The sequence below is a fragment of the Enterococcus italicus DSM 15952 genome (assembly GCF_000185365.1).
Lineage (GTDB): Bacteria > Bacillota > Bacilli > Lactobacillales > Enterococcaceae > Enterococcus_G > Enterococcus_G italicus.
The window spans coordinates 319734-377404 of record NZ_GL622241.1; the positions used below are offsets into that span (position 1 = coordinate 319734).

Here is a 57671-nt window from a genome sequence, read left to right on the forward strand (position 1 = left end):
AAAAAACCTGTCTCTCTGCCAGTTCACACTGGTGTGAGACAGGAGCTTGCTGTTAGATTGCTAAAACTCAATCAAATGATGCTTTACACAATATCTTAATAATTCTGGATAATGATTGATTGCTAGTTTTTTACGGATGTTCGTTTTATGTACCTCAATCGTTTTGACAGACAAAAATAGTTGGCTTGCAATCTCTTTATTGCTATAACCTAGTGCAATTAAAGGCAAGAGTTCTTTTTCCCTTTTTGTTAGTGTTTCATAGCATTGATCTTCATCATCAGAATGAGGCAAATGTGAAAGATCTGCCTCATTGATCCCGGTATAATACCTACCTCCATTCATTACGGTTCGTAAGGCTTGTATTAATTGTTCATTGGGTTCACTTTTCACGACAAAACCTTCAATCCCATAACTGATCGCTTCTTCCATGTATTGTCGTTCATCATACATTGTCAACATCACAATTTTTATTTTGGGGTAAGCTTCTTTCATTCGTTTGGCTGTATACAAGCCATTTTCACCTGGGGGCATACTTATATCTAGTAAAACGATATCCACACTCTGCGCCTCTAACTTTATAAAGGCTTCGGCACCATCCGCTGCTTCGGCGACAACACACATATCTTCTTGCGCATTTAGTACCTGTGATAAGCCATTTCTGACAATCATGTGATCATCTGCAATAAGTATTTTCACTGAGTCTCCTCCATTCTCACCAGACGTAACGTCACCGTCGTACCCACTTGATAAGCAGCATGAATCGATATGTCTGCCCCAATCGCCATTGCCCGTTCCTGCATATTCCAAAGTCCTAGACCATGTTTTTGTGTTGAGGTATCGAAGCCTTTTCCACTATCTTTTACTTGAATTGTACACAAATTATTTTCAAAAACAAATGATACTGTCGCTTGATTCACTTCCGCATATTTTAATGAATTGGTGACTGCCTCCTGGATGATGCGATAGATGTGACTTGCTGTTCGCTTTGGAATGGAGAATGGCATTCCTTGTACCTCAACATTTAATTTAAAGCCTGCCAATTGTTTTAATTGGTCTGCTAAATGAAAAATCGCCTGCAATAAACCCAGATCCTCTAGAGCAGCGGGATATAATTCGGCCGCTAACGTCCGAATTTCCTGTAATAATTCTACAAAGCTGACATCTAACTGTTGACTGTCAGTAGTCTTTTCTAATTGATATTTTTTCATTATCCGGCGTGATTCTAACATAAGACTATACATACTCTGAGCCAATCCATCATGTAAATCGCGAGCAATGCGTTGTCGTTCGACTTCTTGTGCTTCATTTAAGTAGCCGAGCATCAGACGTTCCTGTTGAACTTGTTGTGTTGTTTGCCAACTACGGATTTCTACATACTGGTAGAAAGTATTTGTCGTCGGATCGGGTATTGTTGTAAGTTTTCCCCAAAAAGAAGCCAGTTGTCCTTGTTTGTTCTTAAGTTGAAATGGAATGGCTTCTGGATTGAGATGTCCGTCAATCGGGCAGTCCTGACAGACATCCTGTAAAGCATGTAATGAGCACCCTTTCCCAGTCAAAATATCATGAATCTTTTTAAGTGGAATGGTATAATCTTCTGCTAATTTTTCGGCTCCATTAGATAGGAGGAGAATCTTATTATTTGCATCTAATAGCCAAATTATCGCTTCGGTTGACTGTAATCCTCGTTTATATAGTTCACCCATTTCTTCGCTCATCATAAAGTCACCTTCCTGCCACCCATTTTTCCACTCCGTTGTATTCAATTGATTGTTCCAGCTGCTCCATAAAAGGTAATAACCGACTTGAAGTCTCACTATTTCCTATTCGATTGCCTATTAACAAAACCGCTTTTACTTGCCGATTAATCAATAGAGGATAAGCAATAACTTCGTCCAATTTTTCAAGACGTGCAATTGGATAATCCATTAATCGTCTAGGTTGGCTTTGGATGTTTTTTTCGTACATAGGTCTTCCCGTTCGCCATACTAGACCCGCAATACCGTGACCAATTCGCAAGCAGATTTTTTGATAGTCTTCGCCTAAATTCCCTGAAACGACTACCCAACGAATCTCTTTTGGTTCACCTGGTCTGGCGACATTTTGGGCAATTCCGATAAAATCTACTTGTGTTTTTATTTTCATCTGCTCAAGTAGTGCCTGAAGTTCTCGTTGCTTTAACATAAGATTCACCGCCATTTTTCTGCATTTTCTTTACATTATAAATCACAATGATGGAAAGCAAAAGCTAGAGTACGAGCTTCACCTCATACTCTAGCTTACATGCTAACTATCACTTATTCCAATTTTTGAGCCATCTTGACATAAGGATAAGCAACAAATAAAATCCCACCAATCATATTGCCTAAGGTTACCCAAAATAAATTATAAAACCACCCACTAATTGTGATAGCTGAACTTGTCGAATCCAATAAGCCCGCTGTTAGGACCGTCATATTGGCAACACTATGTTCAAAACCAGTTGTGAAAAAAGCGAGCAAGCACCAAAAGATCATAATCAATTTCCCTGCTTCACTTTTGCATTGAAAGCCTGACCAAATAGCTAAACATACGAGCATATTGCAAAGAATCCCCCGAAGAACTAAGGGAACAATCCCTAAGCTCATTTTTGTCACAGTCGCTGCTGCTAGCACTTGCGCAACTGCTCCAGTCTGTAAGCCACTATAATGAAAGCCGATTGCAAGAAGAATGGCTCCCACCGCATTTCCAAGCCAGCACCATAACCAGAGTTTGGAAGCAGCTCTCCACGTAACCGAACGACGAAGTAAGCCAACTCCTAAAACAAAATTATTGCCCGTAAATAACTCGGCCCCTGCAATAACAACCAGACTCAGCGCAATACCAAACACCGATCCCATTGCTAGTTTGCTACTGTTGCTTTCTTTCAATAGTCCACCAACCGTAAAGGACAACAAGATACCAAAGCCAATGAATGCCCCAGCTAAGATTGAAGCTAGGAAGAACCCCCAAAAATTTTGGGTGATAAACGCTATTTTTTTCTTGCCAGCTAATTCCACTGCTTGTATCTGATCCACATACACGAAACATGCCTCCCAATTAACCTTTTCACTCGTTTGCTTTTGGTGCTTCGTTTTTTAGTCTGATACGGAGGCACTTGAAACAGCATCAGCTCCGGCTGGTGACGCACTAGGTGTCGCATCATGGGTTGACGCACTGGAGACAGCATCGGCTCCAGTTGCTGTCACTGCATTAGGTATCATACCAGCGACACTATTTGCCACAAGTGTTTGTTTGGTTTCTTTTAAGTAAAAATCAACGATTGGTTTAAAATCAAGTATATATTCATTTACACCCATATATTTTCCATCGTGGTCATACATTGCTTGATAATTATGGACGACAAATTTTTCTGCAGAGTGCTTCTTAATATGAATTTGAACCAAATCCATATTTCCTGATCGTAATTGTTGAATGACATATTCTACATTTTTCAGTGCTTTTGGTGGGTGACATTCTGATAAAGGATTCCCAACTTGCCCTGGTAAACGACCTGCCAACATTTCCGCTTTTTCTTTTGTATAGTTATAGTAAATAAATTGATTATTCTCATCGGCATATGTTAGTTCCATTGGCATTGATTCCAAGAAAGCATTTAGTTGATTGACTGTTAATAGTCCACGATTCAACTTCACGTATTGGTCACCTTCCGCTGCACCGACTTGTTTGGCTGCCTGCTCAACCCAATCATCAGCCGTCATATCGATGCCAGGAATGGTTGTTTTGGTTCCTCTTTTGGCGTGTAAATCTTCAGGTGGAAAACTAGGTTTGGGACCGCTTAAAACAGATACAGCTTGCATATAGGTTAAAAATTTCTTAATGGTACTATCTAAGAAATCAATTGTTCCTTGATTTCTTAATTCTCCTTGATTATCAAATGCTTCTTTGACTTTTCCTAATAAAAATTCATTTCCCGGAAAAACAAAAGCATTTACCCCTGGCGCATCTAAAATTTGACGTAAATGTAGTTGTGCTCTAGAAGATCCTTGATCGTGGTAGGAAGCCCCGACAATCATCACAGGTTTCTTTTCTAATGGATGAACTTTGTAAGAAAGCCATTCAAGCGCACTCTTTAAACCGGCTGGAACAGTATGATTATGTTCAGGTGTTGCGATAATAACTCCATCGGCAAAGCCAATTTTTTGCACCCATTCTTGCATGATTGGAGAATCAGTAGCATCTTTGCTTTGATTAAACATCGGCAACTCGTTCACTTCTACTAATTCCATATGGAACGTGCTTCGATAATGACGTTGAATATATTGCAAGAGCAGCCGATTATATGATTGTTCGGCACAAGAGCCGACGATTCCAATTAGTTTCATGTGATTTTTCTCCTTTATTATCTTAATTCGTTGTGTCATTCAAAGTGAGCAGCTAGTTTCGCATTACATCTCACAATTTAGTTTAATTTGTCCCAATTAAAGCGGGCTGCTTTTTTCTTATGATCTTCTCGATTCAAGTGCATCTGTTGTGTAATTGAAACAAATGTTAAGAAATCATCAAATAATTCATCTAAACGTGCAAGGTCGTCCGAATGAATCAAATTTCCTTCTTGATCAAAGGCTTGGAGCGAATGAGCTAACAAATAATCAGAGCTAGGCATAATACGTGCCTTTAATTCAGGTGAATCTAAGATTTGCCGTAATTGTGCCTGAGCCCGAGATGAACCCAATGTACCATAGGATGCACCCGTAATCATGACTGGTTGATCGACAAATGGGAATACGCCATAAGATAACCAGTGAAGAGCATTGACCAAAACGGCGGGTACTGCATGATCGTACTCCGGTGTGCTAATGATAATGCCATCTGCTTGGTCAATTTTGGTAGCTAATTCAGTTGCTCTTGCTGGTATTTTCTTATCACTGGGTTTATTAAACATCGGTAGGTCACCAATTTCAAGAAGTTCAATTTTGGCGTCTTTTTTAAAATGTTTTTGCATAAACTGTAATAATGTCCGATTTGTTGATTGTTCTGAATTCGTTCCTACAATTCCAATAAAGTTATACATTTTTTTCATCCTTTCTTCACTTGTTCTTCTGCATTTAACAAAAATGTTCCCTCTCAATTGATTGCGCTTTGTGCACACTTTGCTCCACTTGACAGCCAAACTTGACCATTTTGCTTAACAATCACTCCTTCCAAATTTTTTTGTTGCATAATCTGTTGGATTTTTTCGGCACGATAGCCAAAGAGACGGGTAGTCCAAATTTCCCCCATAAGGGATTGTTTCGTTACAATCGTCAAACTATCAATATCCGTTTCAACAGGATACCCTGTTCGACTATCAAAAATATGGGTATAGCGATGGCCAGCAAGTGTCAAGACTCGTTCGTAAATGCCTGAGGTTACCACAGAACCTTCTGAACAGTTCAGAATGGTTAGGCATTCCTCTCGCTTTCCTTTTGGATCACGGATTCCAATTTTCCAAAGGCCATCTGCATGTAATGGGCAAGGACCAAACACAACGACATTGCCACCTAAATTTATTAACCCCGCTTTTACTTGTTTTCTTTTTAGTTCGGAAACCAAACAGTCGGCAATGTATCCTTTTGCCAATGCTCCCAAATCAATTCTCATGCCCTTTTTTCTTAAAAAAACGCTTTGTTGTGCCGCATTCAATTCAATTGCTAAAGGATCAATTAAGGACAACGCTCGCGTAATTTGTTCTTTTGATGGTACATGGGCATCTTGAAACCCTATCCGCCACGTCTGAATCAACGGGCCAATCGCGATATTTAATAAATCAGGTGCTGCTATACTTTGTTCCTTACCTATTTGAATAAGCTCAAATAGTTCTGGGTGAACTTTGACAGCAGTTTGTCCAGCTGCTCGATTGATAGCCATTAGTTCGGAATGGTCATCATTGGCACTAAATCGTTGTTCATATTCTTTTAGTTTCTTTTCCAACCAACCGAGGATAGCTTTCGGTTCTTTGCAATAAACAGTTAAGGTAATAACCGTTCCCATTCCTTTGACACTGCGACTTTCTAGTTTGTTTTGACTCGTTGTTGAAACAGAAGGAATTTTTTGCTCAGACATTCACGACACAGCCTTTCTTTGCTCCCAAATCTTATCTGGTTGCTTACTAACGACAGCTAGATAATGATTTTATTCACAAGTTAAGAATAGAACGCTTCTTGCAACAATTCAATTGGGTTTCACCAAGTTCGTAAAATATAGTGAATTCCCTTAGATACAAAAAGCATGCAACGAACAATTTTTCTTGTTCATTGCATACTTGTCAGTTTATTTTTCTCTTAAGGGTGGGGATTACTCGTTAAGCAATCGAAAAAACTGTCGTAATACTTCTTGAATCGTTGCATCCCAGTATTCCCAAGTATGGTCTCCTGGGCCTTCTTGGTAGACATAGTTTTCCAATGCTTGTTGTGCTTGATTTCGAAACATTTGGTTTTCTGTGTAAAGAAAGTCTTCCGTTCCACAATATTGGAAAAAGGCGGTTTGATTGCAAGTTTGTCTGTCTAACAAGAATAGCAAATCATTGTTACTCTGCTTGAGAGCTGTCTTCGTACCAAAAATTAATGAAAATTCATGGTCTCTTTGAGCATCTTTTTCCCATAACGATACCACATCCAGTGCGCCTGATAATGAAGCCACTGCCCGAAATTCATTTGGTTTTCGTAGCGCCCATTTAAAGGCGCCATACCCGCCCATGGATAGGCCAGCTAAAAAATGTTGATTCGCCTCTGTTTTTAATTGAAACCATTGGTGCATTTTATTGGGAAGCTCTTCCGTAAGAAAGGTCCAGTAACGGTCACCATAAACCATATCCGTGTAATAACTCAATTCAACTTGAGGCATGACAATGCAAAATGGGTACTGGCTAGCGTAGCGCTCAAGAGAGGTGGCATTTAGCCAAGAATTGCAATCATCTGACTTCCCATGAAGAAGATAGAGCACAGGCATCTTTGCTTGTTTTTCGTCTGGCAAATAGACAGTAACCGCTGTTCCTTTGCCTAATACTTCGGAGCGAAAATTCATCCGACTGATAGCCATCACTATCCCTCTTTTCCTAAAAATGAATCTCGACGGACAAAGGTGGTATAAATTAATTCCGATTCGGTTGGCTCATCCTGAAGTAATTGAACCACTTTTTTGGCTGCTAACATGCCCCAACGGTGTTTTGAATAGGAAATAGTGGCTAATGGTGGGCGCAAATACTTGCCAATTTCGATATTATCAAAACCGATGATGGACACATCTTTGCCAATTTTTAGATTGGTCCCTTTAAAATATTTATACAATCCAACGGCCATTTCATCGTTAAATGAGAAAATGTGGATTGGGAATTGCGGTTGTTGTTTCATAATTTTTTCACCAGCCTCATATCCTGATGATTCTGTAAAGTTCCCAGCAATAATTTCATAAGGAATCGTGTATAGGTTCAATTCTTTTTCACTTGTAACCAACCTTTTTTGACTATCATAGCCTTTGGTTGGACCGGAAATAAGGTACAGCTTTTCTGGGCGCAACTTGGCAAATTGTTCGATTGCCAAACTGGTCCCACCCGCATTATCTAATAAGACTTTCCGAATATTGGCGTGTTCAATTTCGCGATCGAGCACAACGAGCTTATGCCCACGATGGGCAAATTGTAAAATTTGCTCACTATCAAATGTCCAATCGAGAACAATCGCGCCATCGACCATTTTTTCGGGAATAAATAGTTGTGACTTTTTGCCACTACAGACAATCATCTCATAGCCGTGAAATTCAAGACCGCGTTTGATGCCATCTAACAGTTCTCCATAAAAGCTCCCTGCATAATCCGTCAAATAAACACCAATAATATTGGTTTGTTGCCGTTTTAAGGTACGAGCAGCCATGTTGGGTACGTAGTTCATTTCCTCAGCTAGCTTCATAATTTTTGCGCGTGTTTCATCCGTGATTTTGGGATTGCCATTTAATGCATAGGATACGGTTGAAATCGATACTCCTGCTGCTTTGGCAATGTCTTTAATTCCTACCATGGCTTCTCCTTTCCTTTTTTATTGACTATACACATCAATCCGACTTCCCTCATGAAGTCTTGAATGAACTGCATTTGCTTGGATGACTAATCCACCTGGGCGGTACCGGTTGGCTTCTTCCTCAAATGGTAACTCAACGCCATCCAGACATACTTTCCGTTCTGTTTGATTTAAGTGGAAGACAATTTCAACTGGTGTTTTGTTCAATTGAAATGCACAGCTTAATCCATCGAGTTCATCTGGTAAGACCGGATCAAATACATATCGATCATGGAAGGCCCGAATTCCTAAAATAGCCGAAATCAATTGATTGACATAAATTCCGGGTCCGCTTGAATAAATACGCCAACCTCCCTTAACATTAACTGCCCCTGTTTTCAATTTATCAAATTGCTCTTGGGCAGCATAACGAGTGGGGAAATCACCATCTGAACTGCTAAAATAGGCATTTGCTTGGCGTAACGATGCATTCGGCACACGCGTCTGCAATTGAATAGGGTTGATGGTATTGAGTGCTTTCCATGTCTCATTCTTTTCACCAATCTTAGCCATGGCTTCTGAAAAACGAATGTGTGCATGGACATATTGCAATCCAATTTCACGACCGAAGTTTGCAGCTTGTTCGGCCCGTTTGAAATGCACGCTAACCCCACCTTGGTAATGTGCGGGGCGATTCATTAAACGTACGCCATCTGGAAAGAACAATTGTTTTTTGATAATAGCCAAATGTTCTTGCATTTGTTCTGGTGAAAGTAATTCGGCAATCATACTTCGCGTCATTGGCAACAGGCGATAATGAATCCCTGTTTTCTGATCGGTAGGATGAATCATCCACTCGACTTTTTCAGGTGAATCCATGTAAACGAATCCTGGCAACGTTCCAGCACTTAGCATGTACTTATTGAAATCAGCTTGGATTTTTTGCGCAAGCGTCAGTAGTTCAGTTGCGAAGGATTGATCTGTTGGTTTCAACAAGTTTCCTAATTTATTGATTACTTGATACGTTAAGGCAACTGTCCATGTGCTAGCCATATTCTTTTTCAGGCGACTATCATAGGGTTGCAACGTGTCATCCCAATCGCCATCGCCGTAACAAGATAGATACGTTCCTTTTAGAAAATGGGTCTGGATATAGTGGATTTCTTTTTTTAGGTGTTCAAACAAAGTCGCTGTTTGGGTTGTTTTTGCAAAAGTTTTGCGGTCCGTATAAGGTATCTTTTTCTTAAGTATACTAAAGTTTCCAGATTTTTCCAGATAATCTGTGACCACTTTCATTGGCCAGACAATCACATCGCCGTGACTTTCATCAGCTTTTTGTTTTTCGTAGCCATCAAACATAAACCATTGTGGCCAATTGCCGTCATCTTCAAATTGATTTTCAAAAATATGGGTGATAATTGATTCAACGACATCGTATTGGTTCATTGCCAAGAAAAATTCGGTTGGGCCTTGTGATACGTCACGGGTTCCCCATGCGGCTCCCCCATATTGCTCTAGTCCATGTGGAGACAAGTAATGAACAAGCATATTGTGCGTATACCAGCGAATTAATTGGTTCATACTCGTAACATCCACCTGAGGATGTGTTAAATGAAACTGGTTGGTTAACGTATCAAATGCTTCTCCAAAAGCTTGCTCTTCCTCATTAATCGTCAGGCTTTCTGTCAATAGCAATGATTCTGATGAATGCAAGCGACCTTTAATTGACAGAGCCAACTGACTTTGATTTTCTACCACAAAGGTCGTTAAAAATGGTTGCTCCGCTAGACAGCCAAATAACGATTCATTCGTTAATCGAAAGGGTTTGTCTAGGGTGAGTTGATAGGTTAACTCCGGATAAATTGCGTAAATTGCTGATTCTTCTGTAGGTGTCAGCGTTACTTTCTGACCGTTTACATGCTGATTATAGGTTGGGTGTTCATCGTCAGCATTCATTAAAAATTGGTTAGTCACTGCGAAATTATAGCGTTTGCCTTGTTCGGAATGAATGGTGGTGATAATTTCATGGCTATCTCGCCGACTATAGGTCGTTACAATCAAACAGTCATCTGCCAATTGATAATACCAAGTTCCAGAGTTTAAGCCCATTTCAAATGCAGATGGCATGGTCAACAATGACCATTTTTCTTGTTCTTGCAGATAGATTCGTTGACCCGATTGTTTCAATACATTTAGCGCGTTGCGACTATTTGAGAGCAATTTATTCATGGATGTATTGCCTAAAACAATTTGGGAATTAAAAATCCCATACATATAAAGGGTGGTGCTCATCACAGGATGTGCAACTTCCAGATCTAATCCTCCTAAAAGAATATGGCCAGTTGCCCGTTCCATCTCGCATTCTTTGGCTTGCACCACTACATGGCGATTGTTTTTGGTGAAGAATGAATAGGTGGTATTCCCCACTTTTTCCACTTGTTCTTGTTCTGGGAATCGTTCACACAACTCCTGTTCGGTAAACGGACGTCCGACAATTGGTGCACCTAGTGTATGAACCATTGTTAATTGAGCTATTTGGGCGGTTTCTTTTTTCTCATTCGCCGATGCGTAATCTTGTGCTACATGCGTCAACGATGCAATTGGTTGCGTCACTGCAGTCGGATGATTGGCAATTGCTACACCATAGAAGACCACTGTTTGATTTTCAGCAGTTGCTTTGATTGCTTTGGTTTGCAACGCAATATAGGCAAATTCATATTGATAGACTTCGTTTGGAAGAATTTCCTGTTGCAGAGCTTCTGGTTTATTCGTTTTTTTGTAAGTTTTCCCAAAAAATTGATACCCATCTGTCGCATAACCAACGAGCGGAGCAAAGCTTCCTAACTCAACCACTGGAAACTGATTGTTTTGTGGTTGATTTTGACGTGAGGTAATCGTGATATGCTCATCTTCCTTGGTTACAAAATGATCAACATATTGGGAAACGTAGGCTTCATTCGCTTTAACAGCTCCTACTAGCGCATTGCCCAAATCATGCCCAGCGAAAAGGGTTACTTCTTCCCCATTTCCTGAAAATTCGACGGTCCAATACCATTGATTTTCTTCTCCCAATTGGAACGTTACTTGATAAGTTACTCCGGCGAATATACCTGACCAAACACATCGATCGATAAATCGATGAAACACGCTATTGGCTGTACTACCAATTAGTGGTGCAACAGCTGTTTGATGGGTCGTTTTCACTCGTAAATATAGTTGCGTGATGCTGCCATCAAGGGGATTCCCATGGAGTTGATTTACCATGATGGCACCATTTGTCAGTTGATAAAGTTCCCCGGTTTCTAAAAATGAAGCCGTTAGTTGCTTAGAATGTAATGTAATCATAGTTGTTTGGCAAACCTTCTTTCGAAATAGTTTCTTTATACGAGTTGAAATGTAGTATTTACTCCCGTCGCACTGTTAGGCCCAATCCATAATTCGAATTCACCTGGATCACTGCCCCATTGCTGATTCGGATGCACATAGCGTAACAACGCTTCGGTCACTTCAAATGAAACGGTTTTCGTCTCATGTGCTTGCAATTGAATTTGTTTAAAGCCTTTTAGTTCTTTGATTGGGCGTGCGACCATTGCCACAACATCCCGAAGATACAATTGGACTGTTTCTGTCCGTTCATAGGTAGATTCATTGACAACATCTATAGATGCCCGAAGTGATTGGCCCGCGCTTAGCTCGGTACTAGACAATTGCAGCTTTTGATAACGAACCGTACCGTAGCTTAATCCATATCCAAATGGATACCGCGCATAGTTAGATGTATCTAAATATTTGGAGACATATTTTTCATCTGGGTTTGATTCATAGGGACGACCAGTATTTTCCACATTGTAATAAATCGGTACTTGCCCGACTGTTGTTGGAAATGACATGCTTAAACGCGCAGATGGGTTCACTGCTCCCCAAAGGATATCGGCTAAGGCTTGGCCCCCTTCTGTTCCAGGAAACCACGCTTCAACAATGGCATCAGCCGCCTGAATCGCTTCTAAATCTAACGGTCTTCCATTGTACAATGTCACCACAAGTTTTTTGGCCACCGATCGAATGGCATCAAAGAGCTGTAGTTGACCTTCTGGCAGGCGAATGTCACTGCGACTTGCTGCTTCGCCACTCATCCATTCTGCTTCACCTAATGCCAAAATCACCACATCAACGCTTCGAGCGATGTGTGTTGCTTCTTCAAGTGCCACTTCACTTGGTTGGAAATAGTCACATGGTTCTTTGGCAATATGCAATTGTTTGCTATAATGACGCGCACCTACTGTAAGCGAAGTAGCTTCTGCTTGTCTTCCTTGCCAAGACCACGCTCCTAGAATGTCTTGCGAAGAAGCGGCCGGACCGACGATGCCGATCGTCAACTCTGGTTTTAATGGCAATACTTCTTGCTCATTTTTCAACAATACAATGGATTGTTGCGCGACTTCACGAGCAGCCTGACGATGTTCTTTTGACAGCACATGTTGCGCTTCTAGCTCTTCATTCGCTCCTCTGAAGGGATGTTCAAATAGGCCTAATTCATTTTTCAATGTCAAAATACGTAAGACCGCCTCGTCTAACTGTGCTTCCTTAATCTTTCCTTCAGCAATCAATTCTGCTAAATAATGACTATAACAAGTGGTCATCATTTCGATATCAACGGTTGCATTCATCGCCAATTGTGCCGCTTCTTTTTCATTAGCAGCCACCCCATGTGGAATCATTTCCTTCACAGCACCCCAATCAGAAATAACTACCCCATCAAATCCAAATTCGTTACGCAAAACTTGTTTAGACAACCATTCATTTCCTGTGGCTGGAATCCCATCCACTGTATTGAAAGAAGTCATGACTAGTTTTGCTCCAGCTTCTAAGGCAGCCTTATAACCAGGTAAATATTGATCACGTAGTTGGCGCTCAGACATATTCACCGTATTGTAATCCCGACCGGCAATTGCCGCACCGTAAGCTGCAAAATGTTTGACACAAGCCGCAACACGGAAGAAATCATTGGCTAAATCTGTTCCTTGATAACCTTTGACAAACGCCTCTGCAAAGCGGGCATTTAAAAAGGCATCTTCTCCTGTTGACTCCATCACACGTCCCCAGCGAGGATCGCGTACTAGATCTACCATGGGTGAAAACGTCACATGTAAGCCAGAGACCGCTGCTTCTTTCGCTGAAACACTTGCCATTCTTTCGGCCGCTGCTAAGCTCCAACTACTTCCAAGTGCCAATGGAATTGGAAAAATGGTTCGAAAACCATGAATAATGTCGGCCATCAGAAGGGTGGGAATGCCCAGACGATTTTTTTTCATATAATTGGTTTGAACTCGAATGGCTTCTTTCGCTCCAGAAACGCCTAGCGTTGTTCCTGCCTGATTCACCGTGGTGTCTGAAATCGCCAAATCCGCCATGGGACCCGTTTTAGCCTCAGCTTTTTCTGAATAGAAATCGGCAGCCAATTGTAACAATTGATCGACTTTTTCTTCTAACGTCATTTGACGCAATAGTTCGTTTAGTTTTTCTGCTTCCATTCCTTCACTCTTTTCTTCGCACTTATTTGATTCCTGAAACGTTGAAACCTTGTAAAATATATTTTTGGAAAATCATGAAAATAATCAAGATTGGCACGACCATAAATGTTGCTCCTGCCATTTGAAGGGAGTAATCTGTCCCATGTTGGCCTTGTAATAATTGGAGACCTACCGACAAGGTGTAATACTTTTCATCATTGGCGATAATTAATGGCCATAGGAACGAATTCCAGCCGCCGATAAAGGTCAGAATACCCTGAACGGCCAAAATTGGTCGCGTCAACGGTAGCACAATTCGAAAGAAAATATACCATTCATTCGCACCATCTAAGCGAGCGGCTTCCAACAATTCATCCGAAATCGTGCTCATAAATTGACGAAAAAGAAATATACCAAACGCACCCGCTAAGCCCGGTAACACAATTCCCATCAAGGTATTGGTTAAACCGACACTGTTTAAAATCAAATACACTGGAATCATCGTCACTTGACCAGGAATCATCATAGTGGCTAAGACAAGTAAAAATAAGCCATGTTTCCCTTTAAAATCATATTTTGAAAAACCATAACCTGCCATTGCATTTAAAAATAGACCCAAAAAGGAAAACAGCGTAACAATCAAGGTATTTTTTAAATAGATGCCAAAATTTAGCCGTTCGAATAATTCTTTAAAGTTATTCAAGGTTGGATTTTTAGGTAGCAACGTCGGCACCATTTGACTAATTTCCGCATTGGTCTTCAAGGAAGAAAAAATCATCCATAAGAACGGAAAAAAAGTTAAAATTCCTAAGACAGCTAGCATCACTCCGATAAATACTTTAAAACTCATCTGTGATTTTTGATAACTCATGTTGTATCCTCCTTACATTCCACTGTCTTTTTGACGTGTTTGTAGCTTCATTTGAATGCTTGTCACTATGATAATAGCGATAAACAGGACGAATGATCCCGCTGCAGCGTAACCAAATTTACTATATTGGAAACCATTTTGATAGATGAATAAAGCAACTGAGAGCGTACTATCTAATGGTCCACCTTTCGTCATAACAAAAGGTTCTTCGAAAAATTGGAACCAACCGATTAACGTGGTCACTGTCACGAAAAAGATCGAAAAGCGTAACAATGGAATCGTGATTCGTGTAATTTGGTACCATTTATTGGCTCCATCTATTTCAGCCGCTTCATAATAAACTTTTGGAATTCCCTGGATAGCTGCTAAAAAAATCAACATATTCAAGCCAATTGCTTTCCAAACAGCAATAATGATGAGGGAAATTTTAGCTGTTCCTGCATCGGTCAGCCAGAGAATTGGGCCAATATTTAAATAGGATAGCAGGTGATTCAACAACCCAATTGTTGGATTGTATAAATACATCCAGACCACTGCAATGGCTACAGTATTGGTAATGGATGGGCTATAAAAGACCAAACGCATAAATTGAAAGAATTTATTTTCGCCAAAATTAATCATGATTGCCAAAGCCAATGAGATAAGAATAACTAGAGGTACGCCAATCACAACGTAGTACCCTGTATTAAAAATTGCTTGACCAAATGTTTTGTCACTAAAAATATTTATGTAATTTTCCAGACCGACGAATTTGATTCGTGAATAATCCGCCAACCCTGCTAGACTCATATCAGTAAAACTAATGATTAATGCAAGAAAAATAGGGATGATTGAAAAAATCAATAATAAAATCACGGCTGGCGCAATGAAAAAATAAGGTGCTTTGGTTTTTTTCATGGGTTGTTCCTCCTCCATATGGGTAACAAACAAAGAAACGTTCGCTTTTTCAAATAAGATGCAAACATAACGATCCGAACAACCAACCATTGACTTGCAATGATTGATTGTTCGGAATAATTATTGCCAATGCATCGCTTGCAAACTGTCAAGCTTCATTTTTTATTTTTTCAAAAGTGTTTCGGTTTCGGTATTTAATTCATCCATTGCTTTTTGGACATCTTTTCCATTCGAAACAATTTGTTCCCATTGTTTTAAATAGTTTTGGGCAATTTCATCCCATTGTTTTAAAGCAGGAACTGGTTGCGAATTTTCCAATTGTTTTCCGAATACTGAAATCATTTTGTTGCTTGTAAACGTATCATTTTTCCAAGCATCTTTGTTCGTTGGTAATGAGTTGGTACTTTCGAAGAATTTGGTTTGATTATCTGGTTTTGATAAAAACTCAATCAATTTAACTGCATCATCTTGTTTCTTCGAACTACTAAAGACAGCTAAGTTTGCTCCACCGGTAATAGAAGTGTTTCCATCTTTTCCTGAAGGTAATTCCGCTACATTCCATTTTCCATCAATATCAGGCGCAGCATCTTTGATTGAATTAATCATCCAAGGTCCACTAATAAACATTGGAACAATCCCTTCACCACCAAAACTTTGACCAATATCCAAGCCTAAGTTGGTGCTTGGTGCAGAACCATCTTTAATCATGCTATCAAGGTATTTGACTGCATCCACCATTGCGGGTTTATTGAATAGGGGTTCATTCTTTTTGCTAAAGAGTTCTGAACCATTTTGACGAGCAAACATAAATCCAAAAGTCGGTTCGGCAGCATCAACGTTAAATCCATATTTTCCTTCCCCACGTGCGGCTAGTTTTTTCGCTGCATCAGCTAGTTCTTCCCATGTCTTAGGAGCTTCATTGTAACCAACCGATTTCAATAAATCAGAACGATAGTATAGTGCCCGCGTTTCGGTATACCATGGCACAGCATAGTACTTACCATCAAATTCAGTAGTGGCCACAGAACCATCAAAGAAATTACTTGTCTTTAACACATCGTTGTCTTTGATTTTGTCTGAAAGATCCACTAATGCCCCAGCATCGACAAATTCACTCATATAAGATGTCCCCATTTGTACCACGTCAGGACCACTTTTTGAGGCAACTGCTGTTAATAATTTGTCTCTTGATGAACTCCATGGAATACTTTGAATTTTTACTTTAATTCCTGTCTCTTTTGTAAAATCATCAATGATTGGCTTAATCCCTTGATCGCCATCGCCCATGTACCAAAACGTCAATTCTTTGCTTTCACTGTCGCTTTTTGAATTGTTTCCACAAGCCGCTAACACACCCAACGAAAACAAGGCACTCGCACCCAATAAGGCAATTTTTTTACTAAACTTCATTCTTATGTTCCTCCCTAATTTTAGTGAAACGTTTCTACAAAAAGAAGTATAACGCGTATACATAGAAAAAGCAAACGGTTTCTTTTAGTTTTTTTCATTTTTTGTTCTATTAATCAATAGAAACGTTTTTCTTAATGCACTTTTTTGCGAAAATAAAGCACCCTTTCCTGCGGATGTAACAGGAGAGGATGCATGTTTTTAGGATTTATACTGATACGCGTTTGATGAGTTTCTGCAAGGGTACCATGCGACCGACCATGTAGTTTAAGATGGCTTGGATTGGCAACATAATGACTGTTTTGATCAGTCTTGGTGCCCAAATCACCCAACTAAAAAGTGGTTGGTTGTACATCATGGATAACCAGATTGGTGTTAAAATGAGGCTGATTACTATCGTTGTTGCTAAGGCGCAACCAATGGCATTTTTCCAAGAAATTTCTTTTTTGTAGAAGAAATAACCGTAGATTAGCCCACCAATAAATGCATTAATGGTGAAACCAAAAAAGAAAGCCGCTTTTGGAAATAGCGCCATCCCCAGAAAATCAGCCAATACGCACCCAATGCCTGCCCATAATGGACCGAACAGCATGCCCATGATAATCGTGGGCACAAATGAAAAGGATAAACGTAGGTACTGTGTTTCAATCCCTAACACTTGGGAAAGGACCACTTGCAGAGCTACTAATAGCCCCATCGTGGCAATCATGCGCGTGGTTATTTTTTGTTTCATACGAAGCATCTCCTTTAAGAGTTGCTACATCAAATATGCAGCGAATGCGAAAATAAAACCGCGGAAGCGAATTCCTTCGTCCAGAAAGCAACATCCCATCTTTCCAGCACTTGACGCTTTATTTTCTACTCTGATTTTATTTGTGGGAAACCCACGGGCTCACTATACCACAGTACACTTGTTGATACAACTTATCTTGCTGTCTTGCCCATCGAAAATAACGCAATGCAGCCATAGCCAGTATGACTGGCTATCGTCGGACCAAGTGGAAAGTGCTCAACAGGGGTATCTGGTAAGCGTTGGGCGAGTTGCTCGAGTACATAGCTCACACTCTCTTCATCGCCACTGTGCGCCAAATAGAGTTGATTCAAAATAGTAAGGTCAAACTCTTTTTCTGTCGCATCAAGAATCGTCTTCAGAGCTTTCATGCGACCACGCGCCTTACCGATTGTCTGTAATTTTCCTTCTGTATCGACGTGGATAATCGGTTTAATATTTAACAATCCGCCAATTGCGGCTGCTGTCTTAGAGATACGACCACCACGTTCCAAATGACCCAAATCATCAACGGTAACCCAAGAACGGACATGCTCCTTGTACGTTTCAAGCCAAGCCACCACCTCTTGAAGTGAGTGATTGGCTTGCTGCATGGCGGCTGCTTGAATGACAAGCAGCCCCTCACCTAAACTTGCGCCTTTTGTATCCACACAATAAATCTCGGCATGCGGATAGTCTTCCTTCACAATCTCGACTGCTTGCAAAGCACTGCTAAACGATCCACTCAAGCCGGAAGAAAAAGCAACATAAAGCAGTGGTATTTGTTGTTGTGCATAAGGTTTAAAATAAGAGAGATACTGTCCAACATTGATTTGTGAAGTTGTTGGCTGTTTGTTTTCCTTTAAGCACTCTAAAAACCATTGGTAATCAAAGGTCTGTCCTAAGTCATCATCATATTGCTTGCCATCTAGGTCTAATGTCATCGGAATATATGCTACATTGAGTTTGTTTAATACGTCAGCTGGCACATCGCAGCACGCATCGGTAATTAGTTGATACATATTATTTCTCCTCTTGTTACTCCATTTTCTTTAGTATACCAAAAAAACAGGAGAAACGTCTGAGGCGACTAGCTATGCCTTAGTCATGATAAGTCGTTGGTTGCTTGAGTTGGGCTTTTTGAAAGACGGGAATGGCGACTCCCTTGCTAATAGTGGTCACCACAAGTAATGCCAGGTTGTAATCGACAAAACTATGAATCACGCCTCCGACACCCATCAATCCAAATAAGAAGACATAGAAATTTCCATCCACTGTCGTTCCAGCGGCATTGCCAGTCGCAAAAAAGAGCCATACGACAGATATCTCAATCAATGTATGAATCAAGGCAATGACCAGATTATAGACTTGAAAAGCTCCTTTGTGTAGCACAATTTCCGGATGCTTCTTTAAATACACCGCCCCTAAAACGGCAAAGACCAGATGCGACAATGCTCTCATCGCAATAATAAATGGTGTCGTCATTAAAAACCCAAATGCGGTACCGATCGCAACGGCTACAGCCATCCCTGGTGAAAAAAACATCGCAATCATTAGTGGCACATGGCTAGCAAGTGTAAAAGAAGCTGGACCAATGACAATCTTTGGCATTACCATCGGAATAAGAATCCCCATGGCAATAAGTAGTGCAGATATGGTAAGTTGACGTACTTTCGTTGTTTTCATGCTCGTTTCCCCTTAATGTGTCAAGACACGTTTGATACTTGTATTGTAGTGGGAATATCGTGAGGTGTCAAGACACATTAAAAAAGAAAGAATCAATTGCTTGATTCTTTCCAATTCTTTCTATTTTTTATTCGCTTCCATCACATTACTCAAACGAGCGAACTCCTCTAAGCTAAGCGTTTCTCCACGGCGGATAGGATCAATCTCCGCCTCTTTAAGACTTTGTTGCAGCCAAGCTTTGGTCGCTTCGTCTTTCCCGTAGTAACTTTGCAAATTATTCCAAAATGTTTTGCGTCGTTGCAAAAAGGCCGCTTTGGTTAAGCCAAAGAAGGCTTTTTCATTGATCACATCGACAGCAGGCTGTGGGCGTCTAGTGAGCTTTAGAATTGCTGAGTCGACGTTCGGCTGTGGCACGAATACAGTCTTCGGTACAATAAATGCTACACTTGCTTCCATATAGTACTGCACCGCAATCGACAAAGAGCCGTATGCTTTGGTGCCTGGTTTGGCTGAAATGCGGTCAGCCACTTCTTTTTGCATCATTACAATCATTTCAGCAATTTCTACTTTTGAATCCAAAAAGTGCATCATAATCGGAGTCGTAATGTAATAAGGTAAGTTCGCTACGACTTTTACCGGTCGACCATCATTGGTAAATTGCTCTTGTAAGACGTGATCAATCCGTGCTTGTAAAATGTCTTGATGAATCACTGATACATTATCATATGGCGACAACGTGTCTGCTAAGACTGGTAATAAGCGATCATCTATCTCAAAGGCCACGACCTGATGTGCTGCTCGTGCCAAATATTCCGTCAGTGCGCCAATTCCAGGGCCGACTTCGATGACGTTGGTGTCTTGGTCAATATCCCCAGCTGCGACAATGTTTCGTAAAATATTTGGGTCTGTCAAAAAGTTTTGACCTAGACTCTTTTTAAACGTAAAGCCATGCTTGGCTAAGATTTCTCTGGTTCTTGATGGTGTTGCGATGTCTCGTTGTTCTTTCAACTGTTTTCCTCCACTTGTTTCATTGCGTCAGCCAATGTTTGCTCATCAATACGAAACATTGCTAGGCGCTTCTCTAATTGTTTGCCATTTGTATACCCAATTCTCAGCTCATCGCCTAAGACTTCGCGGCGATGCTTCGCCTGTGGTCCTGCCAATAGTCCATAACGCATCAAGACTTGGCGGTCTATTGGTTGGTAGTCATCTTCTGTTAGGACTGGGGTCACTACTTTATGAAGCGCAGCTAAGATGGCTTCATCACTTGCATGCTCCACCCCTAAACTCATCCCCTTGCGCTTGGGCACAGCTTGCGCACGTGGCAAGAAAGCATGCTTGGCATCCGGTATGTCCGCCATGATGGTTTTACGAATCTTCTCTCCTGAATAATCAGGATCTGTAAAGACGATCACGCCACGAGTCTCCTGTGCGTGAGCAATCCGAGCAAGAATATCCTCATTGATTGCTGAGCCAATCGTCTCAATGGTATCAACATCAAGTACTTCTTGCAATCGTCTCGTATCATCCTTGCCTTCCACGACAACTATTTCGGCGATACGTTCTTTCTTTTGGCTCATGCAAATGCTCCAATCCGAAACAATCGATGAGCATTTTCTGTCGTTTGTGCTGCGACTTGTTCGACGGTCATTTCGCGTAATTCAGCAATTTTTTCGACTACGTAGCGCGTGTAGCCAGGTTCATTGCGCTTGCCTCGATATGGAACGGGTGCTAAATAAGGTGCATCCGTTTCGACCAGTAGTCGATCGAGTGGCACGATTTGAGCAGCTGCTTGGACAGCGGTTGCTTTTTTAAATGTCACCACGCCACTAAAGGAAAGATGCATACCCAATGCCAAAAATCTCTCCGCCCACGTAGCATCGCCACTAAAGCTATGCATAATACCGCCTCGTACAGGTACGCCTTCCTCTTTTAGAATCCGATAGGTGTCCTCCATCGCGTCACGGGTATGAATGCTAATGGGTAAGTTAACTTCTTTTGCTAACGCTACTTGACGGCGAAAGACGGCTTCTTGCACTTCCTTAGGGTCTTCCATCCAATAATAATCTAAGCCAATCTCACCTAACCCGACAACTTTGGGGCCAGTCAGCTTCTCACGCAAGTCTTGCTCGATTTCATTTGTATAGGAGCCGGCTTCAGTCGGATGCCAGCCGATAATACTATAGATATGGTCATATTGTTGGCTTAATGCGAGTGATTTGGCTATCGTCGGAGTGTCAAACCCCACCACCGCCATCTCGGTGACACCTAAATCAGTGGCACGCGCGATTGTCTCAGGTATATCTGCTTGAAATTGTTCTGCATTTAAATGAGTGTGTGTATCAAAAATCATGTGTGGCTCTCCTCCTCATCTTCATGCTTACAATAGCATATTTTCCAAGTGAACGGGAACGATTCACTCAAAACTTTTGAAAATTTCCGTCTTGCGTCCGAGTTCAATTGTCGCTTCACAGCGTATACTAATGGTAACTTGAAAGGAGACTTGCTATGTTGCATTCACTATCCTCAATTTTGCGTACACCTAAAAACCCATCTGAAAGCCAACAGTCTTGGAGTCACTGGGTCTTGATTGCTCTTTTCGGCGTGCTATGTTTTGTCCCAATTTCAGGCAAATTATTGTTTATTCTCGGCTTTGTCTTATTAGCCGCTTTTATTAAAGGCCCTTTGATGATTGTCGTCAGTGCCATCTTTGCGTTTTTGATTAGCTTGATTCCTCCGCTAGCATGGGTGCTTTCCCTATTTTTTGTCATCAATGAGCTTTTCTTTTTAGCTCGTAACTGGCGGTTTGGTCTAATTGCCGGATTCTTTTTCACCTATCCCTTTTTGCGTCTTTTAATTGAGCGAGCCTTACCTTATCCTCCACTATGGGAAAAATTCGGAACGATTATAATCGGTATTCTGTTCTTTTATAGTCTACTGGTCTGGTTCTATCGTAAAAATCCAAATAGTCATGCCCTAGTTTGGTCCATTGTGTCACTTCCATTTGATTGCTTGGTACGCTTTTTCCCTCGATTCAGCCGCTCAAGTCAAGTCGCAAAACGTGCTAGTAAAAAATCGTATCATTTCAAAAAATAACTCGTTTATTTTTTTGAAGTGCGTGATTGCTTTTTCCGAAAAATTCTACTATGCTAAGAGCAGAAACTAAGTAAAGGATGCCTGGCTGATGTATTTACTCTATGCATGTGTGATAATTTCCCTGCTTCTATTGATTTACATGGTCATCATTGAGCCAGGAAGATTGACTGCTACACACTATTTTATTCGTAAAAGTAAAAAAACTGTATTAGATGTCTCTGATGCAGTGGATTTGTACCAAGGAAAGACGAGCTTGACACTGGCCCAATTGAGTGACTTGCATTTTTCCAGCTGGTACGCTCCTCGTCGTCTGAATCGCATCATTAAAGAATTTTTGAAAACAAAGCCTGATATGGTCATTTTTACTGGGGACTTAATTGACGACTACGGAAAATGGCCACACAAAAAAACGGCAGCTTTAGTCGAAAAACTACAAAAAATCCCCGCACCCATGGGGAAGATCGCCATCCTAGGAAACCATGACTACCATCATAATGGCCAGTATTTCGTCAAAGAAGTATTAAAAAAAGCCGGTTTTACCGTTTTGACAAACGAACAACTCTTTTTCTCAACGGAACAAATCTCACTAACCATTGTCGGTCTTGATGATGATTTATATGGTCATCCTGCTTACGACTTTGAAGATACTCTTGCAGAATGGCATTTGCTTTTGACTCATGAACCTGACAGCATTGAAAAAATCCCCGCCATTCATCGCTTTGATTTGGTCTTATCGGGGCACAGTCATGGTGGCCAAATTCGCTTGCCTTTTTATCGGAAGACAACTACCGGTGCACTGAAATACACACACGGCCTATACCTTGTGACGGATCAGACCTTGCTTTCAGTCAATACCGGAATTGGGATGACTGCTCTCCCTGCGCGCTTAGGCGTTGCACCAGAGATTACCTACTACCATCTAGAAAAAGAACAAAAAGCTGCCACATTAGTAAAGAAAAAGTAGTGTGACAACAGAAATGAACTATCACGACAAAAAGCCATAAAAGTCAAAAGTTTGAGAAATAACTTCTGGTTTTTATGGTCTTTTTGCTTGTCGCTGACTATTTCTATCTCAGCGTCTTTTTTAGAATTGATCAATTAATAGCTGACGAATTTCTGCCAATGCCGGCTGGCGTGGATTCGCTGGTGTACATCGATCGTTATAAACCAAGTGATCCAAGGCGCGCGCGATGTCTGCGTAGTCTTTTTACGCACGGTATACTTCATAACGCGGATACGGGTTACGCTTCACTTTACCTGAAGCTGCGTTAAACCGAGTGACATGTTGCATCGCAATTGTAATCACCAACCCATGTGGCAATCCAAACTCCCCACCTGTTTTGTGTGCCAATGAGTGATTGATGCCTAAGAATGCATTTGAGAAGGCCATGCCCCCTAATGTTGCGGCATAGTGCATATTCGTACGTGCTCGCTCGCTTTGATTCGTGATGGCCACTGGCTGGTCAAACATCACGAAAATGACCCAAGCGCTCGGATAAGGGAACACTTGAAACGCTAGCCAAACTATAATAGCAAAGCCACAATACTCCCTACTACCTACAAGATGACTTTCGCGAATAGCTGCATGCTAGCCCTCCTTTTCTTTCGTCTGGTGGCGCTTAACAAATGCACTCGCCTCTTTTTGTATTTCTTTTAAGTCGACACCTTGTTGTTGTGCTGCAAACAGACAGCCACAATAACATTGTCGGTAGATATCGTATTCTTTACACATTTCAACCGATCGTTTGTAGCCATTATTTTTTTTGAAATCACTCGGCAAATAACTCGTATCGAAAAATTCTTGAATATCAATCCCGATTTGATTAATGAGTTGACTGTTCTTTTTCGGTGAAAGAGTCAACGCTGAACCAAAATAATCGTATCCTTCTTCGGCTGCTTTTTTTGCTACTATATCCAGTCGCATTTGAAAGCATGCCGTACAGCGTTTGCCGCCTTCTGGTTCTTGCGTGAGTTCTTTTTCTTTGACCATTTGAATAAAGACATTTGGCTCATACGGTGCGGCTAAAAATCGTACTTGGTTGCCAGTTTTTTGATTAAAGGCTGTGATGAATTCCTCTTGAACAATTTTGCGGCGCTCGTACTCAGCACGAGGATGGATATTACTGTTGGCAAAATAGATGGTAATATCGGCAATATCAGCCAAGTATTCTAGCGTATACGTACTACACGGCGCACAACAACTATGCAACAAAATAGTTGGCCGTCGCTTTTCATCTTGCCATTTTTGCATCATTTTTTGCAGCACGCGATCATAGTTTACTTTTTGATTGGGGTTCATGGTCGCCAATACTTCTAACACATTAATCATCTTTTCGCACTCCTTGTTTTCTCTCGATATTATTTTATCAAGGAAACGAGGCGTTGTATAGAAGGTGCAGAATACAAAAAAACTCGACCCACTTCGGCCGAGTTCTTGACTTATTTATTTAAAAATGTTTGATAGTATTCTTCATTATAGACTTTATCAATTTCACCGATGTATTCTGTCGCACCATTCGGACGAGTAAACATATACTTAAATTGATACAAGCTATCTGAGTTGTCTGGTGCAAATACGCCACCTAGGTCATAAAATTCTTTGCCTAACGCTAATGCCCACTGCATCCCCACCCAGTTTACAAGGTAAGGGGCCATTAATACTTGATTTTCATGGGTACTGCCTGCGTACATGTACCAAACATAGTTGCCATACGCAAAGTCTAGACCTGCTGCATCAGGCTTACCATCGACCTCTACAATCACAATTCGCATTAACCCGCGCTCTAAGAAGGCGTCAGCTAAGCGCTCAAAATAAGAAAATGGTCGATAACTAATACCATGACGCTCACTCGTCTTTTTGTGCAAATCATAAAAAATGGCTAAATCATCACGATTGTCACTTAATCGATACGTCAAACCATTCTTTAAGGCATAACGAATCCGGTAACGGGTCTTACCATAAAAGGACGCCATCAGTTCTTCATCTGATGAAAATGCGCGTAAATCCACGCGCATCGTGTAGCGTGGTTGAATCGTCGCCTTACCTGATACGTTACGGTTACGTACATGATAGCCTGCTTCACGAAAAGCTTCACTGACTTCTTCTGAATACGCCCACTCTGGATCCATCCGTAATAAAAACACATTTTTTTCTCTTAACGTTGCTTCTGCCTCGGCAATTAGTCGGTCCAAAATTTGTGGTGACTGCTCATTGACTGCCGGACCTTTTGATACATAAGCAAAGACTTGTCCTTCTGTTTGTTCGATCATTAAGATAGACATCGCCGCAACAATCTTTTGATCTTCTTCTAAATACACTTCTAATGGTTCCCAATTATCTTTTACATGCGCCCATTGAGGGTCTTGGGTAATCGCTGTGTAAGTTGCTTGCTCTACGAATGATTGGTAAGCAGCTTTTTCTTGTTCATTTTGTTGGTTTACGATCGGCATTGCAATTCACTCTTTCTCATACAAGATTTCCCTTTTTCATTCATTCTCCCTATTTATTGAATCATAGTTACAGAAAAGAGTAAAGAATCTTTCCTTTTTTATAAGCTTTGTCTTTTTTTAAAACTATCCAAAAGTAAGAACTTATTTATTATAAGACATTTTAAAATAGTGTATGATATTTTTGTGGGAATCGCCCATATGAAAATATTTTAGAATAGGTGGAAAATTATTTATGAAAAACGTTTTAGTTGTCAAAGCAAATAACCGTCCAGACGGCGTTTCAACAGCAATGTTCAATAAATTTGTTGAAAACTTGGATGCATCTAAAGTTGAAGTTGATACATTTGATGTCTACGCACAAGAAATGCCATATATCGGTCAAACATTATTTGACGCATTTGGTAAATTAGCTGCTGGTGAACCTTTCTCTAGCGACGAACAAAAATTAATGGACGTTCGCCAAGTAGTGCAAGATAAATTTTCTAAAGCAGACGTAGTTGTTTTTGCTTTCCCAATGTGGAACTTAACAATTCCAGCTGCTTTGCATACATTCATCGACTACATCTTCCAAGCTGGTTACACTTTCTCATACAACGAAGATGGATCAATGAACCAACTACAAGCTGGTAAAGAAGTAATCTTACTTAATGCTCGTGGCGGTGTCTACTCTGGTGAAGGTGCTGCGATGGAAACTGCTGTATCTTACATGCAAAAAACATTCGGTGCAATGTTTGGCATGAACATCATCGAAGAAGTAATCATTGAAGGTCACAATGCAGACCCTTCAAGAACACAAGAAATTATCGCTGCTGGCTTAGACCGCGTAGCTGAGGCTGCTAAAGCTTTATAATTTTAATACTATTTTACGAGATTGAGTTATGCTCAGTCTCGTTTTTTTATTGTACGTATTCTTTGACAGTAACTCAAAATTTTTTTATTCTTAAATAACCAAATAATTAGTTATTTAGATATTTACTTGAAAGGATACCAATTATGACGACTATTCCAAGCATTCTTCAGAATCAACGTATTTTTTTCCAAACCAATACCACTCGTTCGCTTGCCTTTCGTATGGAACAATTGACAAAACTTGAGCAGGCAATCCATCGCTACGAAACAGATCTTTATGCGGCTTTCTGGCAAGATTTGCGTAAGTCTGAATTCGAAGTCTATGCGACTGAGATTGGCTTTGTTCTTCAAAGCATTCGCGAGACAAAAAAGCATTTGCGCCGTTGGATGAAGCCTAAAAAAGCTGGCAATCCATTGTTTTTATTTGGTTCAAAAAGTTATTCACTGTTTGAGCCTTATGGAACGGTGTTAATCATCGGGCCGTTTAATTATCCTTTTCAGCTCGTGATTGAGCCATTAATAGGTGCCATCGCAGCTGGTAATACTGCGGTCATCAAGCCTTCCGAATTAACGCCACATGTCGCGACCGTCGTCCAAGAGATGCTAGCGTCCACTTTTGCTGAAGAATATATAGCTGTCCTATCCGGTGGTGTAGAAGAGACGACCACCCTCTTAGCTCAACGCTTTGATCATATATTTTTTACCGGTAGTCCCCGAGTAGGAAAAATTGTTATGACCGCTGCTAGCAAACACTTAACGCCTGTCACTTTAGAACTAGGTGGCAAAAGTCCTGCCATCGTGACCGCCTCTGCAAATCTGAAAGAAGCTGCCAAAAAAATAGCTTGGGGCAAATTTTTGAATACTGGCCAGACTTGTGTCGCGCCCGATTACCTTCTTGTTGATGCAGCCATTGCTTCCTCGTTTACAAAAGAACTACGGGCCGCGATTGTCACCTTTTATGGCGATACACCCCAATCAAGTCCCGACTATGGCCGGATGGCAACGATTCGACATACACAACGGTTAGCAACGATGCTTGCACAAACCAACGCAACCATAACACATGGTGGCCAAGTAGATGTAGATGACCGCTACATCTCGCCCACACTTTTAACTGATGTTCAGTGGGATGATGTCGTGATGCAAGAGGAATTATTCGGCCCTATCTTACCGATTTTGACCTATCAAGCAGACCAATTCACGAAGCAAGTGATTGCACCGATTCGTGAACACGAAAAGCCTTTAGCCTTGTATTTATTTACAGAGGACCAAGAACTGACAGATACTGTTTTACAACAACTTTCTTTTGGTGGTGGTGTCGTCAACGATACGCTTTTACATTTATCAAATACTCGCTTGCCTTTTGGCGGCGTAGGTGAATCTGGTATCGGCAACTATCACGGTATGTATAGCTTCCACACTTTTTCCCATCAAAAAGCGATTGTAAAAAAGAACCGCTTCGTGCCATTAACGATGCTATATGCCCCCTATACAACAAAAAAATTAGCGTTAATCAAACGTTTTATGAAATGAGGAGAACAGATGGATAAAAAAACATTAACTAGCTTTCGCGAATGCATTCCAGTCTTTCAAGCCCTATTAGACCCCCATCGGCAAGATATTGTCGCATTGCTATCCGAAAAAGGACGCTTGACGGTCAAAGAAATCGTCGCTGCTTCCCCATTGTCCCGTTCGGCAATCTCGCATCACTTGCAAACATTAAAAACGGTCGGCATTGTCTCAGCGACAAAAATCGGCACCGAACAATTTTATCAACTACATCTTACAGATGCCACGAAACAACTAAAACTGCTCGTCGCAAACTTAGAAGAAGAACTCGAATTATAAGGAGAATAGCCACATGATTGAATTACAACAAATCCCCCATCAATTTGCTTCCTTAGATGAAGCGCTGAATATTTTGGAACAATTAAAAGAAAATGAATCTGTCTGCACCAAAAACTGGAGTGTCTATGAAATTTGCCTGCATTGTGCACAAACAATCGACTACTCAATGACTGGCTACCCAGAAATGAAACCAAAACTAATCCGTCAAACAATCGGAAAAAAAGTCGTCAAAAAATTTCTAACAGACAAAAAAATGTCTCATAATCTGCAAGCACCCGTCGCTGGTGGTGCACCCATTGCCCATGACGGACTTCCAATCGATGGCATTCAAGCTTTAATCGATGCCACCCATCGCTTTCAAGCTTGGGATGGAGAGCTTCAAGAACATGGTGTCTTTGGTGAACTAAGCAAAGAAGAGTATGCGACCTACTTCGCTTTGCATATTGCCGATCATTTTCAAGAAATCAAAGCCGACAGCACGCAATTTGTAAAAATTTAGCTTTTTTACTGGTTTCACTGGTACTTTTTGCTGAAATTGATTACTATGGTATGGAATCTATCATCAAAAGGAGCGAGAGTACGTGGCAATTATTGATTTTTTGTTGCATGTCGATACACACTTATTAGCCCTAGTGAACCAATACGGTTGGGGCATTTATCCAATTTTATTTTTGATTATTTTTATTGAAACGGGCATCGTAGTGTTTCCTTTTTTACCGGGGGATTCGCTGCTTTTTGCAGCTGGTGCCTTGGCGGCTGTCGGTAGTCAAGTGTTGCACTTGCCGACTTTATTTTTGACAGCCATCGCCGCTGCTATTTTAGGTGATATGGCCAACTATTGGATCGGCCGCACATTCGGTCTGCATGTGCTTTATGAGGGCAAGCTAGCTCGCTTCATTCGCCAAGAAGAAGTACAACGAGCAGAACAGTTCTTCAATGAAAAAGGCAAGCATACCATCTTTATCGGTCGCTTTTTACCATTTATCCGCACATTTATTCCCTTTATTGCGGGAGCGAGTCAGATGAGCTGGCGCTTGTTTAGCTTTTACAATATCATTGGTGCTCTTTGTTGGACTGCAATCGGCCTATTTGCCGGCTACTTCTTAGGATCCATTCCAGTTGTAAACGATCATTTTTCACTGATTATGATTGGTATTGTAGCTGTATCAATGATTCCAATTGTAGTGACTTTGGTGAAGAAGCAACAGAATTCACGTTAACATCGCACGTGTGATTGCTCCTGCCTCCAATTGCCAGCACTGATTCTTTAAAACACACCTTCTGTTACAAGAATACTTGGACATCATCATCCGATTAAGCACTTCAATATAGATATCATTTTGGGAGGCAGATTCAATATGAGTTTATTGAAAGAGTACAAAAAGAACAAAGAAAATCATGAAGATTTTTTAGAATGGTTGTTGGTCCGTAAACTGTCAACAAGGGGAAAATTAGTCCTATTCAGTTTTTTGTGGATTCTTTTTCTTAAGTTTGCCTATAATGTAAGAGTGATGGTTTTCTTTTTTGAATTTGTTTTCATTGCGGTAACACTCTTCTTCATGGCTACTGGTTTGTATCGAATGGCTAAGAAATGGTATTCTTCCAAGTGTAACCAAGAAGTATTCTTTGGAAAGTTGCTAGAATTTTTTTCACCTTTTCAAGGGATACGCACTTTTTTGACTTTTTTTCAAAATATTCGCGATTTTCTACCTAAGGAAATCAATATCGCTTTGAAAAAACTAATAAAGCACGCATATCGAAGGAAAGGAGTGTGACAACGAATGAGCATCAAACGATTTGTGCAACTTTTTTGTTTTTATTTCTTATCGATCGTTGCTAGCTATAGCTTCATCATTTGGCTGGATATTACTAGTTTCTGGGGAACGATTCTTATCATGAGTGTTATTGGTTACATTGTACTAACATTGCCGCTAACGCTACTAACACTTAAAAAAAAGAAAGAAGAAAAGCCAGCGAAATAATCGCCGGCTACCTGTTTCTCATTTGGTTGACCAAGAATATCTGTACGTAGATTTTCTTGATTCACCGAATGAGTTTTTTTATAAATGCAATAGAGATAGTAGCATCAATGCCGCAGCTGTCTGAACAACGCCGACTGCTGCTCCAAAGGCTAAAAATTGGGGCCCTTCTTTTAAAAATTTTCGGAAATCTAACCGCAAGCCAATCGCCGCTAAAGCAATCGTTTCAAACCATGTACTCAAGAAATGCGCACTTGTGCTAAAGATAGAAGGTAAGTCGATGCTACTATTAACAATGCACAAAACTAAAAAGCCCGCTACATACCAAGGAATGGGCAGTTTTCGTTTACCTTCCTTATTTTTTTCAATTGTGGCGTCGTTTTTGGCGGCAATTTTTCCAAAAAGATAAACGACTACAACTAGCATCAAAATCCGGATAATTTTGAAAAGCATGGCATATTGGACCACTTTGCCATCAATCAAGCTTGCGCCCGCTACCACTTGTCCGACCGATTGTAACGTACCACCCATGAGTGCACTTTGGGCCAAATAATCACCCGCAAAGAAATTGATACCAATCACTGGCAATCCTAACATCATGACCGTTCCTAATAAGTTCACTAACGTAATGATTTGGCCTTTTTCTTGATCATCTGCCTTAATAGCTGGAGCGATAGCACCAATTGCTGAAGAACCACAGACCGCATTTCCGCCAGCCATCATCAGCGTCATCTTCTGACTGAATCCGAGTTTTCTACCAATCCAATACGTCCAACTAATGACAATCGTCATCATACATAACACATAAAGCACACCACGCCAGCCCACTTCACCAATCGTCTGAACTGTCACCGTTAACCCTAACAATACGACTGAGTATTCAAGCAACCGACTTTCCGAAAATTTGGTGCCCTCGGCTAATGTAGATTGCTTAAAATAAGTATTTCCTAAAATAATCCCCAAAATAATCGCGATCGTTGCTCCACCAATCGTTGGAAAAATACGTGCAAGTAGTTTCGCTATGATTGCGACTATGACCGATAATCCTAAACCTGGCAAGATTGGTAAATAGTTTTTTTGCATCTTGGTAATCATTTATCAAGCTCCTCATTTTTTTTGATGTGCTTATTATAGCCCAAATTTATTATTGATAGGATTTATTGATATAATAGTTATTATTCATTTACATAATGTAAGGGGTCTATTATGTTCAAATTATTGGAAACATTCAAAGTCGTTTACGAAACACGTAGTTTCTCTAAAGCAGCGGAACTGTTATTTGTCAGTCAGCCCACAGTATCGACCCATATCCGCCAATTGGAGCAAGAAATCGGCTGTTCTTTATTTACACGCAATGGCCGGACCAATATTCAAGTGACTCCCGCTGCCGATACTCTTTATCAGGCGTCATTGACCATTGTCGAAAATTGGCAACAAGTCCAAGAAATCTTGCAAAAAAAGCAATTAGAGCAAGCAAGATTGACATTAGGAGTCTCACACACTTTTGCCGTCTATCTTTTACCAGAACTCTTGATTTTCCTCTATCACCAGTTTCCAAATACTCACTTTCAAGTCAAGCAACTGAATTCTTGGGAGGTACTGCAAGCGATGGAGCATCATGAAATTGACCTAGGAGTGATTGAAAAACCATTAGCCAGTCACACTGTGCAACGGACTCCTCTACTTGTGGATCAACTCGTGTTAGTGAATACTTCCATGGGACCATGGTTGGTACGGGAAACGTCTTCTGGAGTCTACTACTATACAAAACGCTATTTTGAGGAACAAAATATCCAAGAACCTAGTGTAACCATTGAAAACAATGAAATAATTTTGGCGTTACTAAAAAAAGGTTTTGGTCGTTCCATTGTCTCTCAGCGTGCAGCAGGTCATCTTGCTTATAGGCCACTCGGTCCAAACTACCAACGTTGGTTTTACCTCCTGCATCCAAACATTCAAGAAGAGCATTCTTCTGCACCTTATGTTCAAGCCATTCTTAAATGGAAGAAGCAAGATCAAAGATGCATTCTCGAAGAACCGACAACTCCGATTCACGAAAAAACGTCGGATGACTAATATCTATCGACTAGTCATCCGACGTTTCTATCTAAAATTATTATGAAGCTGTTACGTCAATAATTAGTACTCGTTCATGATTTGTTTCAACTCATCTTTCATTCGTACACCAACCAAGCGATCGACCAAACGACCTTCCTGAAAAACCAAGATAGTTGGAATGCTTTGAATTCCAAACTTTAAAGCCAAGTCCCTTTCTTGATCGACATTCACTTTAGCAATTTTTTTGTTGCCAGATAGTTCTCGACTTAACTCTTCCAAAATCGGCGTCTGCATCCGACAAGGTCCACACCAAGTAGCCCAAAAGTCGACCAATGTCAGTCCGCTTGCGATAGCGGCATCAAACGTTTGATTTGTTAATTCTTCCATCCTTTTCTTTCTCCTTTTATCCTTCTAATTGCCCCATCCACGCAGAAGTACCACCCATGACGTTGATAACTTTGTACCCTTTGTTACCTAAAAATTGACAGGCCGTAGCAGAACGACTGCCAGTTTGACAGATGAGAAAGTATTCTTGATCCTTTTCTAGTATCGGATATGATTCAGCTAATTCACTCAATGGCAGATTTACGGCAGTCGGCACATGGCCATAGTCATATTCCTCTTTTTCTCGTACATCGATAATCTTTAACGGCTCTCTCTTGGTTTTTTGATAAAATTCTGGCATGGACATTGAACTAAACATAGACTAATTCCTCCGGTAAGACAGTGCGATACAAAGCAAAAGCACCGTCAAGATTTTTCACATGAAACCCATGTTGTTTTAAAATTCGTTCCGCTACGTAGCTACGCAAGCCGCTATGGCAACTGACGATCCATTCTTGTGATGGATCTAATTCTGAAAGTCGGTCGCGTAATTTATTTAATGGAATATGCGTCGCGTTTGGAAAAGCGCCTTGTGCTAGTTCAGATTCATTACGGACATCAAGCAATTTCTTTCCTTCAGCTATTTCTTCTTTTAGTTGGTACCATTGAATGGATTCACTTAACCCCTCGGCCAGATTCATCGCTGCATACCCCAGCATATTGACTGGATCTTTAGCAGAACCAAATGGTGGTGCGTAGGTCAACTCAAGCTCAGGTAAGTCAAAAATAGTCAGCCCGCCCTTGATAGCGGTAGCTAAAATATCAATCCTCTTGTCGACTCCTTTTTGACCAATGCCTTGTGCACCATAAATTTCACCGGTTTCCGGATTAAAAATGAGCTTCAACAAAATATCTGTAGCACCTGGGTAATAACCCGCGTGGTCTTTGCCTGAAACATGGACAACAGCTACTGGTAAGTCGGCTTGTTTCGCCACTCGTTCACTTAATCCGGTTGATGCGGCTGTTTGCTCAAAGACACGCACGATAGCCGTTCCAATGCTTCCTCGATTGGATCGATTCAAGCCTGCAATCACATCCGCCACTTGACGACCTTGACGATTTGCTGGTGAAGCTAAGGCAATTAATGCATCTGTATCTGTAATTTGTTGCTTGACTACAATAGCATCACCCACTGCATAAATATCAGGAACACTCGTTTGGTATTGTTCATTAACGACGATACCACCACGCAAGCCTAATGTTAAACCTGCAGCTTTCGCTAATGTTGTTTCAGGTTGGACACCTACCGATAAAATCGTGAGGTCGGATGAGATCACTTCACCACTTTCTAACACAATTTTTTGACCATTTTCCTTAAATTCAACAGCTGAATCATTTGTTTTCACGAGAATGCCTTCACGATTCAATTCATTTTGAATAAAAGCAGCCATTTCTTCATCCAATGGTGGCAAAACGTGAGGGGCTTTTTCAACAATCGTTACAGCTAAACCACGTTTCTTTAGATTTTCAGCCATTTCTAAACCAATAAAGCCAGCTCCAATCACTACTGCCTGCTTGGTATCAGTCGTGATTTGTTGCATAATTTTATCTAGGTCAGGCACATTTCTCAAAGAATGAACATTGGTCGCTGTTTGTAATCCAACGATTGGCGGGACAAATGGTTTCGCTCCTGGAGACAAAATGAGGCGATCATATGTTTCGCTTGTTTCTACTCCATTATGTTTGACTGTCACGGTTTTTTTGTCTGGTTCGATAGCGACTACTTCATGCAACGGACGGACATCTAATTGAAAACGAGCTTTTAAACTTTCAGGTGTTTGAACCAATAAAGAGTCACGATTCGCAATTTCACCAGATACATAATAAGGTAATCCACAATTGGCAAAAGAAACAAATGGGCCCTTTTCAAAAATAATAATTTCAGCATCTTCCATTAAACGCCGTAAACGTGTCGCTGCGGACATCCCCCCAGCCACGCCACCAATTATCACAATTTTCATTTATTTCCCTCCTACTGTTTTACCTGTCCACAGATTCATTCCTCCGCGGACATTTACCACATTGTAACCTTTTTTACTTAAAACCTTTGCTGCCTGCTTGCTTCGCATGCCTGATTGGCAAATTACATAGACTTGATCTGCTTTTGCTGTATACCCACCAATTTTGTTTAATGGAACATTTTTTGCTTTGGCTATATGCCCTGAACGGTATTCCTGAGGTGTTCGAACATCTATTAATTCAATGTTATCAGGCAATTTTTCAGCTAATTCTTGTGTGCTAATTGTCGGTATTTTTTGAAACAATGAAAACATTTTCCTTCCCTCCTTCTATATACCTTATAGGGTATATTAAAACCTTATCGATCAACAAAGTCAATCAAAATGTTCTGCATAAAACTTTTGTCAAATTTTCATTATGATACCCTATGTGGTATTATAATGAAAACAACAAGGAGGAATTATTCAATGATTAAACTGGAAAAAGAAAAAAAAATAATAAATCGGTTGCGCCGGACAGAAGGACAAATACGTGGTATTCAGAAGATGATTGAAGACGAAAAAGAATGTATTGATATAATTACTCAGCTTAGTGCAGTGCGATCAAGTATTGATCGTGCGATGGGCTTAATTGTCGCTGAAAACTTAAAAGACTGTTTAGAAAATCCTGAGAAAGATCCCAATGAACAAGCAAAAAAAATGGAACAGGCCATTCACATGATTATAAAAAAATAATTTCAATCACTCTCGCCAGCAACAGTCCTTTTCTTGCTGGCTTTTGTTTATCGATTAAGCCCTTTCTCCTTTAACTAAATATTTCTATTTGTTTTTTTATTAGATAGATTAGAATAAGATGATATTAATTTTAGTTAGGATGATAAAATGCAAACAGAAAAAAGAACACTTGACCGCGGTTTAAAAAACCGACATGTCCAGCTAATGGCTTTAGGCGGAGCGATTGGCACAGGGTTATTTCTAGGATCGGGCACTTCAATACAGCTTGCTGGTCCATCGATTTTACTCGCCTATACGATTGTTGGCCTAGTTTGCTTTTTTATTATGCGTGCATTAGGTGAATTATTACTCTCTGATTCATCAAAACATTCATTTATTGACTTTATTGCATCGTACCTTGGACCAAAAGCAGCGTTCATTACCGGCTGGACGTATTGGTTTTGTTGGATTTCGATTGCGATGGCTGATTTGACTGCGACTGGTACCTATGTTCGTTATTGGCTACCACAATTGCCAGCTTGGCTACCTGAAATTTTCATTTTACTCTTACTCGTTGGTCTGAATTTAATTGCTGTCAAAATTTTTGGTGAATTAGAATTTTGGTTTGCACTCATCAAAATTATCGCGATTGTCGCGTTGATAGCTGTTGGACTGGTCTTAATCGCCACTCGTTTTCAAACGAACCAGGGAACTGTTCAATTTGCTAACATCTGGTCATATGGTGGTTTCTTCCCGACTGGCCTCGATGGCTTCTTAAAATCATTCCAGATGGCTACGTTTGCTTTTGTAGGGATTGAACTGGTCGGACTAGTCGCTGGTGAGACCGAAGATCCAGATACCGTCATCCCAAAAGCAATCAATAGTATTCCCATTCGAATCATTTTATTTTACATTGGTGCACTGGCGATTATCATGGCAATTTACCCTTGGAATTCATTGAGTAGTGAACAAAGTCCGTTTGTCGAAGTCTTTTCGGAAATTGGCGTTGCATCGGCGGCGACAATCGTCAATCTGGTCGTTTTAAGCTCAGCGATGTCTGCTTGTAACTCGGCTATCTACTCAACGGGTCGCATGATTCACTCGCTTTCACGCGAAGGGAATGCACCAAAACGCTACAGCCAACTGACGCGGCATTTGGTTCCTGCCCAAGCCATTTATTTTTCTAGCGCAGTCATTGTCTTAGCTGTCTTGCTTAACATGATTATGCCTTCTGGTGTCTTTACGTTAGTGACTAGTTTATCGACCATTTGTTTTCTTTTTATTTGGTTTATGATTGTCTTGGCTCACTATCGTTATCGTAAACAAGAACCAACGAAATCCAAATTCCCAATGCCGCTTTATCCTATTAGCACGTACGTTATCTTTGCTTTCCTTTTATTTGTCGGTTTCGTGCTCTTTCTACAAAAAGAGACCCGACAAGCCTTATATTTAATGCCTTTTTGGTTTATTGCCTTGTATGGTCTCTCAATCTGGCAAACGAAAAAACAAACGAAATAAACCAGCGAGTCAAACTGATGCAGTTTCAATCAAAAAGACAAGCAAATCCGAAATTTTTTCTCAAACTTTTGGATTTGCTGGCTTTTTCGTAGTGGTTCATGCTATCTCACAATTTATTCTGTTGATTGCTCGGCGCTGAACGCATTTGGCACAACCTTTTTATCAGTGTTTCAAATGCAGCACCTCAACAATAAGATCAAAAAGTCCCAAAAATTTGAGGAACAATTTTCGGGACTTTCTGATCTTATTGATCGGAGCTGAACGCATTTGGCACAACCTTCTAATCAGTGTTTCAAATGCAGCACCTCAACAATAAATCAAAAAGTACCAAAAATTTGAGGAACAATTTTCGGGACTTTCTGATCTTATTGATCGGAGCTGAACGCATTTGGCACAACCTTTTTAAAACTCTTGGTATTCTGCTGGATCTTGATTTTGAATTCGTCCGTCTGGTTGAGTCAAGCCATCTATGACTGCCATTTCTTCTTTTGACAATTCAAAGTCAAAAACAGCTAGATTTTGTTCCTGTCTTTTGGCATGACTTGCTTTAGGAATTGGTAAGACATTGCTTTGTACTTGCCAACGCAAAATCACTTGCGGAATGGTCTTATCATGTTGGTCGGCAATTTTACCAATCACTTCATTTTTTAATACAGCACTGGCGCGACCGAGTGGGCTCCAAGCTTCTGTAATGATTCCTTTCGATGCATCATAGTCACGTTGCTCTTCTTGATTAAAGAAAGGGTGCAACTCGATTTGATTGACCACTGGTAATTCGCCAGTTTCTTTTTCTAGACGATTGATGTGTTTAGGTAAAAAGTTACATACCCCAATCGAGCGAATCCAGCCCCATTTTTTTGCATCAATTAAGGCTTGCCATGCTTCGACATACAAATCTTCTTTTGGATTCGGCCAATGGATCAAATACAAATCCAAATAATCCAAGCCTGTTCGTAAAATAGATTCTTGAATGGCATCTAATGCTTCATCGTATTTTTGGTGACGTCCAGGCAGTTTAGAGGTGATTGTTAGTTGATCTCTAGGAACACTACTATTGCGGATCGCTTGTCCGACTGCACCTTCATTCTCATAGTTAAACGCACTATCAATTAAGCGGTAGCCATTCACGATGGCTTGTTCAATTGTTCTGACACCAGCCGCACCGTTTAAGGTATAGGTTCCAAAACCTACTCTTGGTAATTTGTAGCCATCAAGCAAATAAAATTCTGTTTCAGTCATACGAAAAACCTCCCTTGTTAGTTTGACGATAGCACAGAGACTTTTTTCCTGTAAAACATTTCGATTGAACATTAAGAGATGGAGAAAATTTTTTCAACTATAAGCAAAAAAGACCATAACATCCAAAAAATAGTTCTACTCTTTTGGATGTTATGGCTTTTTTATAGTTATGTCTCATCAATCAGTCAAAATTTCGAAACTTATTGCTTAGAGCTAAACAGAATTAAACCATTACGTTAAATACTAAGACTGCAATGACTGCTCCAATCATTGGACCGACGATTGGTACCCAAGAGTATGCCCAATCTGATGTGCCTTTTGTTGAGATTGGTAGTAATTGGTGGGCAATCCGGGGACCAAGGTCACGAGCTGGATTAATGGCATACCCGGTAGGTCCTCCTAGAGAAAGACCAGCTGCTAGAATTAAGGCGCCGACTGCAAAGACATTTGTGCCACCTGCAAAATCAGTTTTACCAAATGCTAGTAATGCTAAGACTAATACAAAGGTACCGATTGTTTCGGTAATTACGTTTGCTGGGTAGTTGCGAATCGCTGGACCTGTAGCGAATGTACCAAGGATGGCTCCTTGATCTTTCGTTTCAGACCAATGTGGCAAGTAAGCCAACCATACTAAGATGGCTCCGACTAACGCACCTAGTAATTGTGCCAAGATGAACGGTACAAACAAACTCCAAGAAATTGCTCCTGTCATTGCCATCGCTAATGTTACTGCTGGATTCAAGTGAGCTGGTCCCATAAAGCCAGCGATAAAGACAGCCATTGTTACCGCCATCGCCCAACCAAAGGCAATCACAATCCAGCCTGAGCCTTGTGCTTTACTCTTATTTAGATTTACTGCAGCACATACACCGTCACCTAATAGAATTAAGATCATTGTTCCAATAAACTCACCAAATATTTGCGCATTGTCTCCTGTCATTTGCGATTCCTCATTTCTTTAATTTTTTTAGGTCGGATTCATCGATTACTGCTTGTAATGCTTGTTTTTGCTTTTCAGTCTCTTCGGCTGACCAATCATAGTACTGTGCCATTCCATTGACAACTCCTGGAAGAATGTCATCCAGTGTTTCTCTTTGGAATAACAAATGATTGGTCCGCCGTACGATATAGTCAGCAGGCGTCAGTGTCATTTCTTCTTCTAGGGCATACCATAGTCGAATCGATTCTGCCAATGACAATCCTTCAAATGGTTCAATTTTATCAATGGCATCAAAGATAATTGTCGCGTTGGTGCCATAAAAATCAGCAATATAAGTGGCATCTTCTTCTGACAGACCTTTTTCTTTGCCAGCTTCTGCGAGTTTTTCCACGGTCTCTTTGACTTTTGTCGGGTCAAAGTTTCCACCTGAGATAGGGTAATGCTTAGAATCGATTCCTGTAAACGCTTGATTGTGCTCTTCTTTTAATAGTTTTTGAATTAAGTTAAAGGCACCTTCTGCCATCTTGCGGTAGTCAGTGATTTTCCCACCTGATAGGCTGATTAGTCCGTCTTCTTCACGTTCTAATGAGCTTCCTCGCGACACTGATGATGGCGACGTGTGTTTTTCTTCACGGCTCATCTCAAGGTTATTTAAGACGCGTTCGACTTCTCCTTTTGTGATTTCTTGGCGTTTGTATTCTTCAACGACATCAATTACACGTTGGAAGCTACGATCTGAAATAGCACCGTTATCCCCACCATTGTAATCAGAGCCTGAATTATTGCTTAACAATGGACGAATACCTGCCCAGCTTGCCTCAATATCATCTAGTGTAATCTTTGCTTCAGGATAACGATAATTAATGACTTCTAATAGATAATCTACATCTTTTTGCGTTACTTCTGGGTGTTCATAGTCTCCTTGATAATCGGTATCGGTCGTTCCAAAGTACGTTTTGTTTTCTCTTGGAATCGCAAAAACCATCCGACCGTCTTGCTTACCTGTATCAAAATATGTTGGTTGTGGTACAGGTAGTCGTTTGGCATCTACGACTAAATGCACCCCTTTTGTCGGACGCATGTGTGGTGTAATGGCCCGCTTAAAGTTTAAGTTGCGAATTTTATCTGCCCAAGCACCACTTGTATTCACGACATATTTGGCATGAATTTCGATCACATCACCTGTTAATTCATCACGTGCTTTGACGCCGACGATGGTGGTTCCTTCAAATAAGAAACCAGTTACTTTGATTTTGCTAACGGCTAAGGCACCATCTGCTACCGCGCGCTTGATATTATCAATAACCAAGCGTGAATCATTGTTACGGTAATCAAGATAGACACCGGCACCTTGTAGGCCTTCTTTTTTAATCAATGGTTCGCGTTCCAATACTTCTGGTGCGGTCAATAGATAGTTGGCATATTCTGTGTCTTGGACATTTGCAAGTCGGTCGTAAAGATCCATAGCAATCTTGACTGAAAACATATTAAAGGTCGTTGCCCCTTCATCGTCATAGATTGGCAAAATCATTGGATCTGGCTTAGGAATATGTGGTGCAATGCCTTGAATGACCGCCCGTTCACCGACCGTATCCGCCACTACTTCGACATCAAACGTTTTTAAGTAACGGATTCCGCCGTGAACAAGCTTAGTCGAACGAGACGATGTTCCCTCTGCGAAGTCTTGCATTTCAAGTAAGCCCGTCTTCATTTTAGCGGCCGCGGTCTGAACTGCTAGTCCAGCCCCGGTAATTCCGCCACCAATAATTAAGACGTCTAATTCTGATTCTTGTAATTGTTGCAACATTTTTTTGCGATCATGTATAGAAAAAGTCATTCTTATCACTCCTCGTTATTCGGTTTAAAGGTACGTGTTGCAGCGACTGCACTCTTCCAGCCTTTGTATAAATGTTCTCTTCTATCTGCTGGCATTTCCGGTTCAAATAATTTTCCTGCTTCGTAGAATTCGCGAATTTCATCAGTATCTTTCCAATAACCCACTGCTAGACCAGCTAAGAATGCTGCTCCTAACGCGGTTGTTTCAAGATTTTGTGCCCGTTGAATCGGAATATCTAAAATATCTGACTGGAACTGCATCAAGTAGCCATTATTGGCTGCCCCACCGTCTACTTTTAATACCGGAATATCGATACTTGCATCTTCTTTCATCGTATCGATAATGTCTTTTACTTGGTAGGCAATCGATTGAAGGGTTGCTTTGATTAGATCTTCTTTGGTCGTCCCACGCGTAATACCAAACATCGCTCCACGCGCGTCTTGGTCCCAATACGGTGCACCCAGCCCGACAAATGCAGGTACGACATATACTTCATCATCATTTTTTGATTGGCGAGCAGCTTCTTCTGAGTCACTTGATTTTTCCAACATCTTTAAGCCATCTCGTAGCCACTGAATGGATGATCCAGCCACGAAGATACTTCCTTCTAAGGCATAATACACTTTGCCATTAATACCGTATCCGACTGTCGTCAATAGATTGTTTTCCGATAATTGAGGCTCTTCACCGGTATTCATCACGATAAATGAACCGGTACCGTACGTATTTTTTATCATGCCTGGTTCGAATGCCATTTGTCCGAATAATGCCGCTTGTTGGTCGCCCGCCATACCTGAGATTGGCACTTCGCTACCATAGAAGTGGAACCCTTGCGTGTAGCCATATACTTCTGAATTGGATACTGGTTTTGGTAACATTTCACGTGGAATATTTAGTAAGTCTAAAATTTCTTGATCCCAATCTAAGTCATGTAAATTAAAGAGCATTGTCCGACTTGCATTGGAGTAATCTGTCACGTGTACGCCACCGTCTGTTAGTTTCCATGTTAGCCATGTATCAATCGTACCGAAAAGTAATTCGCCTTTTTCTGCTCGCTCTTGCGCCCCTTCGACATTGTCTAAGATCCAGCGAATTTTCGTTGCAGAAAAATAGGCATCAATGATTAATCCGGTTTTTTTATGGATGAACTCACTATGACCCTCGTCTTTTAATTTATTTGCGATGGGTGCTGATTGACGTGATTGCCAAACAATTGCATTGTAGATAGGACGACCAGTGTCTTTTTCCCATACAACAGTTGTTTCCCGTTGATTGGTAATGCCAATCCCTACTACTTGTGAAGGCTTGATACCTGATTCAATAAATGCGCCTGCAATAACTGATTGGACAGAATTCCAAATTTCATTTGCATTGTGTTCCACCCAGCCTTCACGTGGGAAATATTGCGTAAACTCTTTTTGCGAACTACCGATTTGTGTGCCTTTTTTGTCATAGATAATCGCCCGTGAACTGGTTGTTCCTTGGTCAATTGCCATAATGTACGTTTGCTCTGTCATTGAAATTCCTCCTTGATTGTGTAATCGTTTTCTTTTTGTAGTCCTATCATACACGGAAACACTTGACTATACCTGTCAAAAAAAAAGTTATTTTTCTTTTTTTTGACAGATTCCAGCTATCACATAGGTTGGCGTGTATAGCAGAAACATTCAACTGCTAGCAAAAAGCCAGAAGTTTGAAAAATAACTTCTGGCTTTTGGTCGTAGGAGGTAAACGCAATTGTCACAACCTTGGTTAATCGGTGTTTCAAAAGCAGCTCTCTCGACATTACGTCAGAAATGTTCAAAAATTTTAAATTCAATTTTCGAAATTTCTGAGCGTAATACTCGGAGCCGAACGCTTTTGTCACAACCTTGTAATCGGTGTTCCAATTGCACCTCCTCGACTATAAGTCGCAAAGTCCCAAAAAATTTGAGGAACAATTTTCGGGCTTTTCGAACTTATTGCTCGGAGCTAAACGCAATTGTCACAACCTCTAGTTATTAATTTTTATAATGGCGAATTTGTTCGATTATTTGCTTTATAGTCTGTAAATCATAATTTGAGACAAATTCGGACAGCATGTACCACTGGCTTTGCTGCTGATTCCGCGGTGGGACTTTCGGTGATATCACCAAATCATAGTCCTGCTGGTCATCGTACTCGCTGATCTCTACTCCATTCAGTGGCTTCAATTCTAACTGAATAAGTTGATAGAAAGGGAAGCGATACGCAGGTAGATTAGTAAAATCTACAGCTACATAGACAGTCTGTGTCACGGAAAAATCAATCATCATCAACACACTTGCATAGCTGATGACTAAAAAATCATGTAGAGTGGTCTGCTGTATTTGGTACTTATCTAATTGCTCAAATACTAGGACCAGCAATTGATTTAACAATTGACTCAATGTTTTACCGAGTAGGCGCCGCTGAAGTTCAATCATATGTTGGCGATTATACAATTCAATGCGTCCTTGAAAAAAGTAGACGCGGTTATTGATGTGAGCGATTTGATAGCCAAATTTTTTCTCGAGCTGAATGGATAGTCGTCGTGGTCGATAGTAAAGTAAGATTGTCTCTCTAATATACGTATCTAAAACTGCGGTCGGTAATTTCTTACTACGCAGCAGATCATATTGATAGAAGTCTTCTTCTTCAAATACTTCAAAGCATACCAAAAAAACATAAAACAACATGGCTTCATAGCGACTATTTTCGACAGCCGTCCTACTAAGGTACAACGTCATGAATTCATCTGCAGCTTGGTACAGTACATCGTCCGTAAAGTAAGCTAATTTCTTTTTGATTTCGGTTTGCTCTGGTTTTTTAACTAACCAACGCTTTTGCATGATTTTTAGCCATAGACTGAGCTTTTGCGTATTCGCCTGGGAAAACGTCACGTCTAGGTGTGCCGCTAATGCGTTGACAAAACGATCTGCATCTACTTGCCATTGACTCGTTAATGGTACGTAAGCAGACAATTGGCCGTACAGATGAAAATAGAAATAACGAATTTGCAGCTCTTCACCTTGCAAGCCACCATTTTTGATTTGAATCCGAAATTCATGCAGTTTTCTATTTAACTCTTTGGTTTTTCGGAAGAGTGTCGATTCACTAATGCCCAAGTGAGTCACCAATTGCACCGTCTTAAACTCAGCGTGTTGCAAACAAAAGGCCATTATTTGAAATGAGATACTTTCGATGACCCATTTGCTTAATAAACTTTCTAAGCTACTCGTTAGGGGAAAAGTTAGTCGAACCATTAAGCCATCATTTTTTAATTCAAATACATCGGGTTGATAGCGAGACAATTCTTCTAATTCCTGGATATATTGCTCAAAGGCGCTCTTGGATAGCTTAGACTTTTCTCTTAACGTTTGGACCATTTGACTGCCGCCAGCTAAGACAATTTCTCGTAACAATTGGAATTGAGTGGCTTCTTTTTTTTCTAAAAGTTCATCCAATCGCATCCAAGCCCACCTCCAATTCTGCCAAGTCTTGGTCACTTAACTTATTCATATAGTTTCCTTTCACTATACATTGATCTAAAGAGTATCCTTTTTGTACCATCTGAATTAAATGGTGCCAATGCTCTATGGGTAAATGGTTTGCTTCTAGTTGGCCACCTACGACAATTTGGTTTGTATCATAAATCAAAGTGACATGCTCCTCCTCAGCTAATGAAACCTTATAGCTCGCTAGTTGTTTTGGATAAAACATTTCTTCTTGCAACGTCAAGCCAACCGTGCCATACCATCGATCAAATAACACACAGCTATACGGCCTTACTGTACCCGGATCTTTTTGGATAAGCTGCTTTAAATTATGACTAACGATACGTGCTGTCCGCAACGCATTGGCAATCGACGAAAGATACACCGACTCGCCCGTCAGCTTAAATGTCACTTGAATCGCATCGCCAATCGCAAAGACGTGCTGTTTTGACGTCTGCAAATAGTCATCGACCCAGATAGTGCCATCTGCATTTTTCTGCAAGGATTCAGTTAATTCTTGCGTCGACGGCCGGGTATTAACAGCGAGCAACGTCAAGTCGACTGGATAGCTATTTTTTCCCGTTACTATAAGTTGACCGCTTGCTTGCGCGGTTACATCATCTACGGCTTCTCCAATGTGAAAGTCAATTGCAGATGAAGCATTAGCCATGATTGTATGGACGAGGTCATGGTTGAAATAGCGGATCAGAGGAAGATTGGCCCGTTCAAAAACGAGTACGTGCTTATCCGTATGTGCCAACGCAGATGCAAAAGTCATCCCTAACAGACCGGCCCCAATGATTGCGATGGAGTCGGCTTGATCTATTTTTTGAACGAGACTCGCTTGGTTCACTTGTTGCTTCATGTCGTCTTCAATAACTTCATGCGCAGTAATGAGAGTGGAAAATTGACCAGAGCCTGTCGCAATAATCGCTCGGTCAAAGGGCCATACTTGCCCATCTCGCGTGACTAGATGCGACTTGTGAAGCGACACCACTGTCGTATGAAGATAGACATTAATATCATAGTTAGCCGCTAACTCCTTATCTGTCGCCAGATACGCTCGTTGACAAGAGTCATCCTTTGCCAATAGCCAAAACAAATGATTAGGCAATACACCTACAGCTGTACCCTTTTCTAGCAAACTAATTTCTGCATCTGGTAATTGCTTACGCGCCTCTATTGCCGCCGCGACACCAGATACTGAGCCTCCAATGATAATGATTCGCATACCGAATTAACCCCTTCTTTCTTTAACCCAATCCTTAACTACCACCATAGTAGCATGTTTTTAATGAGCGATGGTAACGATAACAATAATGAGATTGAGACAGAACTGTTTAGACACAAGCAAAAAGACCAGACAGTCCAGAAGTTGTTTTTCAACCTTCTGGACTGTCTGGTCTTTTTCATAGTAACTTATTTTGTCTTGCTGTTAGAGTTTAGCAGCAAGGCAGTTCTGAGCTTATTGCTGCTAAACGCAATTGTCGCAACCTTGGTAATCAGTGTTCAAAAAGCAGCTCTCTCGGCTATAAGTCGCAAAGTCCCAAAAATTTGAGAAACAATTTTCGGGCTTTCCGAGCTTATCGCTCGGAGCTAAACGCTTTTGTCACAACCTTGAAGGCTACACTAAGCGTTTTTTCATCCAGGCATTGCTTCTTAAGCGTAGAGCAAAAATCGCACCCCGTACACCCCACTCTAAACACATCGCCGCCCAAATACCGTATAAGCCATAATGGAAGGTAATACCCAGTAAATACCCTAGAACAATACGCACGCCCCACATACTACTTAATGAAACCAAGGAAGTAAAATTAGCATCCCCTGCTGCCCGTAAAGCTGACGGCGTAATAAAGCTTACTGGCCAGAAAATGATTCGAAAAATCATGACCATCACCGTAATCCAAAAGACCGTGTTCTCAACACTAGCTGGTGCATTAAATAGTTCAATAATCCACGGATACAACAACAGCAATAGCACCCCAGTAACCAGTGTTGCTAGTGATGACAAGACAACAAATGCTCGCCAAAATCGTTTGACACTTTGGGTATCACCCGCACCAATCGATTGGCCAACAATCGGCACCAAAGCAAGTGTCAGTGAACCCGGAATAATTTCCAGTAACATTGTCAGTGACGTGGCAATCGCATTTGAGGTCAATGCAAGTGTTCCTAAGCCGACGATAAAAATCTGCGTAATAATTTTGCCACCATTAAAGAAAAGCTGCTCTGCCGCAAAGGGAAAGCCAACAACTAAGACTCGCTTCATCATCTGACGATCCAAGTGAATCATACGCTTAATAGTAATGGCTAATTCCTCATTTCGATAAAGTAGATACCACAACGAAAGCAATGCCCCGGCAATTCTGGCAATATTGATTGCTACTGACATGCCGACAATACCAAAACGAAACACTAAGATAAAGAGTAAATTCAAACCAACATAACTAAAATTCGTCACAAACGATAAGAAGAAAGAAGTTTTAGTATCTGCTACACCTCTTAATACGCCACATGCCGCTTCTACAATGGCCAAGGCAGGATAGCTAGCCACCGATCCAATATAGTAGATGCGTGCATTTTTCATAACTGCTTCACTTGATCCACCGAAAATTCCTGTTAGAATTTGTTGATGGAATACCAGCATCAATAACGAAAACAAAAAAGCAAGTAAAAAAACGGTAACCAGTGTATTGGTCGCTGCCCTTTGTAGGAGCGCTTGGTCTCTCTTCCCTCGTGCCTGAGCGACAAGTACCGTTCCCCCAGTTGCCAACGCAATAAAAATACTCACTAAAAAAATATTTAATGATTCCACCATATTGACAGCACTGACTGCGGCTATTCCTGCCGAACTAATCATCGCCGTATTAAAAATTGCCATCCCGATGATAAAACTTTGGTCAACGATAATCGGCAATACTAATTTCACAATCTGATCTGGAGTAAATAAGACACTGCTTAACTGCTTTTTTGCCATTTGTTCTAGCCCATTCATTTCCTTACTCCTTGTTGTTCATTTTTTTCATTATTATACCTGTTCTTTCTATAAAATGGTGCTTTCTCGCCTAAAGAATGAATCATTTTTTTATTTTACAAAAATAAGGCGGTCTCAATAGCTGTTCGTTTCTTACTTTGTTAAAATAAAAACTGTATCACCTATGCATCACTAAGGAGGGAATTTGTAATGGAAACAATTCAATTGAACAATGGTCTGACAATACCTGTAGTTGGAAGCGGTACAAATACATTTGGAAAAGAAAATCGTGAATACATGGGCACCATTAACGGTGAGACGACCGAGTTAAAAGAAGCCGTAGCCAATGGTTATCGCTTATTTGATACAGCAATTGCCTATCGTAATGAAGCAGTCGTCGCAAAAGGGTTAAAAGAAACTGGTCTAGGTCGAGAAGCTTTTTTCCTAACATCAAAAATTCCTGGTGAAGAAGCTTACTACAAAGATGCTGCCGCTGTAAAAGAAGGCGTTGAAAGTAGTTTGGCCGCCTTAGATACAGATTATATTGATCTTTATTATATTGATCTTTATTTGATTCATCATCCATGGGATAATTTAGAACAAATTCTTGCAATGTGGCGTGTCCTAGAAGCATTTGTTGATAAAGGAGTCTTAAAAGCAATCGGCGTATCAAATTTCAATCAAGAGCAATTAGGCTACTTGCTTGAACATAGTCGTATTAAACCCGCCGTCAACCAAATCGAATCACATCCAGGAAATTGGAATGACGCAATTATTGATTTTTGTCTAGAAAACCACGTGGTCCCAGAAGCATGGGGCCCATTGACCAAAGTGTCAGATGAAGCCAAAGAAACGCTATGTAAAATCGGTGCAGCCTATAATAAAAATTGGGCACAAGTTGCCTTGCGCTATCAAGTACAAAGAGGCGTAATCGTTATTCCTAAATCACACAACAATGAACGCCAAAAAGAAAATTTAGCGTTATTTGACTTTGAATTATCCTCAGAAGATATGCAAAAAATTGCTACCCTTTGACAAACAGAGGTTGTGAAAAAAGCGTTTAGCTCCGAGCAATAAGCTCGAAAAGCCCGAAAATTGTTCCTCAAATTTTTTGGGACTTTGCGACTTATTGCCGAGGAGCTGCGATTGGAACACCGATTAACCAAGGTTGTAAAAAAAAGCGTTCAGCTCTGAGCAATACGTTCAGAAATTTCGAAATTTGCTTTTTAAATTTTGTAAATTTATGGCGTATTGCCGAGAGAGCTGCGATTGGAACACCGATTACTAGGTTGTGACAATTGCGTTTAGCTCTGATCAATACGTTCATAAATAATACAGAACTAATTACTAAAACCATCCAATCCAAAAGTTTGAAAATAACTTCTGATTGGATGGTTTTTGGTTTGTAGCTGAACGATTTTGTCTCATCCTCTCCTGATTTCAGGAAGATTTCAAGAAAATAAAGTATTTTCATGTAAAATGCTTGATTAATCTTTTTATTTCATTTAAAATCTGACTAATCGTAATTTTTAGAAAATTTAGACAGTTGTTCTAAATCCATAGGGGGAAACTAAATGGGCACTACAGAAACAAAAACAATGACAAGGAAAGAAATCGTCAAAGATTATGTATATAAAGTTTCGGCTGGTATTTCTAATGCCGTTTTGGTAGCACTAGGAATTGGTTTATTATTTGAGACTATTGGAAAATTCACAGGTATTGCTGAAATTACCCAAATCGGTACAATGGCTAAACTATTATTAGCACCAGCTTTTGGAGCGGGGATCGCTTATCAATTGGGGACCAATACATTGGTGCTCTTTAGTTCAATGATTGCGTCAACTGTCGGAGCAAATGCGGTCTACTTCACACAAGACAGTGTTAGCAGTATTACAATTACAGGTCATGCAGCCTCTCAATTGGCTGGCGGTGGGATTTTTACCACTGGGCAACCAATCAGTGCCGTCTTAGCTGGATTAATTGCCGCACTAGTCGGTAAGTGGTTAACAGGGAAAACACCATTAGATATGATTTTGGTCCCATTTGGAAGTCTGTTTATCGGAGGAATTAGTGGTGTGTTATTAGCTTATGTCACAACACCGTTTTTACTTTGGTTAAGCCAAATGATTGCAAACTCTGTCACTATCTCACCAATTATTGGTTCAAGTGTTGTCGCATTGGCTTGGAGTATCTTATTAATGACGCCTGCTTCATCAGCAGCACTAGCCATTGCCTTGCAACTAGATCCGGTCTCTTCAGCAGCTGCTTTGATTGGCTGTACAGCTCAATTTGTCGGCTTCACTGTAATGAGCTTTCGTGAAAATAAAATTGGTGCCAATATTGCCCAGGGATTAATCACACCAAAGATTCAATTTGCGAACTTGACGTTGCATCCACAAATGGTCATTCCGCCGTTTATTTCAGCAGTTATTTGTGCCCCAATCGCGACTGTTATTTTTCATTTTGAAACAACGTATGAGCTAGCTGGATTAGGATTGAACTCACTGATTGCTCCGTTGAATTTATGGGCTACGAACTTTAATGGCTTCTTGACATTCTTACTTGTCGGCGTCGTTTTATCGGGTGTCATCTCCTATGCAATCTACTATGCGATGCTCAAAGCAGGCAAAGCAAAAAAAGGCAACCTAACTATCGAAATGCAATAGAAAATAAGTTATTCAGCTATAATCAAAAGACCAAAAATTTAGAAGTTTGTTTCTCAAACTTCTAAATTTTTTGGTCTTTATTTGCCATAGTCATTCGTTTTGTCTCAGCCTTTTTTATTGATCGTGAATTTCGATAAATTCTGAGATTGGTTTGCGAAAATCTAAGTAGTGTTCTTCTAACTTCGCGCGTGACCAGTTCCACCATTGGATCCGTTTTAAAGCAGCGATGGTTTCTTCCTCAAAGCGATACTTGATTGTCTTCGCTGGTACGCCACCGACTATCGCATAGTCAGGAACATCTTTGGTCACGACTGCATTGGATGCAATTACCGCACCATCACCTACTTTTACTCCAGCTTGAATCACCACACCGTGCCCAATCCAGACATCATTGCCAATTGTGGTCACTTTTTGTTTCCGTTTTGCCAAAAATTCTTGATCTTTAGCAGGAAAGCCAAATCCTTCACCATTGTATGTAAAAATATGTTGACTAGGTCTTTCGTAAGGATGATTGGTTGGTCCGACTCTGACCATTGCCGCCATGCTAATGAATTTTCCTAGCTGACTATTTTGGATGAAGCAATACTGCCCTGTGTAAGAATACGCGCCAACCGTTACATTATCAAGATGATTTTGTTCACCAATTTCTACGTATTCTCCTAACTTCGTATCTTTCATTTCAGTCTGTTTACCGATGATTGGTTCACTCGTTGTAAAATTGACCATTTCTATATGCATATGCGTGCTCCTTTACTATCTTTTGCTATCATTTTACACGAAAAACAGCTAAAATTTGAATGAAATGAAAAAAGGAGGTGTTTTTTATGTATAACATCCTAACGCTTGGCGATTTATCAAGTAAATTAAAGCGTCGTATGACGACTCAACACTTTACCTTCACAGAAGAAGCTGACGAGGTGGATGCCATCTTTGTCCGAAGCGCCAAAGTTCCTACCACGCTCTTCTCAGACCGTTTGTTAATGATTGGTCGGGCGGGAACAGGACTGAATACGATTGACGTCGAAGAAGCGACCAAAAACGGTACCGCTGTTTTTAACACTCCTGGTGTAAATGCTAACGCAGTCAAAGAGCTCGTGCTAAGTTGCATGTTGCACTCCATGCGCCCGTTAAAGCCAGCCATTGAGATGGTCCAGACGTTAACAGGTGACGATATATTAGAACAAGCAGAAGCACGCCGGGGTGAGTTCATTGGTGAAGAATTAGAAGGAAAAACGGTCGGTATTTTAGGGTTAGGCTCGATTGGTTTGCAATTGGCCAAGTCTTGTCATGATTTAGGGATGGATGTCTTAGGATATGCCCGCCGTACACGCAATGAAGACTTTTTTACCCAAGTCGATCAACTAGACTACCTCCTAAAGCGCTCTGACTTTGTCATTATTTTGCTTCCTCTAACTGACGAGACACGAAAGCTTATCAATCAAGAAACACTTCTTTGTATGAAGAAGGAAGCCATTTTGCTAAATTTTGGCCGTGGAGAGATTGTCGACAATCAAGCGGTGATTGACGCCTTAGACGAAGAGCGCTTGCGACTATATATCTCGGACTTTCCCGCTAAGGAATTGCTCCATCATCCTAAAATCCGTCTATTGCCACATATTGGCGGAACGACAAATAAAGCTTTAACCGATAGCGCAACGACAACCCTGCGAAGCATGCGTGACTTTTTATTATTTGGTCATACGCATCAAGCGGTGAACTTTCCAGATGTATCACTACCCTTTCATGCGCCAATTCGCCTGACGTTGTTTTATAAAGACTATCCCCATATTTTTACCCATCTCTCAAAATTGATTTCACATTTTGATATTGAAATTGATATTTTGACAAGTGATCGCAAAAATGGGTATGTCTACACGCTCATCGACCTTGATGAAGACGATTTTGAAAAAGTCCAACGCTTGGTTCAAGCAATTAAAAACAACACGGATGTTATCCGGATTCGTACACTCAAAAATATTTACTGGACACCTACTATTTACTTATAGACATAGAAGTCACTTTAAAATGAAATGAGGATTACATTTTGAACTATACTTGTTATATTTTTGATTTAGATGACACGCTACTGGACTTTAAGGCCGGTGAAGAAAAAGGCTTGCGCTCTGTCTTTTCAACCTTCCATAAGCAACCAGTGCCTTTTGAGGACTGGTTGACAAACTACCATGAAATAAATCAAGCAACCTGGCAACAAATTGAAGCAGGTGCGCTAGCGCAACCGCTGCTAGATACACGCTTTGCCAAGACGTTTGCTACTTTTGGCCAAGCCATTGACGGCGTCGCAGCTGAAGCACATTTTAGACAAGTGCTAGATACCAACGATGCCATCCTACCTGGTTCAAAGGAATTACTAGCATCCTTAGCAGACAAAGGTGTAAAGCTGATTGCTGGGACCAATGGCAAAACAGCGACGCAATACCAACGTTTGGCGATGACGGGCTTCGATCGCTATTTTCAGCATATTGTCATTTCCGGCGAAATTGGGCATGCCAAGCCTAGCCGTGCATTCTTTGACCATATTTTCCAATTATATCCTCAGTATCAACCGAGTGATTTTATAATGATTGGCGATTCCTTGCAATCCGATATCGTCGGAGCAAAGCAGGCGCAAATTGACAGTGTCTGGCTGACTAACCAAACGACGACTTCGGCGATAAAACCAACTTATCAAGTCGCTTCCCTTGCTGAATTGGCTGAGATTTTGCTATAAAGCGTGTCCCATGCAAATTCTTTTCGCTTCAAGTAGGATAGATATAACTAGTAAAGAAAGGAAGTTTGCTTATGCAATTGCACTCATTAAAAAATATGCCCATTTGGAAACGAAATTTATTCGTTCTATGGTTCGGTGTCTTTATGACTGGTATGGGCTTAAGTGAAGTCATGCCATTTCTTTCGCTCTACATTGAAGAACTAGGAAATTTTAACAAATCCGCGCTCACCCTTTATAGTAGTTTAATTTTTTCTGTGACCTTCCTTGTAATGGCGCTCGTATCACCACTCTGGGGCCGGCTAGCAGATCGCAAAGGTCGGAAGCTGATGCTATTGCGAGCTTCGTTTGGAATGGCGGTCGTCTTCTTCTTAATGGCCTTTGTCACAAACGTCTGGCAATTAATGCTACTACGAGCGCTCCAAGGTGCTTTTGGTGGCTTTATCTCCAATGCCAATGCCTTGATTGCCGTACAGTCACCGAAGAATCACGCTGGTCAAGCATTGAGTATCTTAGTGACAGGCTCTACCGCTGGGACATTACTTGGTCCATTATTAGGTGGAATCCTAGCTAGTGTCTTTGGTTATCGCTTCTCTTTTCATATCACAGGAATGATTATGTTTGTCGTCTTTTTATTGACGTTCTTTTTAGTCAAAGAGGATGTCTCGACCTTTCGCTTGGAAAAAAATAAGCAAGTCACTGAACAACCTACTAAAACACTCCAGACCATCATTCAAAACCGCTTTGTCTTTTTCTTATTGCTGACAACGCTAAGTGTACAAGTCGTCAATTTGGCGATTAATCCGATTCTTAGCCTATTTGTCAAAGAACTATTGCCAGCTGGAAATGTCACGCTAATGGCAGGGTTTGTCGCAGCGATGCCTGGTATTTCCACAATCATCGCAGCGCCGACTTTTGGCAAACTAGGGGATCGCTTTGGCACGACCAACATTCTGTTCTTTGGCTTTTCCTTTGCTTGTATCATTTTCTTTTTAACAGGCTTTGTCCACAGCATTGTTGGTTTGATGATTTTGCGCTTTTTGACAGGGATTTCCGATGCTGCCTTAATCCCTTCCATTCAGACAATGCTCACCAAAGAAACACCGCAAGCAGAGACTAGTCTGATATTCTCGTATAATCAGAGTTTTCAGTCGATTGGTAGTGTCATGGGGCCGTTAGCTGGTGGTGTGCTAGCTAGTCTGTTTGACTACAATGGCATTTTCTTTTTTTCAAGTATCTTAATGATGCTAAATTTGGCAGGCTATTTCCTCGTAAAAAAACAACAAACCTAAAAAAACAAGTACGAAACGCCTTCACAGCGCTCCGTACTTGTCTTTTTATACAAATCCACCAAATGCATCATTTAGATCAATTGGTTTTTCACGTGTCACAATTATTTCTTGGTTCATAAAGGCATCTATTCCTAATGTTCCTAGTTCTTTACCATATCCAGAACGCTTCACGCCACCAAATGGCAATTCTGGTAATGTACCACCATAGCTATTAACAAAGACCGCACCTGTTTCAATCTGAGCGGCAACTTCGGCCCCATGTTCTGGATCACCTGCAAAGACAACTCCACTCAAGCCATAGACGGAATCATTCGCTAATTCGATTGCTTCCGCTTCATCTTTTACTTTATAGACTTCTCCGACTGGGCCAAAGAATTCTTCATAGTATGCAGGATTATCTTTCGTAATATCCGTCAAAATGACTGGATAGAAGAAAGCATCGTCTCCTTGGTTTTTACTCATGTCGCCATAGCTTAATGTCGCACCATTTTCAATGGCTTTTTCGACTTGCTTGACTAAATCTTTTTTCGCTTTTAGTGAATTTAATGGTGCCAAGGTCGTAGCTTCGTCAAATGGATCACCTGTTTTCGCTTCTTTAAATGCCGCAGTCAAAGATGACAATACTTCGTCATAATTATTTTCCGTTACGATAAAGCGTTTAGAAGAGGTACATACTTGCCCTGCATTGTAAAGACGCGCTTGGCCGATGAATTTTTTGATTTCGCTTAAATCAGCATCTTCTAGAATAATAAATGGATCACTACCGCCTAGTTCTAATGAGCTACGTTTTAAGTTTTTACCCGCTTCAGCCGCGATTAATTCGCCAGCGCGCTCAGAACCTGTCAACGCCACACCTTGCACGCGTTTGTCGGCAATAATGTCATTAACTTGATCGTAGCTGACAAATAAGTTTGTTGCAGCTCCTTCTTCTATTCCCGCAGCCACTAGGAATTTTTCAAAAGCTTCTGCTGATCCTGGCGTATTGCTAGCGTGTTTGTAAACCATTGGATTGCCAAGTAAATAGTTTGGTGCAAATACTCGCATTAATTGATAAATAGGAAAGTTCCATGGCTCAACTGCCATTAACACCCCAATTGGGCGAGGGACAATTTGTGCTTTTCCCATACGAGAATCAAAATCTTTTGGCGCAGTGAGCGTTTCTGCATTTTCAGCATAATATTTCGCAATTTCTGCTGAGATAATCACTTCACCTTGCGCTTCTTTGAATAATTTACCTATATCATGTGTAATGATTGTTGCTAATTCATCTATATGTGCATAGAAATAATCGCATACTGCCTGCAATTTTTTCGCACGATTAGCCACGGGTTCTTTCTTCCATGATTGATAGTTTTCGTAAGCTTTTGCCAATGCTGTGTCGACTTGTTCGTCCGTAAAGTTATCATAAGTCTTTTCGACTTCTCCAGTGTACGGGTTAGTGATTTGATACGCCATAGTAATCTTTCCTTTCTTTTTATCGATAATGAAATTAAAGTATTTTTTACTTATAATTTATAAGTAGCATACGCCTTTTTTCCTTACTTGACAATCATTCTGTTTAGAAAATTCTCATTTTTTATCAGAAAACAAACTTATATTTTATTTTTTCACAAAAATTTAAAATATAAGTCAATATTCTCTAGTTGTTATATCAAATTATAAACCGGTTCCAATTAATTTAGCAACTCATTTTGTTCACTTGCGTATTTTCATTTGTTTATCATCTTTCTTTCGATGGCCTAAATTTTTCTTCAAAAAAATTTTGATAGAGTTTAACGATTGGCAGTTCATGCCAATGATTGATGACTAGCTGAGGCTGACTGAAATTATAGATAGTCCCTTGTAATGCACCAAGTAATAACGGTGAATGCGTCACGATAACAAACTGTACCGAGAAAAAGCGAGCCAATTCATTGATCTGCGCTGCTAGCTGTAATTGCTTCTCTGGGCTTAACGATGCTTCTGGCTCATCGAGTAGATAAAAGCCATCTGGTTGTAAATAGTCTTCAAATATTTGCAATGCTGTCTCACCATTTGAATATTTTTCCTGTCTGAATACTTGGTTTACGATTTGCTTTTCTATCTTAAATTGGGACTGACTCGCGTATTGCTCTTTCGTCATCCCCAGTTTACGTCTGGTATAATAGTAATTTTCTCGTAAAATAGCCTCTTGTTGAATTTTTTTAATTTCGTACAAGATGTCCTCACTTTTTATATACTGTTTCTGCATTGGAAATACTTGTTTTCCATCATCAGTTTCATCCTTCAAGAGTACACACTGTGCGAGGTACTCTTGAAAGTAATCGGTTGTCCCAAATCGGCGCACGCCCTCAGCACCTGGCATATCAAGTAAGGTGGCTAAACAATTTAAGAATGTTGATTTTCCCGAACCATTTTCTCCATAGATAAGAGTGATCGAGTCGAAGACAAGCATCTCTCCGGCTTTGCTATTCAAACTATTATAAGGATAAATTGTTCGGCCATATTTTTGTTCTAGTGGAAATTGAAATGCCCTTAGGTAACGCATATTCTCACAACCTTTCTCTTACCATTATCAAGCAACGACATCTCTTTAGCAATAAGGATGTGATACTCAAAAACTAGCGACAGGAAAAAAGCCCGCAAATCAAAAGTTTGTGAATGAACTTCTGAATTTGCGGGCTTTTTACTGATGAATCATTCTATCTGACCTTATTGGTTGGCTTTCATTTCTTTGACTAAGCTTTCTAGACCAGTCAATGATTGGTATCCATACCCAAATAAGTAATTGTAATCAACTGCATAGACTTGTTTGTTTTTGATTGCTTTCATACTAGATAATTTGGGATTGCTGTATAGTCCTTCAATGACTTGTTTCCCTGTAATACTGCCTTCAATCGTTGACCAATCACCGACGATTAAAACATCTGGATCTGTTTCTATTAGTGTTTCTTCGCTGACATCACCTGTTTGATTTTGGAAGACATTATCCAACTTAATCATTTTGAACATATCATTAAAAAATGATTCATCGTGGGCAGCATATACAACTACTTGGCTTGGATCAGACATATGCAAATAGGCAAATGTTTGGGTTTTGTTGTTTTCTACTTCTGCTTTTAAATTCGTTTCCCGAGTTTTGATTTCTTTTGAAAATTTCTTCGCTGAATCTTGCACTTGGAAAATTTCACCGAGATGATCAATGTCTTTATACACAGAGTCAAAGGTCGCTCCTGTGACGGATGATTCTAACACATACGTCGGGATACCCATCTCATTGATTGAATCGACCGTTCCATTGCCCCAGTCTTGATTATCAAATAAACCTCCGCGTCCATACATCATATCTGGATCGACACTAAGCGCGGTTTCTTTACTAATATAGCTATTCCCTAGGTCTTTTAACTCTTTAAACTCATCAGCAACTTCTGAATCCGCTGCTCCAAATGTTGCCCCAACTCCAGCTATGTGGTCTTTTAAGCCTAGATGAAGCAATAATTCTGCAGCTGGTCGTGTATTGGC

The 57671-nt window shown here is 40.6% G+C and carries 56 protein-coding genes, 1 pseudogene and 1 riboswitch (1 of these 58 only partly in view); of the genes and pseudogenes, 17 read left to right on the forward strand and 40 right to left on the reverse strand.

Annotation, left to right across the window (positions count from 1 at the left end):
• Positions 1-60 precede the first annotated feature (60 nt).
• The 20 genes from HMPREF9088_RS01535 to HMPREF9088_RS01630 all read right to left on the reverse strand — a co-directional run bounded on the left by HMPREF9088_RS01535 (position 61) and on the right by HMPREF9088_RS01630 (position 21502).
• Entirely contained in the window at positions 61-696 is a 636-nt protein-coding gene (locus tag HMPREF9088_RS01535) for a response regulator transcription factor (RefSeq protein ID WP_007207346.1), read from the reverse strand.
• Positions 693-1718, reverse strand: coding sequence for a sensor histidine kinase (locus tag HMPREF9088_RS01540; protein WP_007207347.1), 1026 nt, complete (start codon positions 1716-1718; stop codon positions 693-695). The genes HMPREF9088_RS01535 and HMPREF9088_RS01540 overlap by 4 nt, the downstream gene beginning before the upstream one ends.
• A 4-nt stretch (positions 1719-1722) precedes the next feature.
• On the reverse strand, positions 1723-2181 hold the full coding sequence (locus HMPREF9088_RS01545; protein WP_052607469.1) for a GAF domain-containing protein: 459 nt from the start codon (positions 2179-2181) through the stop codon (positions 1723-1725).
• Between the two features lie 113 nt (positions 2182-2294).
• Positions 2295-3059 carry a formate/nitrite transporter family protein gene (locus tag HMPREF9088_RS01550; RefSeq protein WP_007207349.1) on the reverse strand — a complete coding sequence of 255 codons (765 nt, stop codon included), beginning with the start codon at positions 3057-3059 and terminating at the stop codon, positions 2295-2297.
• 54 nt (positions 3060-3113) lie between these two features.
• Positions 3114-4361, reverse strand: coding sequence for an NAD(P)H-dependent oxidoreductase (locus tag HMPREF9088_RS01555; RefSeq protein WP_040366064.1), 1248 nt, complete (start codon positions 4359-4361; stop codon positions 3114-3116).
• Between the two features lie 77 nt (positions 4362-4438).
• Entirely contained in the window at positions 4439-5050 is a 612-nt protein-coding gene (locus HMPREF9088_RS01560; protein WP_040366067.1) for an NADPH-dependent FMN reductase, read from the reverse strand.
• A 53-nt stretch (positions 5051-5103) separates the two neighbouring features.
• Complete coding sequence (locus HMPREF9088_RS01565) at positions 5104-6081, reverse strand: FAD:protein FMN transferase (protein WP_007207352.1); 978 nt, start codon at positions 6079-6081, stop codon at positions 5104-5106.
• 231 nt (positions 6082-6312) lie between these two features.
• A complete protein-coding gene (locus HMPREF9088_RS01570; RefSeq protein ID WP_007207353.1) occupies positions 6313-7056 on the reverse strand; it encodes an alpha/beta hydrolase in 744 nt (247 codons plus the stop codon).
• A 2-nt stretch (positions 7057-7058) separates the two neighbouring features.
• A complete protein-coding gene (locus tag HMPREF9088_RS01575; protein WP_007207354.1) occupies positions 7059-8030 on the reverse strand; it encodes a LacI family DNA-binding transcriptional regulator in 972 nt (323 codons plus the stop codon).
• An 18-nt stretch (positions 8031-8048) separates the two neighbouring features.
• On the reverse strand, positions 8049-11354 hold the full coding sequence (locus tag HMPREF9088_RS01580; RefSeq protein WP_007207355.1) for a GH36-type glycosyl hydrolase domain-containing protein: 3306 nt from the start codon (positions 11352-11354) through the stop codon (positions 8049-8051).
• A 35-nt stretch (positions 11355-11389) separates the two neighbouring features.
• Positions 11390-13540, reverse strand: coding sequence for a beta-glucosidase BglX (gene bglX, locus HMPREF9088_RS01585; RefSeq protein ID WP_007207356.1), 2151 nt, complete (start codon positions 13538-13540; stop codon positions 11390-11392).
• A gap of 22 nt (positions 13541-13562) precedes the next feature.
• Positions 13563-14390 carry a carbohydrate ABC transporter permease gene (locus tag HMPREF9088_RS01590; RefSeq protein ID WP_007207357.1) on the reverse strand — a complete coding sequence of 276 codons (828 nt, stop codon included), beginning with the start codon at positions 14388-14390 and terminating at the stop codon, positions 13563-13565.
• Between the two features lie 12 nt (positions 14391-14402).
• Positions 14403-15287, reverse strand: coding sequence for a carbohydrate ABC transporter permease (locus HMPREF9088_RS01595; RefSeq protein ID WP_040366069.1), 885 nt, complete (start codon positions 15285-15287; stop codon positions 14403-14405).
• Positions 15288-15449: 162 nt separating this feature from the next.
• A complete protein-coding gene (locus HMPREF9088_RS01600) occupies positions 15450-16697 on the reverse strand; it encodes a sugar ABC transporter substrate-binding protein (protein WP_007207359.1) in 1248 nt (415 codons plus the stop codon).
• Positions 16698-16902: 205 nt separating this feature from the next.
• On the reverse strand, positions 16903-17427 hold the full coding sequence (locus tag HMPREF9088_RS01605; RefSeq protein WP_040366071.1) for a folate family ECF transporter S component: 525 nt from the start codon (positions 17425-17427) through the stop codon (positions 16903-16905).
• Positions 17428-17463: 36 nt separating this feature from the next.
• A riboswitch (THF riboswitch) is annotated at positions 17464-17562 on the reverse strand.
• Between the two features lie 56 nt (positions 17563-17618).
• Complete coding sequence (locus HMPREF9088_RS01610) at positions 17619-18485, reverse strand: DegV family protein (RefSeq protein ID WP_007207361.1); 867 nt, start codon at positions 18483-18485, stop codon at positions 17619-17621.
• Between the two features lie 79 nt (positions 18486-18564).
• Positions 18565-19149 carry a hypothetical protein gene (locus HMPREF9088_RS01615; RefSeq protein ID WP_007207362.1) on the reverse strand — a complete coding sequence of 195 codons (585 nt, stop codon included), beginning with the start codon at positions 19147-19149 and terminating at the stop codon, positions 18565-18567.
• A gap of 120 nt (positions 19150-19269) precedes the next feature.
• A complete protein-coding gene (gene rsmA, locus HMPREF9088_RS01620) occupies positions 19270-20157 on the reverse strand; it encodes a 16S rRNA (adenine(1518)-N(6)/adenine(1519)-N(6))-dimethyltransferase RsmA (protein ID WP_007207363.1) in 888 nt (295 codons plus the stop codon).
• Positions 20154-20729, reverse strand: coding sequence for a ribonuclease M5 (gene rnmV / locus HMPREF9088_RS01625; RefSeq protein WP_007207364.1), 576 nt, complete (start codon positions 20727-20729; stop codon positions 20154-20156). The genes rsmA and rnmV overlap by 4 nt, the downstream gene beginning before the upstream one ends.
• Entirely contained in the window at positions 20726-21502 is a 777-nt protein-coding gene (locus tag HMPREF9088_RS01630; protein WP_007207365.1) for a TatD family hydrolase, read from the reverse strand. Before HMPREF9088_RS01630 ends, rnmV begins: the two co-directional genes overlap by 4 nt.
• Before the next feature lie 155 nt (positions 21503-21657).
• Here HMPREF9088_RS01630 and HMPREF9088_RS11375 point away from each other — a divergent pair, with 155 nt between their 5' ends.
• Together HMPREF9088_RS11375 and HMPREF9088_RS01640 are read left to right on the forward strand one after the other, a co-directional pair.
• The gene (locus tag HMPREF9088_RS11375) at positions 21658-22245 is read left to right on the forward strand and encodes a hypothetical protein (protein WP_007207366.1); all 588 of its coding nucleotides are present in this window, start codon (positions 21658-21660) and stop codon (positions 22243-22245) included.
• Positions 22246-22333: 88 nt separating this feature from the next.
• Positions 22334-23209, forward strand: a complete 876-nt coding sequence (locus tag HMPREF9088_RS01640; RefSeq protein ID WP_007207367.1) for a metallophosphoesterase — start codon at positions 22334-22336, stop codon at positions 23207-23209.
• Positions 23210-23329: 120 nt separating this feature from the next.
• On the opposite strand, the pseudogene HMPREF9088_RS01645 reads toward HMPREF9088_RS01640, so the two are convergent.
• The 3 genes and pseudogenes from HMPREF9088_RS01645 to HMPREF9088_RS01655 all read right to left on the reverse strand — a co-directional run.
• Positions 23330-23692: pseudogene (locus HMPREF9088_RS01645) on the reverse strand (bifunctional acetaldehyde-CoA/alcohol dehydrogenase); the annotation flags it as partial.
• Positions 23693-23833: 141 nt separating this feature from the next.
• Positions 23834-24574 carry an epoxyqueuosine reductase QueH gene (locus HMPREF9088_RS01650; RefSeq protein ID WP_007207369.1) on the reverse strand — a complete coding sequence of 247 codons (741 nt, stop codon included), beginning with the start codon at positions 24572-24574 and terminating at the stop codon, positions 23834-23836.
• A gap of 110 nt (positions 24575-24684) precedes the next feature.
• A complete protein-coding gene (locus HMPREF9088_RS01655; RefSeq protein ID WP_007207370.1) occupies positions 24685-25695 on the reverse strand; it encodes a lipid II:glycine glycyltransferase FemX in 1011 nt (336 codons plus the stop codon).
• 232 nt (positions 25696-25927) lie between these two features.
• On the opposite strand from HMPREF9088_RS01655, the gene HMPREF9088_RS01660 reads away from it, so the two are divergent.
• The 7 genes from HMPREF9088_RS01660 (at position 25928) to HMPREF9088_RS01690 (ending at position 30374) form a co-directional block, all read left to right on the forward strand.
• The gene (locus HMPREF9088_RS01660) at positions 25928-26545 is read left to right on the forward strand and encodes an NAD(P)H-dependent oxidoreductase (RefSeq protein ID WP_007207371.1); all 618 of its coding nucleotides are present in this window, start codon (positions 25928-25930) and stop codon (positions 26543-26545) included.
• A gap of 143 nt (positions 26546-26688) precedes the next feature.
• The gene (locus tag HMPREF9088_RS01665) at positions 26689-28077 is read left to right on the forward strand and encodes an aldehyde dehydrogenase (protein WP_007207372.1); all 1389 of its coding nucleotides are present in this window, start codon (positions 26689-26691) and stop codon (positions 28075-28077) included.
• 9 nt (positions 28078-28086) lie between these two features.
• Complete coding sequence (locus HMPREF9088_RS01670; RefSeq protein ID WP_007207373.1) at positions 28087-28392, forward strand: ArsR/SmtB family transcription factor; 306 nt, start codon at positions 28087-28089, stop codon at positions 28390-28392.
• A 13-nt stretch (positions 28393-28405) separates the two neighbouring features.
• The gene (locus tag HMPREF9088_RS01675) at positions 28406-28891 is read left to right on the forward strand and encodes a DUF1569 domain-containing protein (protein ID WP_007207374.1); all 486 of its coding nucleotides are present in this window, start codon (positions 28406-28408) and stop codon (positions 28889-28891) included.
• Positions 28892-28973: 82 nt separating this feature from the next.
• Positions 28974-29612: a VTT domain-containing protein gene (locus tag HMPREF9088_RS01680; RefSeq protein WP_007207375.1), complete on the forward strand. Its 639-nt coding sequence runs from the start codon at positions 28974-28976 to the stop codon at positions 29610-29612.
• A 138-nt stretch (positions 29613-29750) separates the two neighbouring features.
• Positions 29751-30167, forward strand: coding sequence for a hypothetical protein (locus tag HMPREF9088_RS11380; protein ID WP_007207376.1), 417 nt, complete (start codon positions 29751-29753; stop codon positions 30165-30167).
• Between the two features lie 6 nt (positions 30168-30173).
• On the forward strand, positions 30174-30374 hold the full coding sequence (locus HMPREF9088_RS01690) for a hypothetical protein (protein WP_007207377.1): 201 nt from the start codon (positions 30174-30176) through the stop codon (positions 30372-30374).
• A 78-nt stretch (positions 30375-30452) separates the two neighbouring features.
• Here HMPREF9088_RS01690 and HMPREF9088_RS01695 read toward each other — a convergent pair whose 3' ends face one another.
• Complete coding sequence (locus tag HMPREF9088_RS01695; RefSeq protein ID WP_007207378.1) at positions 30453-31466, reverse strand: YeiH family protein; 1014 nt, start codon at positions 31464-31466, stop codon at positions 30453-30455.
• Positions 31467-31577: 111 nt separating this feature from the next.
• On the opposite strand from HMPREF9088_RS01695, the gene HMPREF9088_RS01700 reads away from it, so the two are divergent.
• Entirely contained in the window at positions 31578-32447 is an 870-nt protein-coding gene (locus tag HMPREF9088_RS01700; protein ID WP_007207379.1) for a LysR family transcriptional regulator, read from the forward strand.
• Positions 32448-32510: 63 nt separating this feature from the next.
• On the opposite strand, the gene trxA is transcribed toward HMPREF9088_RS01700, so the two are convergent.
• From trxA to HMPREF9088_RS01720, 4 genes are read right to left on the reverse strand one after another with little or no spacing between them, the layout of a single operon-like run.
• Positions 32511-32816 (reverse strand): thioredoxin, encoded by a 306-nt coding sequence (gene trxA, locus HMPREF9088_RS01705; protein ID WP_007207380.1) that lies wholly within the window; start codon positions 32814-32816, stop codon positions 32511-32513.
• A 16-nt stretch (positions 32817-32832) separates the two neighbouring features.
• The gene (locus HMPREF9088_RS01710) at positions 32833-33132 is read right to left on the reverse strand and encodes a rhodanese-like domain-containing protein (protein WP_007207381.1); all 300 of its coding nucleotides are present in this window, start codon (positions 33130-33132) and stop codon (positions 32833-32835) included.
• Complete coding sequence (locus HMPREF9088_RS01715; RefSeq protein ID WP_007207382.1) at positions 33125-34774, reverse strand: FAD-dependent oxidoreductase; 1650 nt, start codon at positions 34772-34774, stop codon at positions 33125-33127. The genes HMPREF9088_RS01710 and HMPREF9088_RS01715 overlap by 8 nt, the downstream gene beginning before the upstream one ends.
• Positions 34775-35086 carry a rhodanese-like domain-containing protein gene (locus HMPREF9088_RS01720; RefSeq protein WP_007207383.1) on the reverse strand — a complete coding sequence of 104 codons (312 nt, stop codon included), beginning with the start codon at positions 35084-35086 and terminating at the stop codon, positions 34775-34777. It lies immediately after the preceding gene.
• A gap of 153 nt (positions 35087-35239) precedes the next feature.
• Between HMPREF9088_RS01720 and HMPREF9088_RS01725 the strand changes: the two genes are divergently transcribed.
• Entirely contained in the window at positions 35240-35506 is a 267-nt protein-coding gene (locus HMPREF9088_RS01725) for a metal-sensitive transcriptional regulator (protein ID WP_007207384.1), read from the forward strand.
• A gap of 147 nt (positions 35507-35653) precedes the next feature.
• Entirely contained in the window at positions 35654-37003 is a 1350-nt protein-coding gene (locus HMPREF9088_RS01730) for an amino acid permease (protein WP_007207385.1), read from the forward strand.
• Positions 37004-37405: 402 nt separating this feature from the next.
• Here HMPREF9088_RS01730 and HMPREF9088_RS01735 read toward each other — a convergent pair whose 3' ends face one another.
• The 7 genes from HMPREF9088_RS01735 to HMPREF9088_RS01775 form a co-directional block, all read right to left on the reverse strand.
• The gene (locus HMPREF9088_RS01735) at positions 37406-38242 is read right to left on the reverse strand and encodes an aldo/keto reductase (RefSeq protein ID WP_040366073.1); all 837 of its coding nucleotides are present in this window, start codon (positions 38240-38242) and stop codon (positions 37406-37408) included.
• Between the two features lie 223 nt (positions 38243-38465).
• Positions 38466-39182 carry an MIP/aquaporin family protein gene (locus tag HMPREF9088_RS01740; protein ID WP_007207388.1) on the reverse strand — a complete coding sequence of 239 codons (717 nt, stop codon included), beginning with the start codon at positions 39180-39182 and terminating at the stop codon, positions 38466-38468.
• Positions 39183-39192: 10 nt separating this feature from the next.
• Positions 39193-41019 (reverse strand): type 1 glycerol-3-phosphate oxidase, encoded by a 1827-nt coding sequence (glpO, locus tag HMPREF9088_RS01745; protein ID WP_007207389.1) that lies wholly within the window; start codon positions 41017-41019, stop codon positions 39193-39195.
• 5 nt (positions 41020-41024) lie between these two features.
• Complete coding sequence (gene glpK, locus HMPREF9088_RS01750; RefSeq protein WP_007207390.1) at positions 41025-42536, reverse strand: glycerol kinase GlpK; 1512 nt, start codon at positions 42534-42536, stop codon at positions 41025-41027.
• Positions 42537-43019: 483 nt separating this feature from the next.
• Positions 43020-44489: an AcpB/EbpR/MafR family transcriptional regulator gene (locus tag HMPREF9088_RS01760; protein ID WP_007207391.1), complete on the reverse strand. Its 1470-nt coding sequence runs from the start codon at positions 44487-44489 to the stop codon at positions 43020-43022.
• Entirely contained in the window at positions 44476-45744 is a 1269-nt protein-coding gene (locus HMPREF9088_RS01765) for an NAD(P)/FAD-dependent oxidoreductase (RefSeq protein WP_007207392.1), read from the reverse strand. The genes HMPREF9088_RS01760 and HMPREF9088_RS01765 overlap by 14 nt, the downstream gene beginning before the upstream one ends.
• A 393-nt stretch (positions 45745-46137) precedes the next feature.
• Positions 46138-47508 (reverse strand): MATE family efflux transporter, encoded by a 1371-nt coding sequence (locus HMPREF9088_RS01775; RefSeq protein ID WP_007207394.1) that lies wholly within the window; start codon positions 47506-47508, stop codon positions 46138-46140.
• Between the two features lie 189 nt (positions 47509-47697).
• Between HMPREF9088_RS01775 and HMPREF9088_RS01780 the strand changes: the two genes are divergently transcribed.
• A complete protein-coding gene (locus HMPREF9088_RS01780; RefSeq protein WP_007207395.1) occupies positions 47698-48522 on the forward strand; it encodes an aldo/keto reductase family protein in 825 nt (274 codons plus the stop codon).
• 91 nt (positions 48523-48613) lie between these two features.
• Here the strand turns inward: HMPREF9088_RS01780 and HMPREF9088_RS01785 are convergent, their stop codons facing one another.
• The gene (locus HMPREF9088_RS01785; RefSeq protein ID WP_007207396.1) at positions 48614-48961 is read right to left on the reverse strand and encodes a hypothetical protein; all 348 of its coding nucleotides are present in this window, start codon (positions 48959-48961) and stop codon (positions 48614-48616) included.
• A 100-nt stretch (positions 48962-49061) separates the two neighbouring features.
• Between HMPREF9088_RS01785 and HMPREF9088_RS01790 the strand changes: the two genes are divergently transcribed.
• Positions 49062-50153, forward strand: coding sequence for a PTS sugar transporter subunit IIC (locus HMPREF9088_RS01790; RefSeq protein ID WP_007207397.1), 1092 nt, complete (start codon positions 49062-49064; stop codon positions 50151-50153).
• 114 nt (positions 50154-50267) lie between these two features.
• On the opposite strand, the gene HMPREF9088_RS01795 is transcribed toward HMPREF9088_RS01790, so the two are convergent.
• On the reverse strand, positions 50268-50891 hold the full coding sequence (locus tag HMPREF9088_RS01795) for a DapH/DapD/GlmU-related protein (RefSeq protein WP_007207398.1): 624 nt from the start codon (positions 50889-50891) through the stop codon (positions 50268-50270).
• 86 nt (positions 50892-50977) lie between these two features.
• Here HMPREF9088_RS01795 and HMPREF9088_RS01800 point away from each other — a divergent pair, with 86 nt between their 5' ends.
• The 3 genes from HMPREF9088_RS01800 to HMPREF9088_RS01810 all read left to right on the forward strand — a co-directional run bounded on the left by HMPREF9088_RS01800 (position 50978) and on the right by HMPREF9088_RS01810 (position 54170).
• Positions 50978-52159, forward strand: a complete 1182-nt coding sequence (locus HMPREF9088_RS01800; RefSeq protein WP_007207399.1) for an NAD(P)-dependent oxidoreductase — start codon at positions 50978-50980, stop codon at positions 52157-52159.
• A 38-nt stretch (positions 52160-52197) separates the two neighbouring features.
• On the forward strand, positions 52198-52881 hold the full coding sequence (locus tag HMPREF9088_RS01805) for a YjjG family noncanonical pyrimidine nucleotidase (protein ID WP_007207400.1): 684 nt from the start codon (positions 52198-52200) through the stop codon (positions 52879-52881).
• Between the two features lie 71 nt (positions 52882-52952).
• Positions 52953-54170, forward strand: coding sequence for an MFS transporter (locus HMPREF9088_RS01810; RefSeq protein ID WP_007207401.1), 1218 nt, complete (start codon positions 52953-52955; stop codon positions 54168-54170).
• 45 nt (positions 54171-54215) lie between these two features.
• On the opposite strand, the gene HMPREF9088_RS01815 is transcribed toward HMPREF9088_RS01810, so the two are convergent.
• The 3 genes from HMPREF9088_RS01815 to HMPREF9088_RS01825 all read right to left on the reverse strand — a co-directional run.
• A complete protein-coding gene (locus HMPREF9088_RS01815) occupies positions 54216-55625 on the reverse strand; it encodes an NAD-dependent succinate-semialdehyde dehydrogenase (protein ID WP_007207402.1) in 1410 nt (469 codons plus the stop codon).
• Positions 55626-55890: 265 nt separating this feature from the next.
• Positions 55891-56697, reverse strand: a complete 807-nt coding sequence (locus tag HMPREF9088_RS01820; protein ID WP_007207403.1) for an AAA family ATPase — start codon at positions 56695-56697, stop codon at positions 55891-55893.
• Positions 56698-56861: 164 nt separating this feature from the next.
• On the reverse strand, positions 56862-57671 hold the 3' portion of the coding sequence (locus tag HMPREF9088_RS01825; protein WP_040366078.1) for an ABC transporter substrate-binding protein. It continues 201 nt past the right edge of the window; only the last 810 of its 1011 coding nucleotides appear in the window; its start codon lies beyond the right edge, outside the window — the gene reads right to left on this strand; its stop codon occupies positions 56862-56864.

What these genes read in the sequence shown, in the direction of transcription:
- HMPREF9088_RS01540 (WP_007207347.1), bottom strand. Translation starts at nt 1,718, where the DNA reads ATGATGAGCGAAGAAATGGGTGAACTATATAAACGAGGATTACAGTCA.
- HMPREF9088_RS01545 (WP_052607469.1), bottom strand. Translation starts at nt 2,181, where the DNA reads ATGTTAAAGCAACGAGAACTTCAGGCACTACTTGAGCAGATGAAAATA.
- HMPREF9088_RS01555 (WP_040366064.1), bottom strand. Translation starts at nt 4,361, where the DNA reads ATGAAACTAATTGGAATCGTCGGCTCTTGTGCCGAACAATCATATAAT.
- HMPREF9088_RS01560 (WP_040366067.1), bottom strand. Translation starts at nt 5,050, where the DNA reads ATGTATAACTTTATTGGAATTGTAGGAACGAATTCAGAACAATCAACA.
- HMPREF9088_RS01565 (WP_007207352.1), bottom strand. Translation starts at nt 6,081, where the DNA reads ATGTCTGAGCAAAAAATTCCTTCTGTTTCAACAACGAGTCAAAACAAA.
- HMPREF9088_RS01570 (WP_007207353.1), bottom strand. Translation starts at nt 7,056, where the DNA reads ATGGCTATCAGTCGGATGAATTTTCGCTCCGAAGTATTAGGCAAAGGA.
- HMPREF9088_RS01575 (WP_007207354.1), bottom strand. Translation starts at nt 8,030, where the DNA reads ATGGTAGGAATTAAAGACATTGCCAAAGCAGCAGGAGTATCGATTTCA.
- HMPREF9088_RS01580 (WP_007207355.1), bottom strand. Translation starts at nt 11,354, where the DNA reads ATGATTACATTACATTCTAAGCAACTAACGGCTTCATTTTTAGAAACC.
- bglX (WP_007207356.1), bottom strand. Translation starts at nt 13,540, where the DNA reads ATGGAAGCAGAAAAACTAAACGAACTATTGCGTCAAATGACGTTAGAA.
- HMPREF9088_RS01590 (WP_007207357.1), bottom strand. Translation starts at nt 14,390, where the DNA reads ATGAGTTATCAAAAATCACAGATGAGTTTTAAAGTATTTATCGGAGTG.
- HMPREF9088_RS01595 (WP_040366069.1), bottom strand. Translation starts at nt 15,287, where the DNA reads ATGAAAAAAACCAAAGCACCTTATTTTTTCATTGCGCCAGCCGTGATT.
- HMPREF9088_RS01600 (WP_007207359.1), bottom strand. Translation starts at nt 16,697, where the DNA reads ATGAAGTTTAGTAAAAAAATTGCCTTATTGGGTGCGAGTGCCTTGTTT.
- HMPREF9088_RS01605 (WP_040366071.1), bottom strand. Translation starts at nt 17,427, where the DNA reads ATGAAACAAAAAATAACCACGCGCATGATTGCCACGATGGGGCTATTA.
- HMPREF9088_RS01610 (WP_007207361.1), bottom strand. Translation starts at nt 18,485, where the DNA reads ATGTATCAACTAATTACCGATGCGTGCTGCGATGTGCCAGCTGACGTA.
- HMPREF9088_RS01615 (WP_007207362.1), bottom strand. Translation starts at nt 19,149, where the DNA reads ATGAAAACAACGAAAGTACGTCAACTTACCATATCTGCACTACTTATT.
- rnmV (WP_007207364.1), bottom strand. Translation starts at nt 20,729, where the DNA reads ATGAGCCAAAAGAAAGAACGTATCGCCGAAATAGTTGTCGTGGAAGGC.
- HMPREF9088_RS01630 (WP_007207365.1), bottom strand. Translation starts at nt 21,502, where the DNA reads ATGATTTTTGATACACACACTCATTTAAATGCAGAACAATTTCAAGCA.
- HMPREF9088_RS11375 (WP_007207366.1), top strand. Translation starts at nt 21,658, where the DNA reads ATGTTGCATTCACTATCCTCAATTTTGCGTACACCTAAAAACCCATCT.
- HMPREF9088_RS01640 (WP_007207367.1), top strand. Translation starts at nt 22,334, where the DNA reads ATGTATTTACTCTATGCATGTGTGATAATTTCCCTGCTTCTATTGATT.
- HMPREF9088_RS01650 (WP_007207369.1), bottom strand. Translation starts at nt 24,574, where the DNA reads ATGATTAATGTGTTAGAAGTATTGGCGACCATGAACCCCAATCAAAAA.
- HMPREF9088_RS01655 (WP_007207370.1), bottom strand. Translation starts at nt 25,695, where the DNA reads ATGCCGATCGTAAACCAACAAAATGAACAAGAAAAAGCTGCTTACCAA.
- HMPREF9088_RS01660 (WP_007207371.1), top strand. Translation starts at nt 25,928, where the DNA reads ATGAAAAACGTTTTAGTTGTCAAAGCAAATAACCGTCCAGACGGCGTT.
- HMPREF9088_RS01665 (WP_007207372.1), top strand. Translation starts at nt 26,689, where the DNA reads ATGACGACTATTCCAAGCATTCTTCAGAATCAACGTATTTTTTTCCAA.
- HMPREF9088_RS01670 (WP_007207373.1), top strand. Translation starts at nt 28,087, where the DNA reads ATGGATAAAAAAACATTAACTAGCTTTCGCGAATGCATTCCAGTCTTT.
- HMPREF9088_RS01675 (WP_007207374.1), top strand. Translation starts at nt 28,406, where the DNA reads ATGATTGAATTACAACAAATCCCCCATCAATTTGCTTCCTTAGATGAA.
- HMPREF9088_RS11380 (WP_007207376.1), top strand. Translation starts at nt 29,751, where the DNA reads ATGAGTTTATTGAAAGAGTACAAAAAGAACAAAGAAAATCATGAAGAT.
- HMPREF9088_RS01690 (WP_007207377.1), top strand. Translation starts at nt 30,174, where the DNA reads ATGAGCATCAAACGATTTGTGCAACTTTTTTGTTTTTATTTCTTATCG.
- HMPREF9088_RS01695 (WP_007207378.1), bottom strand. Translation starts at nt 31,466, where the DNA reads ATGATTACCAAGATGCAAAAAAACTATTTACCAATCTTGCCAGGTTTA.
- HMPREF9088_RS01700 (WP_007207379.1), top strand. Translation starts at nt 31,578, where the DNA reads ATGTTCAAATTATTGGAAACATTCAAAGTCGTTTACGAAACACGTAGT.
- trxA (WP_007207380.1), bottom strand. Translation starts at nt 32,816, where the DNA reads ATGGAAGAATTAACAAATCAAACGTTTGATGCCGCTATCGCAAGCGGA.
- HMPREF9088_RS01710 (WP_007207381.1), bottom strand. Translation starts at nt 33,132, where the DNA reads ATGTTTAGTTCAATGTCCATGCCAGAATTTTATCAAAAAACCAAGAGA.
- HMPREF9088_RS01715 (WP_007207382.1), bottom strand. Translation starts at nt 34,774, where the DNA reads ATGAAAATTGTGATAATTGGTGGCGTGGCTGGGGGGATGTCCGCAGCG.
- HMPREF9088_RS01720 (WP_007207383.1), bottom strand. Translation starts at nt 35,086, where the DNA reads ATGTTTTCATTGTTTCAAAAAATACCGACAATTAGCACACAAGAATTA.
- HMPREF9088_RS01725 (WP_007207384.1), top strand. Translation starts at nt 35,240, where the DNA reads ATGATTAAACTGGAAAAAGAAAAAAAAATAATAAATCGGTTGCGCCGG.
- HMPREF9088_RS01730 (WP_007207385.1), top strand. Translation starts at nt 35,654, where the DNA reads ATGCAAACAGAAAAAAGAACACTTGACCGCGGTTTAAAAAACCGACAT.
- HMPREF9088_RS01735 (WP_040366073.1), bottom strand. Translation starts at nt 38,242, where the DNA reads ATGACTGAAACAGAATTTTATTTGCTTGATGGCTACAAATTACCAAGA.
- HMPREF9088_RS01740 (WP_007207388.1), bottom strand. Translation starts at nt 39,182, where the DNA reads ATGACAGGAGACAATGCGCAAATATTTGGTGAGTTTATTGGAACAATG.
- glpO (WP_007207389.1), bottom strand. Translation starts at nt 41,019, where the DNA reads ATGACTTTTTCTATACATGATCGCAAAAAAATGTTGCAACAATTACAA.
- glpK (WP_007207390.1), bottom strand. Translation starts at nt 42,536, where the DNA reads ATGACAGAGCAAACGTACATTATGGCAATTGACCAAGGAACAACCAGT.
- HMPREF9088_RS01760 (WP_007207391.1), bottom strand. Translation starts at nt 44,489, where the DNA reads ATGCGATTGGATGAACTTTTAGAAAAAAAAGAAGCCACTCAATTCCAA.
- HMPREF9088_RS01765 (WP_007207392.1), bottom strand. Translation starts at nt 45,744, where the DNA reads ATGCGAATCATTATCATTGGAGGCTCAGTATCTGGTGTCGCGGCGGCA.
- HMPREF9088_RS01775 (WP_007207394.1), bottom strand. Translation starts at nt 47,508, where the DNA reads ATGAATGGGCTAGAACAAATGGCAAAAAAGCAGTTAAGCAGTGTCTTA.
- HMPREF9088_RS01780 (WP_007207395.1), top strand. Translation starts at nt 47,698, where the DNA reads ATGGAAACAATTCAATTGAACAATGGTCTGACAATACCTGTAGTTGGA.
- HMPREF9088_RS01785 (WP_007207396.1), bottom strand. Translation starts at nt 48,961, where the DNA reads ATGAAAATACTTTATTTTCTTGAAATCTTCCTGAAATCAGGAGAGGAT.
- HMPREF9088_RS01790 (WP_007207397.1), top strand. Translation starts at nt 49,062, where the DNA reads ATGGGCACTACAGAAACAAAAACAATGACAAGGAAAGAAATCGTCAAA.
- HMPREF9088_RS01795 (WP_007207398.1), bottom strand. Translation starts at nt 50,891, where the DNA reads ATGCATATAGAAATGGTCAATTTTACAACGAGTGAACCAATCATCGGT.
- HMPREF9088_RS01800 (WP_007207399.1), top strand. Translation starts at nt 50,978, where the DNA reads ATGTATAACATCCTAACGCTTGGCGATTTATCAAGTAAATTAAAGCGT.
- HMPREF9088_RS01810 (WP_007207401.1), top strand. Translation starts at nt 52,953, where the DNA reads ATGCAATTGCACTCATTAAAAAATATGCCCATTTGGAAACGAAATTTA.
- HMPREF9088_RS01815 (WP_007207402.1), bottom strand. Translation starts at nt 55,625, where the DNA reads ATGGCGTATCAAATCACTAACCCGTACACTGGAGAAGTCGAAAAGACT.
- HMPREF9088_RS01820 (WP_007207403.1), bottom strand. Translation starts at nt 56,697, where the DNA reads ATGCGTTACCTAAGGGCATTTCAATTTCCACTAGAACAAAAATATGGC.